This window comes from Gaetbulibacter sp. NE (genome assembly GCF_025548475.1).
Classification (GTDB): Bacteria; Bacteroidota; Bacteroidia; order Flavobacteriales; family Flavobacteriaceae; genus Gaetbulibacter_B; species Gaetbulibacter_B jejuensis.
On sequence record NZ_JAOQHY010000007.1, the window covers coordinates 57,672 to 115,342 of the forward strand.

The following is a 57,671-nucleotide window of genomic DNA, read 5'->3' on the forward strand; positions in this document are numbered from 1 at the left end:
GCTAGATATAGTAGCTAACAACAATTGGGAACGTCCAATTTATTTTACTGGAGGTGCATTTGGTGACGATGATTATATTTGGATGAAAGACTACCTGCAACTAGACGGTTTATGCTACAAACTTGTGCCAATAAAAACACCTGTCGACAGAGCAAATCCATTTGATATGGGACGTGTTGATAGCGAATTAATGTACGAAAAAGTTATGGCTTGGGATTGGGGAAATAGTGGTAACGAAAACGTATACCATGATACCGAATCTAGAAAGAATGGGATAACTTACAGAGGCAATCTTGCGCGTTTGGTTGAACAACTAATTAATGAAGAGGAGTACGATAAAGCTGAAAAAGTAGCTGATTTAGCTATGGAAAAAATGCCTGTTGATATTTTTGGGTATTACACACTTTTAGAACCGTACATTAGCGCTTACTACGAAGTAGACAAGGTTGAAAAAGGTAGAGACCTATTTAAAAAGGTAAGTAAAAAATACCAAGAAAGTCTAACCTATTACAGTGGATTATCTATAGAAAATCAAACACGTTATCTTGACGAAATTGTTACTGATATTGAACGCTACCGTGCTTTAGTAGATATATTAGTGATTTATAAAGATGGTGATTTTGCTTTAGAAGAAACTGAAAGGTTTAACAATTATCTTAAGCTTTTCAATCACTTTGCTGGAGACGAACCAGAAGATGATGAGCAGCCTTTAATGGATGACTTAGATATTATATCAAACGACTCGGTTGATAGTCTTTTTAATATGGAATAAATTGTTAGGGTTTTCGTATGAAAATAACTCCTACTAAAACACCTTTGGTGGTAAAGAAGATGTTTCCAAATTATATTTGGGACATTCCCACTGAACAAAAAACAATTTATCTCACTTTTGATGATGGTCCAACACCTGAAATAACACACTGGACTCTAAACACATTAAAACAATACAATGCAAAAGCAACATTCTTTTGTATTGGTCGTAATATTGAAAAGCATCCAGATATTTTTCAGGATATAATCAATGAAAGTCATAGCATTGGTAACCATACCTACAACCATTTAAAAGGCTGGAAAACCCAAAAAAAAGAATATATAGACGATGTTTTAAAAACCCAATCTTTAATAGAACAACAACAAACATCTAAGTTGTTTCGTCCTCCTTACGGAAAAATAAAACCCAAGCAAGCTAACGAGTTAATTCAAATGGGTTATAAAATTATAATGTGGGATGTATTGTCTTTTGATTGGGATGCTACAATATCTAATGAAACTTGTTTAGAAAATGTAATCTCCAAAACAAAAAAAGGGAGCGTTATTGTTTTTCATGATAGCCTCAAAGCTGCTTCAAATCTGCAATATGCTTTACCTAAAGTTTTAGAACACTATAGCAATCTTGGATTTTCTTTTAAGAATATAGTTATACCTGATTAGATATACTCTTGAATAATACCTATTAAAGTATTAGCGTCTTGCTCACCACTGTGACGCCATTTCATTTCACCACCTTTGTAGATAATTAGTGTTGGTAAACCTTTAACCCTTAAAGCTTCAGCAAGCTCTTTATTTTTATCAACGTCAATTTTAATGACCTTTGCCTTATCACCAAGAGCAGCTGCAACGTCTCTTAATACAGCATGCATTGCCTTGGATTGCTCATTCCATTCTGTAAAAAAGTCTAACAGAACAGGAATGTTAACATCTATTAATTCCCCAAATTTTGACATACTTTAAAGTTTTTAGTCAAATGTTGTTATTAAACCTAGATGATTTTAGGTATGATTTAACTAATATCATCTAGTAGATTCACTCTTACTTATTTATAAAAATAAGCAATTTTAAGAGTAAATATAACATTTCCTTGCAATTAAGCGTTTTTTGTTCCTTTTTTGAGCTCTATAACGGTTACTTCTGGCCATATACCAACTCGTCCTGGAAACGCATGATAACCAAAACCTCTATTAACATTTATATATCTTCCAAACTCTTCATATAAACCTGCCCATTGTTTATAAACATACTGAGAAGGACTCCATTTGAAAATCCCTGGAATTTCAATTCCCATCTGCAATCCATGAGTGTGACCACTAAGCGTAAGTTGATAATTAAAATCGTCTTTCTTTACCATGTACTCCCAATGAGATGGATCGTGAGATAGCAATATCTTAAAATCGTCTTTATTTATTCCTTCGGAAGCTTTAACCAAATCACCTGATTGATTAAACCCTTTTCCCCAGTTTTCAACACCTACAATAGCAATTTTCTGACCGTCTTTTTCTATGTAACGGTTCTCATTCAGTAATAAATCAAATCCTATTTTTGGATGAATGTCTTTTACCGCTTTAAAATTGTTAACCTTATCTTCTTTTGTTAACCAATCAACATAGTCACCATAATCATGATTTCCTAATACTGAAAACTTACCCATTGGTGCATCAAGCTGTTTAAAAACATCAACCCAAGTATCCATTTCATCAGCCTTATTGTTTACAATATCACCAGTAAAAAGAATGATGTCTGATTTTTGTTCGTTAATTAAATCAACACCATACTGTATTTTGTTCTTATTGGTAAAACTCCCTGAATGTATATCGGAAATTTGTGTAATGGTTAAACCATCAAAAGCCTCAGGTAAATCTTCAAAAGACAATTGATATTTTAAAACCTTGTAATTATACCTTCCTTGGATAATTCCGTATAAAAATGAAGCAAATGGAATAGCTGCCAACCCTAAAGCCAGCTTAGAAACAAAAACACGCCTACCAACAAAAGATTGAGTTTCTCCACTTGAAAATACTGAAACAAGTTTTAGAATAACTCGCACAATATCTTCGCCAAACATCATTATAATTAATATTGCTTTTGGGATAAGAATTGTAAGCATAAAGCCAACTGCATATTGAAACTGCACGGTTTGACCTAAACTTCTTGGAGTAGTAAATATTACATATATTAAGTTGGCATAAACTAATGCAGAAACACCTAGCCAACTCCATTTAACAACACGACTTTTAGTAACCGTTTTTAAAGCTTGAAAAGCATAAATTTCTGCTACCAAAATAATAGCTGAAAGTATCACAAGCCTAATAATCCATCTCGACATAAACTAAATTTAACCAAAGATAACCGAATTTAAAATCTTTTATCTTCAATCATTTTATATTTAACTATATGTTAAGATTTAGTATCTTTTGCCTCCAATTTAATACCTCAGCATGAAACGTTGCTTTTTTATTGTTTTATTGACGTCCATTTTTTTTGGATGCACTGAGAACAAACCATTTGAACCTGCTCAAAAAGACAAATCTTTAATTTCTTATGTTAATCCGTTTATTGGCACTGGTGGTCATGGTCATACCTATCCTGGAGCAACTATGCCTTTTGGTATGATGCAACTGTCTCCAGATACGCGACTTGATGGTTGGGATGGTTGCTCTGGTTATCATTATTCAGATGAATATATCTATGGCTTTTCGCATACACATTTAAGCGGAACAGGAGTTTCTGACTATGGTGATATTTTATTAATGCCAACAAATAAGGTTGCTTTTAACAATGGAGCTGATGGAGAAACTGGTTACAGAGCACATTTTTCTCATGACAACGAAATTGCTAAACCAGGTTATTACAAAGTACATTTAGATTCTACAGAAATTGATGTAGAACTCACTGTTTCCAAACGAAGTGGTATACATAAATACCAATTTCCTTCTTCTGAAAATCAATACGTGATTTTAGATTTAGACCATCGCGACCAACTTTTGGACCATAAAATTCAGATGGTAGATAGTCAATCGATTAAAGGTTACAGACATTCCAAAGCTTGGGCAACAGACCAACGTTTGTTTTTTGACATGTATTTTTCAAAACCTATTGAAAGCATTTCTTATGTTGAAAATGATACCGAAGTTTCTAAAAACTACAAATACCAAAGCAAAAAGGCAGCAATAAAATTCAAAAACCCGAACAATGACCCTATTTATATTAAAATAGGTATTAGTGCAGTTGATGAAGCTGGCGCAAAACGTAATTGGGAAACTGAAATAGAAGACAAAACCTTTGACGATGTTAAAACCGAAGTTCAAAACACTTGGGAGCAGCAACTAGAAAAAATTGTGGTTGAAAGCACAAATGATGACTACAAAACCAACTTTTACACGGCATTATACCACACCATGATTGCACCAAACTTATATCAAGATGTTGATGGAAGATATCGTGGTATGGATTTGGAAATTCATGAAACTAAAGATTTTGAGTATTACACAGTGTTCTCACTTTGGGATACCTATCGTGCAGCGCATCCGCTTTACACCATTATTGAAGAAGACCGAACGAACGATTTCATCAATACATTTTTAGCAAAATATGATGAAGGCGGCATTATGCCAATTTGGGATTTAAGCGCTAATTACACGGGTTGCATGATTGGGTATCACGCAGTTCCTGTAATTGCTGACGCTTACTTAAAAGGGATTCGTGAGTACAACACCGAAAAAGCTTTTGAAGCCATGAAGCACAGTGCGACAAGAGATAAGTTAGGATTGAAAAGCTATAAAGAATTTGGATTTATTCCTGTAGAAGAAGAAAGCGAATCGGTTTCAAAAACTTTGGAATATGCCTATGACGACTGGACCATTGCTCAAATGGCAAAAGCCATGAACAAAACCGAAGACTACAAAACTTATACGGAACGTGCGCAATATTACAAAAACAGTTACGACCCAGAAACCAAATTTATGCGTGGTCGTTTTAGAAATACATGGTTTGCACCTTTTGATCCTTATGAAGTAAACTTCAATTATACTGAAGCTAACTCTTGGCAATACAGTTTTTATGTGCCTCAAGACATTTCTGGGTTTATGAACTTATTAGGAGGAAAGGATAAACTCGAAACCCAATTAGACACATTATTTACTGCCAATGACAAAACTTCTGGACGTCATCAAGTAGATATCACAGGTCTCATTGGTCAATATGCACACGGTAATGAACCAAGTCATCACATGGCTTACCTTTATAATTTTGTAAATAAGCCGCATAAAACTCAAGAACGCATTTACCAAATTTTAACCGAATTGTACACCAACACACCTGATGGTATTTCCGGTAATGAAGATTGTGGACAAATGAGCGCATGGTATGTGTTTTCATCAATGGGATTCTATCCTGTGACTCCAGCAAGTAATCAATACATTATTGGCACACCTTTATTTGACAAAGCCACAATCAATATGGAAAACGGCAAGCAATTTAATGTTATTGCTACCAATTTAAGTGACAAAAACATTTACATTGAGCATGTTTACCTCAACGGAAAATCGCTTGACAGAACATTTATTTATCACAACGAAATTGCAGAAGGTGGCACATTGGAATTTAAAATGACCGACAATCCAGCTGTTTGGGGAAGTCGAGAAGGTCAAGAGCCTAAAACAAGCATTGACGAACATCTCGTTGTTCCTGTACCTTTTATTGCAGAAGGCGATGTCGCTTTTAAAGGTGAAACCGAAGTTGTTCTAGAAAATGTAGATGATGAAGCTTCTATATTTTATAGTTTGAATGATGAAGATTTCAAATTATACGATGCGCCTTTTACAATTTCAGAAGCTACAAACTTGAAAGTGTATTCAGAAAAAAATAAAACCAAAAGCGCAACGGTTGAAACCAAGTTTTATAAAATAGACCCTAACCTTTCTATTACACTTGAAACCGAATACGCCAACCAATACAATGGTGGTGGCAACGATGCCTTAATTGATGGTATTCTTGGAACCCAAGATTTCAGAACTGGTACTTGGCAAGGGTATCATAACACTGATTTGATAGCAACTATAGATTTGGGAAAAGAAAACCATGTTAATCTGGTTACCATAAACTTCTTGGAAGACCAACGCTCTTGGATATTTTATCCTACTGAAGTTACTTGTTTTGGCTCCAATGATGGTAAAACATTTACACCTATTGATTCACCTCGCGTATCAGAAAACATTTCTCCAAATGAAAACGTTGAAGTCAAACAATTTCACTTTAAACAAGTGCCAAAAAAATACCGTTACATAAAAATAAAAGCCAAAACACTAGGCGAACTCCCAGAATGGCATTTAGGTCACGAACACGACGGAAGAAGCTGGCTATTTGCTGATGAAATTACTATTAAATAAAACTAACTAACATTTAATCATGACCCAACAAAAATCCTATCGCTCATCATTTATTCTACTTACTGTATTATTTTTCCTTTGGGGATTTATAACAGTTTTAGTCGATTCACTTATACCTCGATTAAGAGAGCTTTTCACACTCACCTACTTCCAAGCAGGTATGGTTCAATTTGCATTTTTTGGGGCCTTTTTCTTACTGTCAATTCCTGCGAGTTATATTCTCTCAAAAATTGGTTATAAAAAAGGAATTATTCTAGGCTTGGTTACTATGGCATTAGGTTGCTTGTTGTTTTATCCTGCAGCATCCTATCGTGTATTCGGAATATTTATGTTTGCTTATTTTATTTTAGCTGGAGGCATTACCATTTTACAGGTAGCGGCTAATCCGTATGTTGCAGTTTTAGGTTCAGAAGATGGTGCATCTAGTCGATTAAATTTATCGCAAGCCTTCAATTCATTAGGAACTGCAATTGCTCCTGCCATTGGTGCATTGTTCATTTTAAGTGATAAAATTAAAACTAAAGACGAAATAGATGCTTTGGTTGGCACTGCTAAAGAACAATATTTAATTGCTGAAGCTTCAGCTGTTCAAACACCTTTTATTGGTTTGGCATTGTTTATCGTGCTTATTGCTGTCTATTTCTTTTTTGCTAAACTCCCAAAACTTATTAGCGAAACCGAAACAGGGACTTATAAAAATGCCTTAAAACAGAAAAACCTTATGCTTGGTGTATTTGGTATTTTCTGTTATGTAGGAGCCGAAGTTGCTATAGGTAGCTACTTGGTAAATTATTTTATGGATATGAATTTAGTATCACTCATCAAAGAAGAAGGGTTTATGAAATCAATCGCTGAATCACTATTAAATTCTGGTTTAGCTGAAAAAGATGACAAGGCAGTTGTTGGTGTATTTGTTACCTTTTATTGGTCAGGTGCTATGATTGGTCGTTTTATAGGTTCCTACTTAACCAAAATCATTAACCCTGGAAAAGTACTTGGTATATTTGCTACTTGTGCTGTTGCTTTAATCTTGATATCTATTAGTACAACAGGATTGGTTTCAATGTGGAGTATTTTAGCGGTAGGATTATTCAATTCTATTATGTTCCCTACCATTTTCACATTGGCTATTGATGGTATTGGGTCGTTAAAACCAAAAGGTTCAGGTCTTTTATGTACTGCTATTGTTGGTGGAGCTATTATTCCGCCTGCATACGGATTTCTAACAGATAACATCGGATTTAAACCTGCTTTGTTTTTGGTGATTTGTGCTTATGCTTACATCTTGTATTATGGTTACCGAAACTCTAAAAAAACTTTTAATCTATGAAACGCAGACACTTTATAAAAAACGCTTCACTTACAGGAGTTGGATTAACCGTTGGTTCATCATTAATTGCATGTGCTCAAGAGAATTCAAAAACCGAAAAAACTTCAGTTGTTGCAAACCCGAAAGCATCACTTCCATTGGTTATTGCTACTTGGAATGTACCTAATGCTACTTCAAAAGCTTGGGAAACTCTAAAAAATGGAGGTTCTGCATTAGATGCCGTTGAAAAAGGCTGCATGGTTGAAGAAGCTGATGTCAATAATACTTCCGTAGGAAAAGGTGGTTTACCAGATCGTGATGGTCACGTAACGTTAGATGCTTGCATTATGGACAAGCATGGTAATTGTGGATCAGTAGTATATCTTGAAAATATTGTACATGCTGTTTCAGTAGCTCGTAAAGTTATGGAAGACACACCACATGTTATGCTTGCCGGAAAAGGTGCTGAACAATATGCCTATGAATTAGGAATGCCAAAGGACAACTTACTAACGGAATCATCAAAAAAAGCTTGGGAGGAATGGAAAGTAAAAAGCGAGTACAAACCTATTATTAACATTGAAAATCACGATACTATTGGCATGCTTGCTATTGATGAAAATGGCGATATTTCTGGTGCCTGTACAACAAGCGGTCTTGCTTATAAAATGGCTGGTCGTGTTGGTGATAGCCCAATAATTGGTTCTGGTTTATTTGTAGACAACGAAATTGGTGCTTGTGTGGCTACTGGATTGGGTGAAGAAGTTGTAAAAACAGTTGGTAGCTTTTTGGTGGTTGAATTGATGCGCCAAGGCAAATCGCCGCAAGAAGCTTGTGAAGAAGCTATAAATCGTATTGTTAGTAAACCGAATAGTAATTACAAGGATTTTCAGGTTGGGTACATTGCTGTAAACAAACAAGGAGAAACAGGAAGTTATTCTATTCATAACGGTTTTAGTATGACGAAATTTCAAAATGGAGAGAATACCAATCAAACGTCTAATCATTTTATTAAAACAGAATAAGCACTTTTTAAAACCATTTAATAGTCAAGTCTACTAATTTCTGCTTAAAGTTATTGTAAGGAGGCATTAGTAAATCTACAGCTCCAATAGTATGTTGTTTTAATACAGATCGTTGATTGGTAAATTCCAAAAAGCCAAAATACCCATGCGATTTCCCAATGCCACTATTATTTGAGCCTCCAAAAGGTATGTTATGATTCAAAAACTGTAACAAATTGTGGTTAACACAAGTACTTCCTGCTCTTGTGTTGTCAATAATGTGTTTTATAGTCTTCTTATTTTTACTAAAAATATATAAGGCAAGCGGCTTTTCTTTTGAATTAATATAGTCGATAACCTCATCAATATTACCGTAAGTTTTTACAGGAAGAATTGGCCCAAAAATTTCGTTTTTCATCAGTGCACTATCTTCAGAAGCATCAAAAACTAAAGTAGGCTCTATATAATTATCTTCTTTTTTATAGCTTCCTCCTATTTCTATAGTTGCATTTTTTGATGATGCATCTTCTAAATAAGACTTTAATCGTTCAAAATGTTTTCTGTTTACTATCCTTGCCAAAGAGTTGGACTCATAGGCTTTTTCTGAATAGAATTCATCTAAATGCTTTTTAAAACTTGCTATAAATGCTGTTTTAATAGTTTCGTTTATGAATACATAATCTGGAGCAATACAAGTTTGACCAACATTCATAAATTTTCCAAAAATTATTTTCTTCACCACTTTATCCAAATTGGTGGTATCATCAATTATGGTTGGCGATTTCCCTCCAAGTTCTAAAGTTACTGATGTTAAATGCTCCGAAGCTGCTTTCATTACTATTTTACCAACTTGTGGAGAACCTGTAAAAAAGATATGATTAAAAGGTAGCTTTAAAAGTTCCTGAGAAACTTCTACCTCTCCTTCAACTAGCGCAATTTCATTATCGTCAAACAGCTCCTCAATTATATCTCTCATCACTTTAGAGGTATGAGGTGTCATTTCGCTAGGTTTTAAAATCACAGTATTGCCTGCTGCTATTGCAGAGACTAACGGTCCAAAAGTAAGATTGACAGGAAAATTCCATGGTGAAATAATTAAACAAACACCTTTTGCCTCGTTTTTAATGTATGATGAGCTTCCTAAAAGAGAAATGGGTGTTTCCACTTTTTGAGGCTTTAACCAAGATTTCAGATTTCGTTTTACAAAATTAATTTCATCGATAACAGGATATATCTCAGTTAAGTCAGTTTCTAACTGTGGTTTCTTGAAGTCACTATACAATGCATCTCTAAGCCTTTGTTTATAGGTAAACTCTAATGCGTTCTTTAAACGGTTAAGTTTCTTAATACGTGCTTTGTATGTTGTATTCCCAACAGAAAACTGATTGATTTTCTGACTGTTAAACAGATTTAAATAGGTGTTTTCACTCTTATTTACCATTTCTAAACAACGTTTTTATTGGGCTCAAAGCTCATTCTGTGCATTTCACCGATGTTTTTTACCATGCTTTTCATCTTATCTAGTAATCGACTGTTTTCATCTAAAATATTTAAACTAGCCTTAAATGTTACGTTTCTTTGACAAGAATTTTAAAATAAACCCTTTATAACAAGGTCATGAAAAAAGTTTTAATATTTTTAGTTTTTTTAAGTTTACCTCTACTTTCTGTAGGACAAAATGATATCGCTACTAACAAAAATAGTGATACTATTGAAACTACAACTAAGAAAGAAGATACTCAGTCTAAAAAAGAGACTACAGATAGTTCTAAATTCAAATCAGAATTAATGAACTTAAACCACAAAAAAAGTAATGATATTATTAGTATTAAAGCTTACAGAAAAAGTTTACAAATAAAAGTAAAGACCATAAAGCTTTGCTAGAATAAATAAAGATTATAAAAAAAGCCGAAACAATTGTTTCGGCTTTTTTTATTAGTATTCTTAAGTTTTGTAGTTTTATAGACTACAAAATTTCAAAAAATGTCAGACCAAAAACGTCTTTTCCTAGTCGATGCTTACGCCTTAATTTTTCGTGGGTATTACGCCTTTATTAAAAATCCAAGAATCAACTCAAAAGGCATCGATACGTCTGCCATTATGGGTTTTATGAACTCACTTTTAGATGTTATAAAACGTGAGCGTCCAGACCATTTAGCCGTATGTTTCGATAAAGGCGGAAGTACAGATAGAGTAGAAATGTTTGAGGCTTACAAAGCCAATCGTGATGAAACGCCAGAAGCCATAAAAGTTGCCATACCTTACATTCAAGAGATTTTAAAAGCAATGCATATTCCTATTATGGTGAAGGAAGGTTATGAAGCCGACGACGTTATAGGAACCCTATCAAAACAAGCCGAAAAACAAGGTTATCAAACCTTTATGGTTACACCTGATAAGGATTTTGCGCAGTTAGTGTCTGAAAATATTTTTATGTACCGTCCAAAATCGTTTGGTGGTGGTTACGAAACTTGGGGCATTCCTGAAGTACAGAAAAAATTTGAAGTTGAAGATCCGTTACAGGTAATTGATTTCTTAGGAATGATGGGAGATTCCAGCGACAACATCCCAGGTTTACCTGGTGTTGGTGAGAAAACTGCGAAAAAATTCTTGAAAGCCTACGGAAGTATGGAAGGTTTATTTGAAAATATCCACGAACTGAAAGGTAAAATGAAAGAGAAGGTAGAAGCTAACCAAGAATTAGGCTTACTATCGAAAAAACTGGCTACCATAATGCTTGATGTTCCTGTGGAATTTGATGAAAAAGATTTTGAAATGTGCGATCCGGACATTGAAGCGGTTAAAACCATTTTTCAAGATTTAGAGTTTAGAAGACTCACTGAAAACTTCTTAAAAACTTTTGCTGCGGAAGATACTCAAGCAACTGCTGAAACAACATCGAAAACGGAGGAAAAAGTAAAACCAAAAACAACCTCAACCGCTGGCGCAGGACAATTTTCTCTATTTGGTGGTGATGTTAATGATACAGATACCGAAACAAACTCAGCATCACACATCCGAAAAACCGCAGAAAACACAAGCCATTTTTACCAAAGCGTCGCTTCTGGTATGGCAACAAAGCTTTTCATTAAAAATTTAATGAATCAAACTTCAGTGTGTTTTGATACCGAAACCACAGGTTTAAATCCGTTAACTGCCGAATTAGTTGGTATTGCATTTTCATGGGAAGTTGGCAAAGGCTTTTACTTGCCATTTCCTGAAGACAAAACCGAAGCACAAGATTTAATCGAGGAATTACGTCCGTTTTTTGAAAGTGAAACCATTGAAAAAATTGGTCAGAATTTAAAATATGATATAAAGGTTTTAGCCAAATACAATATCGAGGTAAAAGGTAAATTGTTCGACACCATGTTAGCGCATTACCTAATCAATCCAGATATGCGCCACAATATGGATGTGTTGGCAGAAACCTATTTGAATTATACACCAATTTCTATTGAAACCTTAATTGGCAAGAAAGGAAAAAATCAGCTTTCAATGCGCGATGTTCCTCTGGAAAAACAAACGGAATACGCGGTTGAAGATGCCGACATCACTCTACAATTAAAAGAACATTTTCAAAACGAATTAGGCGAAGCCAATACTCAAACCTTGTTTGATGATATTGAAATTCCATTACTGCGCGTTTTAGCGGCTATGGAATTGGAAGGCATAAACCTTGACAAAGACTTTTTAGCATCACTAGCAGAGCAACTAAACAATGATATTGCTACACTTGAAAAGAGCATTTACGAAGCTGCTGGTGAAGAATTCAACATTGCATCACCAAAGCAATTAGGTGTTATTTTATTTGAAAAAATGAAATTGGTAGACAAGCCAAAAAAGACCAAAACTGGTCAATATTCTACCGCAGAAGACGTGTTGAGTTACTTGGCAAAAGACCATGAAATCATCCAAAATATTCTAGAATTTAGAGGTTTATCTAAACTAAAAAGCACCTACGTAGATGCCTTACCGCTTCAAGTTGAAGAAGCTACAGGTCGCGTACATACCGATTATATGCAAACCGTTGCTGCAACAGGTCGTTTAAGTAGTAATAATCCTAATTTACAAAACATTCCTATTCGTACCGAGCGTGGTCGTCAAGTGCGAAAGGCGTTTATTCCGCGAAGCGAAGATTACACCCTTTTAGCTGCCGATTATTCTCAAATTGAATTACGCATTATCGCAGCCTTAAGCGAAGAAGAAACCATGATTGAGGCCTTTAACAACGGTGAAGATATTCATGCTTCAACTGCTGCAAAAGTGTTTAATGTGGCTATTGAAGACGTCACGCGCGAACAACGTAGCAACGCCAAAACTGTAAACTTCGGTATCATTTATGGCGTTTCTGCTTTCGGATTAAGCAATCAAACTAACTTATCTCGCAGTGAAGCGAAGGAATTAATTGACACGTATTACGAAACCTATCCGAAGCTAAAAAACTACATCAGTAAGCAAGTCGATTTTGCACGCGACCATGGTTATGTACAAACGGTTTTAGGTAGACGCAGATATTTAAAAGATATCAATTCTAGAAATGCGGTTGTTCGTGGTGCAGCAGAACGAAATGCGGTAAATGCACCAATTCAAGGTAGTGCTGCAGACATCATCAAACTAGCAATGATTAACATTTTTGAGAAATTAGAAGCTGGTGATTACAAAACCAAAATGCTATTGCAAGTTCATGATGAATTGGTGTTTGATGTCTATAAACCAGAACTTGATGAAATTTCAAAACTCATAAAAACCGAAATGGAAAATGCATTTAAGCTTTCTGTTCCTTTAGATGTTGAAATTGGTCTTGGCGATAACTGGTTAGAAGCGCATTAATTTAAAATCTCTATCGAATTTTGAAAATAGACAAATTCGTCATTGCTATTATAATTACCGTGATAGCGGCATACATTTATCCTGATTTGGGTAAAGGTGAAAGTGCACAGGTTTTAAACACTTTGAGTAGTATTGGTATATCTCTTATTTTCTTTTTCTACGGATTAAAATTGAGTCCAGAACAGATAAAATTAGGGTTAAAAAACTGGAAATTACATGTGCTTATTCAAAGTATAACGTTTGTAGTTTTCCCTTTAATTGTGTTGGCAGTGCAACCCTTTATTTCTTCCGATAATAAATCGTTGTGGTTAGCTTTTATGTTTTTGGCAGCTTTACCTTCAACCGTTTCGTCCTCAGTGGTTATGGTATCTATTGCAAAGGGTAACATTCCTGCTGCTATTTTTAATGCGAGTATTTCGGGACTAATTGGAGTTGTGCTCACACCGCTTTGGATTGGTTTTTTTATGACTTCTACCAATACCGATTATAGTTTAATCGATGTTTATCAAAAATTGCTGTTAGAAATTTTAGCGCCTGTTATTCTTGGTTTATTGTTACGACGTTTTTTAGGTGCTTTCGCATTAAAACACAGTAAAAAAATAACACTGTTTGATAAAAGCGTGATTTTATTAATTATCTATAAAAGTTTTTCAAAATCCTTTTTAGACCGCATTTTCGACAACTTAAGTATTATCAACTTAATTGGAGTTTTTCTTCTGGCTGTTGTATTGTTTTGGCTCGTATATTTTTTAATAGGCTTTATAAGTAAAAAACTGAATTTTACTATTGAAGATCGCATTACAGCTCAATTTTGTGGCACCAAAAAATCGTTAGTTCATGGTACGGTATTTTCAAAAATACTATTTCAAAACGCTTCTTTTTTAGGAGTTATTTTACTACCAATTATGATGTTTCACGCATTTCAAATTTTAGCTATAAGCGTGATTGCTTCAAAACATTCTAAACGGAATTAAGTGTTGTTTGAATTAAAGTTTAGAAATAGCCTTTTCTAGAATACTTTTTATCTGATGCTTTAAACTTTTAGGTTCTATGATTTTTGCATAATCTGAAAACACTATATACCATCTTGAAAAACCATGTTCTACATAAGGTGTTAAGAACGTCATTTCAACATAATTGCCTTTTACTTTTTCTGATACAAATCCGTGTTGCCATTTGCTATTGTTTATAAATCGAACGACAGATTTATCCACTTGTATAACTACTTTTGTTTTTTCTACGTCATTCAATTTATTACGGTAATCATCTAAGGTAATGTGCTCTCTTGTAAAACTATGTTGGGTGGGTTTTATGGCTTGCATTCTATCGGTTCTAAATTGTCTGTAATCCTTACGAAGATGGCAAAAGCCCAACACATACCAAAATCCTGTTTCATGATAGATGCCAACAGGCTCAACAAAGCGTTCGGTAGGTATTTCATTGTTAAGCGCCTGATATTTTAGATGTACTTGACGCTTTTCAGCAATACTTTCAAAAAGTACTTCTAGCGCATTAGGTAAATCATCATTAAATAGTTTATGTGAGGGATCGACTAATATTTGAGATTCTAAAGCAGAAATCCAGTCTTTTTCGCGTCCACGTAATACGGATTTCAACTTCAGCATTGCAGATTCGTAGTAATTTCCTAACGATTTATCTACAAATTTCTGCATGAGTTTTTCGGCAGCAACAAAACTACCTGCTTCTTCGCGTGTAAACATTACAGGTGGCAAACGATACCCTTCCATTATAGAATAACCAACACCTGCTTCACTAATAATAGGCACACCAGAAGCCTCTAGCGTACGAATATCTCGATAAATGGTTCGTAAACTTACCTGAAATCTATCGGCTAATTCTTGTGCTTTTACAATGCGTTTGGATTGTAATTGAATAAGTATGGCTACAATTCTATCAAAACGTTTTACAGTGTCTAAACTCATAATGCTGTAACATATATCCCAAAGATAGGTTTTCAGGTTGAAGTTTGTATTTAATTTACCCTTCAACATAATTATTAATCATTAATAAGACACAAAAATAGATGTGGTGTATGACAAGGGTTTGTCAGTTGAAATTTTTTAAAACTTTATTTTTTACTACTGACACAAAGCTGTCACTATGCACTTGTAATTTTGATTTCAAATAACAAGAACATCAAAAAACATGGAAACAAACACCAACACTACATTACAAACAGTAATTACACCTGAAGAATTATTAGCGCAATGGCAAGGACATCGTAACTTAACTCGACGTGTTATTGAAGCTTTTACAGAAAAAGACTTATTCAATTTTTCAATAGGTGGCATGCGTCCTTTCTCTGAAATGGTTGTTGAACTATTAGCTATTGCAGCACCTGGTATCAAAGAAATTGTTACTGGTAAAACTGCAGCGTTTAATGAAGACATTAACCATGAAAATAAGAAGGCAAAACTGCTTGAGCTTTGGGATAAAACAACCGAAGATATCAATACATATTGGGCGCAAATAAAGCCAGAACAATTTCATGACACTATTAAAAGTTTTGGGGAATATGAAGGTACTGTTTGGTCTTCTATTTTTTATTTCATAGATAATGAAATTCATCATCGCGGACAAGCCTATGTGTATTTACGTGCTTTAAATATTGAACCACCTTTCTTTTACGAACGCTAAAATTTACAGCATGAATTCTGTTTTGGTCTTTAAAACATCTATCACTTCAAATCGTGAAATTAAACAGTTAAAGCCTGTTTTAAATAGCTTAATTGCCAAAAATGGATATTGGAATTTTGACTTGGAAGATTGTGACAATATCTTCCGAGTTGAAACCAAAACCATTACACCTTATGCTATTTCACAGGCCTTTAAAAGTCTTGGCTTTTATTGCGAAGAATTGGATTAGAAAACCTATTTACGTTTTCTCTTCTTATACTTGACCTTATTTTTTCTTTGATTAAAAGGCACAGCATCATTAAAGGTATGCTTAGTTTTTCCTGGTTTATTCTTGCGCCATTTCTCTTCTTTCTTAGGCAATAGCACTTTCAATAAATCTTGACGACCTAATTTATTGAGGGTGTTTTTAATCCAAGCTTTGTTTTCATCCTTATACCAAAAGAAAAAACGATGTTGCTCGTCTTTTTCCTTTTTTGTTTTTGGTGTATTAACCTCTTTGAGTGTATAGGGATGATAACCACTATAATAAATTACCGTTGCAACCGTCATTGGTGTTGGCGTAAAGCCTTGAACTTGCTCTAGCTGAAAGCCCATATCTTTAGTTTCGGCAGCAAGATTTGCCATATCTTCTACTTCGCAAGCAGGATGATTTGAGATGAAATACGGAATTAACTGTAAGTTCAGTTTATTCTTAATATTGATTTTATCGAAGCGTTCTTTAAACTTATGGAAGTAACTAAAGGACGGTTTTCGCATTAATTTCAGTACTGGGTCACTAGTATGTTCTGGTGCAACTTTTAGTCGACCAGAAACGTGCTTTGTCATTACTTCTTCGGTATAATCATCTAACTCTTTTGGGTCAGCATTTTTATTGAATTCTGGCACCAACATATCGTGACGAATACCAGAACCGATAAACGATTTTTTTACCTTCGGATGACTATCAACCGCTTGATATAATTCGGTTAACGGTTTATGCGACGTATCTAAATTGCTACAAATTACTGGTGAAATACAACTTGGCGCGACACATTTATCACAAATGGCTTGCACTTTACCTTTCATTTGGTACATATTGGCACTTGGTCCGCCAATATCAGATAAATAGCCTTTAAAATCTGGCATATTCGCCACTTTATCAACTTCTCTTAATATAGATTCTTTACTACGACTCGCTATAAATTTTCCTTGATGTGCCGAAATGGTACAAAAACTGCATCCACCAAAACATCCACGATGAATATTTATAGAGGTCTTTATCATCTCGTAAGCAGGAATTGGTCCGCGCTTATTGTATTTTGGATGCGGTAAACGCGTGTAAGGTAAATCGAAAGACGCATCAATTTCGGCTTCCGTCATTGTGGGATACGGCGGATTTATCATCAGCATCTTATTACCTACTTTTTGAAAAATTCGTCTTGCAGCCAATTTATTAGACTCTTGCTCTATCACTTTAAAGTTAGAAGCATAAGCTTTTTTGTCTTTTAAACAGGTTTCGTGTGAGGCGATTTCAACATCTTCCCAATTTTTATTTTTTGGGATATCGTTTTCATCATTAATAAGAATTGCCGTTTGGTTTACCGTATTAATACTATTAAAAGGTACACCACGTTCTAGTAAACGGACAATTTCACGAAGTGGTTGTTCGCCCATTCCGTACACCAACATATCGGCTTTAGAGGTTTCTAAAATGGTTGGCATTAATTGGTCGCTCCAATAATCGTAATGTGTTACACGACGTAAAGAGCCTTCAATACCTCCAATTAAAACTGGTGTATCTGGCCATTTATCTTTTAAAATTTTACTGTAAACGGTTGATGCGTAATCTGGTCTAAAACCTATTTCGCCATTTGGTGTGTAGGCATCTTTATCGCGACGCTTTTTATTGGCGTTGTAGTTGCTAATCATAGGATCCATACAACCACCAGTAACACCGAAGAACAAACGCGGTTTACCTAACTTAACAAAATCCTGAAGATTATCGTTAACGTTAGGTTGTGGCACGATAGCGACTTTTAGTCCGAAACTTTCTAACAAACGTCCAATTACTGCTGGACCAAAGGTTGGATGATCTACATAGGCATCACCGCTAAATAGGATAACGTCAAGTTCTTCCCATCCGCGAATTTTCACCTCTTTGTTTGTGGTAGGCAACCAACTAGAAAGTCTTAATTCTTCTTGCATAACTGCACAAAGGTAAATAGAAATTACTACTTAATTGCAAACACACCTGTTAAACCACACAAATGCAACACAATAGCAGTATATTTTAGTAAAAAATTATAAATCGAGGGCTTTAATATTTTCTATACGATTACGTTCTAGGAAATCATCAATAGTTTCAAAATGTTCAATAACACGTTGATTTTTAAATTCGAAAACTTTTTTTGATAAACCTTGAAGAAAATCACGGTCGTGAGATACTAAAATTAAGGTACCATCAAATTCTTTTAAAGCCTCTTTTAAAACATCTTTCGATTTTAAATCGAGATGATTGGTTGGCTCATCCAGAATCAACAAGTTTACAGGTTCTAGTAGTAACTTCACCATGGCTAACCTCGTTTTTTCACCACCAGAAAGCACAGCAACTTTTTTATCGATATCGTCGCCTTTGAACATAAAACGACCTAAAATATTTTTTATTTGCGTACGAATATCACCTTTAGCGACTTCATCAACCGTTTGAAAAATAGTTAAGTTTTCATCTAAAAGTGCTGCTTGGTTTTGAGCAAAATAACCCACTTGAACATTGTGTCCTAATGAGCAAGTACCTTCTACATCAATTTGCCCCATAATGGCTTTTATCATCGTTGATTTTCCTTCACCATTTCTACCAACAAAACACACTTTTTCGCCACGCGCAATCGACATATTTGCATTTTTAAACACCACATGCTCATCATACGATTTAGACACATCCTTTACCGTTACAGGATAATCTCCCGAACGCTGTGTTTTTGGAAAACGCAGTTTTAAAGCTGAAGTATCAACATCGTCAACCTCAATAATTTCTAACTTTTCAAGCATTCGCTCTCTCGATGCCACCTGATTGGTTTTAGAGTAGGTACCTTTAAAACGCTCAATAAACGCTTGGTTGTCCGCTATAAATTTTTGTTGTTCTTGATAAGCTTTAATTTGATGCGCTCTTCTATCTTCACGCAACTGTAAATAATGCGAATAGTTGGCTTTGTAATCGTAAATACGACCCATGGTTACTTCAATAGTTCGGTTTGTAATATTATCTACAAACGCTCTATCGTGCGAAATCACGACCACTGCTTTTGCCTTATTCACTAAAAAATCTTCTAGCCAAATTACCGACTCAATATCAATATGGTTAGTTGGCTCATCAAGTAGAATTAAATCGGGTTTTTGAAGTAAAATTTTCGCCAATTCAATTCGCATACGCCATCCACCTGAAAACTCGCTTGTTGGTTTATTAAAATCTTCAGGTTTAAAGCCTAAACCTTTCAAAGCTTTTTCAACTTCCGCAGTGTAATTTACTTCTTCTAAAGTATAATATTTTTCACCCAAATCTGATACGCGCTCAATGATTTTCATATACTCATCAGATTCATAATCGGTTCGTGTTTCAAGCTGCTTGTTTAGAGCTTCCATTTCATCACGCATTTCAAAAATGTGACTAAATGCTTTAGATGTTTCTTCTAAAACAGACGTGTCATCTTCAGTTAGTAAATGCTGAGGCAAGTAAGCAATTACAGCATCTTTTGGCGCTCGCACATGTCCTTTAGTAGGGTTTTGTACACCTGCAATAATTTTCATCATTGTAGATTTTCCGGCACCATTTTTACCCATAAGGGCAATTTTATCATTCTCATTTATAGTAAATGACACATCACTAAATAAGGTGTGACCACTAAATTCTACAACTAAATTATCTACAGAAATCATAGCTTTAATTTTAAAGGCGCAAAACTACTAAAAGCCGAAAGATAAATCTTTGATTTTTTTGAAGTAATGTTAGTTTTTACGGTATTACATATATAACATTAATAAAAACACTCAAAACCTCTAAGAAAATTGACATTATAATGTTTGGTATACTTTAAATAATCAATCTAAAATCATCTCTTATTTTACACAATTGTATATCAAAACTATTACATAATTATATGAATAGAAAAACCTATAAATGACAAATTGCGACCTAGTATAAAACAAACCTTAATTCAACCTTTTTAAACAGCCTGATTTTCAACGAAAAAAAACATCTAATCAGAATTTGGTAATCAAATATATAATCGTAAATTTGCAAACTCTTTTTGAGAGAAGAATGTTTAATTATTAAATTAGAAAGTGTGGACACATTAAGCTACAAAACAGTTTCAGCAAATAAAGCCACTGTAAATAAGGAGTGGGTTTTAGTTGATGCTGAAGGACAGACTTTAGGTCGCTTAGCTTCTAAAGTTGCAAAACTTTTAAGAGGTAAGCATAAACCTAACTTTACACCACACGTTGATTGCGGAGACAATGTAATTGTTGTTAACTCTGAAAAAATCAACTTAACAGGAAACAAGTGGAACGACAAAACGTACATTCGTCACACAGGTTATCCAGGTGGTCAAAGAAGTTTATCTGCTACAGAAATGTTTGGAAAAGATCCAGCAAGATTAGTAGAAAAATCAGTAAAAGGAATGTTGCCTAAAAACAAATTAGGCGCAGATTTATTCCGTAACCTAACAGTTGTTGTTGGTACTGAGCATGCTCATGAAGCTCAAAAACCAAAAGCAATTAACTTAAACGAATTCAATTAATGGAAGTAATTCACAAAATCGGCCGTAGAAAGACGGCTGTTGCTCGTGTGTATGTTGCCCAAGGAAAAGGAAACATCACGATTAACAAAAAAGACATGGCGGTTTATTTTCCTACTGCAACTTTACAGTACAAAGTAAACCAACCTTTAGCTATGACTAACAATGATGGCAACTTTGATATTACAGTAAATGTATATGGAGGTGGCATAACAGGTCAAGCTGAGGCAATCCGTTTAGCATTATCTCGTGCTATGTGCGAAGTAGATGCTGACAACAGAGGTATTTTAAAACCTGAAGGTTTATTAACTAGAGACCCAAGAATGGTAGAGCGTAAGAAATTCGGACAGAAGAAAGCTCGTAAGAAATTCCAGTTCTCTAAACGTTAAAATCCCCAACTTGATTTCGGGATCTGTATTTACAGTTTTACAATCAAGTTATTTAAAACATTTAAACCAGTTATTGTTGCCCATGGCCTTTGTGTCAGGGTTTAGTTTAGCATCTAAATGATTAAGGCGAGCGAAAGCAACCACTCAATCATTGCTAATTCAACAGAACGTAAACTATTACAAAATGGAAAAAGTAGAAGTAAAAGAATTACTTGAAGCAGGTGTACATTTTGGACACTTGACTAGAAAATGGGATCCAAACATGGCTCCTTACATTTATATGGAGCGTAACGGTATCCATATTATCAATCTTTACAAAACTGCTGCCAAAATTGAAGAAACTTCTCAAGCTCTTCACAAAATTGCAGCTTCTGGAAAGAAAATCTTATTTGTTGCTACAAAAAAACAAGCTAAAGACATCGTTGCTGAAAAAGCAGGTGCAGTAAACATGCCTTACATTACTGAAAGATGGCCAGGTGGAATGTTAACTAACTTTGTAACTATTAGAAAAGCTGTTAAAAAAATGGCTTCTATTGATAGAATGAAAAAAGATGGTACATTCAACACACTTTCTAAAAAAGAGCGTTTACAGGTAGACCGTTTAAGAGCTAAATTAGAAAAGAACTTAGGTTCTATCTCTGATATGACTCGTTTACCAGGTGCTTTATTTGTTGTAGATATCAAGCGTGAACACATTGCAATTAAAGAAGCACAAAAATTAAACATTCCAATCTTTGCAATGGTTGACACTAACTCAGATCCAAGACAAGTTGATTACTTGATTCCATCTAACGATGATGCTTCAAAATCAATCAACAAAGTACTTTCTTTGGTAACATCTGCAATTGCAGACGGTTTATCAGAAAGAAAATCTGATAAAGCTGATAAATCAGAAAAAGCAGCTAAACCTGCTAAAACTGCAAAAAAGAAAGCAGTAGCTGAAGAAGAAGAATAAATAACAATTTCAAAACATAAATAAGTCGTTTAGTTCTTTTCTTTGTTGAAAATTAATTGGACGACTTTTTTAAATTTTAAACTCATGGAAAATACTGTAAAAATTACAGCCGCAGAAGTAAATAAACTAAGACAAGCAACAGGAGCAGGAATGATGGATTGCAAAAAAGCCCTAGTGGAAGCTGGTGGTGATTTTGACAAAGCTATTGAGGTTTTACGTAAAAAAGGACAAAAAGTTGCTGAAAAAAGAGCTGACCGTGACTCATCTGAAGGTGCAGCTATCGCAAAAATTAACGATGATAATACTGTAGGTGTTGCTATTGTATTAGGTTGCGAAACTGACTTTGTTGGTAAAAACGAAAACTTTGTGAAATTAGCTAACGATTTAGCTGATATCGCTATAAACTACAATACAAAAGAAGAGTTTTTAGCTGCTGATTTTGGTGGAATGACTGTTGCTGATAAACTAACTGAACAAACAGGTGTTATTGGTGAAAAGTTAGACATCACAGCTTTTGAAAAGTTAGAAGCTCCTTATGTTGGACAATACGTTCACATCAATAAAATCGCTGCTTTAGTAGGTTTATCTGCAAAAGTAGACAACGCTGATACTTTAGTAAAAGACGTTGCAATGCAAGTAGCTTCAATGGGAGCAACTACATTATCTTACAAAGATTTTGATCCTGCATTTATCGCTTCTGAAACTGAAGCTAGAATTGCTGTTATTGAAAAAGACAATATTGAATTAGGTCGTTTAGGTAAAACTTTAAAAAATGTACCTCAATACATTTCAATGGCACAATTAACTCCTGAAGTTTTAGCTAAAGCTGAAGAAGATGCAAAAGCTGAATTAAAAGCTGAAGGTAAGCCAGAGCAAATTTGGGATAGAATTTTACCAGGTAAAATGGAGCGTTTCATTTCTGATAACACAACTTTAGACCAAGAACAATGCTTATTGGATCAAAACTTCATTAAAGACGAAAAAATAAACGTAGCAAAATATGTTGCATCTTATGGAGATGTTGAAGTTACAAGCTTTAAACGTGTAACTGTTGGATAATTAAAATCCAATTTTCCAAAACATTAAAAAGCTTCTCATAACGAGAGGCTTTTTTTATAATTCAAAAACAAAAAAATTATGTAGTTTTGCTAAACTTTCAAAATCAAAATGAAATACAAAAGAATTCTCCTAAAATTATCTGGTGAAGCCCTAATGGGAACACGTCAATACGGTATTGATCCTGTACGTTTATCAGAATATGCAAACGACATTAAAGAAATCATTGAAAAAGGTGTTGAAGTAGCCATTGTTATTGGTGGTGGAAACATTTTTAGAGGTGTTGCTGGTGCAAGCAATGGAATGGACAGGGTTCAAGGTGATCACATGGGTATGTTAGCAACCGTTATTAATGGTTTAGCTTTACAAAGTGCCTTAGAAGATGCTGGTGTACCTACTCGTTTACAGTCGGCAATAAGCATTGATGAAGTTGCTGAACCTTTCATTAGAAGAAAAGCACTTCGCCACTTAGAAAAAGGACGTGTTGTAATTTTTGGTGGTGGAACAGGAAACCCATATTTTACAACAGATTCTGCTGCTGTATTAAGAGCTATTGAAATGGAAGCTGATGTTATTTTAAAAGGTACTCGTGTGGATGGAATTTACAATGCTGATCCTGAAAAAGATTCAAAAGCTGTAAAATTTGATTATATTTCTTTTGATGATGTATTGCGCCAAGGCCTTAAAGTAATGGACACTACAGCCTTTACATTGAGTCAGGAAAATGAACTTCCAATTATTGTTTTTGATATGAACAAAAAAGGAAACTTATTAAAAGTAGTTTCTGGAGAAAAGATTGGAACTAAAGTAAACTTATAATAATTTTAAAGGTTTGGCTCATTTTTTGAAATGGCTTTTTAAGAATTAAAATACTTTTAAAGATGAACGAAGACATACAATTTATACTAGACTCTGCTAAAGAATCAATGGATGCTGCAATAAAGCATTTAGAAAAACAATTAGTAAACATTAGAGCAGGAAAAGCTAGTCCTGCAATGTTGGGAGGTGTAATGGTTGACTATTATGGATCTCAAACACCATTAAATCAGGTTGCAAACGTTAACACTCCTGATGGTAGAACCATATCTGTTCAACCTTGGGAAAAAGGAATGCTACAAGAAATTGAGAGAGGAATAATGATTGCTAATCTTGGTTTTAACCCTATGAACAATGGTGAAATGATTATTATTAATGTACCACCATTGACTGAAGAGCGTCGTCGTGACCTTGCTAAACAAGCTAAAGCTGAAGCTGAAGATGCTAAGATTGGTGTTAGAAGTGCAAGAAAAGATGCTAACAACGAAATTAAAAAATTAGATGATGCATCGGAAGACCTTCAAAAAAATGCAGAGATTGACATACAACAAATGACCGATAAATACGTTAAAAAAATTGACGATATTTTAGAAGTCAAAGAAAAAGAGATAATGACAGTATAATTAAAAGCGACAATTATGTCGCTTTTTCTTATCCTTTTAAAACCCTTCCCTCTTACATGCATAAACACTGTGTTTTTATTTTTTTTATACTCTGTATTTATACTACACAGTCGCAAACAACTTTAAAAGATTCTACTAAAGTTAGTCAGGACTCTATTAAAAAAACCGAATTCCTTAAACAAATAGGCAATGGTTTTTTTCCAACCAATTACTTAAACATAGATTTACGATACCTTTTTAAATACAACCAATATGAAGGTGTAAGAACAGGTTTAGGTGGCATTACAAACAAACGTTTTTCAGAACATTATAGGCTTAATGGCTATCTTGTTTATGGGTTTTTAGACCATAATTTTAAATACAGTATTGGTGGTGGGTTTAGACTTGCGTCAAAATCTAACACTTGGCTAAACTTATCATATACTGATGATCTTCAGGAAACAGGAAGTTCTGCTTTTTTAACCGACAAACGTTTTTTTCAGTTCTTTGAACCTCGATTGCTTAATATTAATTTGTTTCATAAACACATTACTAAAGCTATAACTTTAGAGCATAAACTAAGTAAACATTTACTTACTGAAACGCAATTTGCCGTTAGCAACATCAATCCTACGTATAGCTATGAATATTTAAAAAATGACAAAATATTAAACGAATTTCACTTAAGTACAGCTAAAGTTGCATTCCAATGGAGTCCGTTTAGTAAGTTTGAAGTTTCAGAAGATGACTTAATAAAAGAAATTAAATCTGGCTATCCTAAATTCACACTACAATACACACATGCTTTTGAAGATGTTTTTAGAAGCAATATTAACTTTTCAAAGTTAGACTTTAGAACTGTTTATCAGTTAAATTATACTAAAGAGTCGTACACACAAGCAACAGTAGTTGCAGGAATGGTAAGTGGCGATACACCCTTAACGCATTTATATCATGCTTATCCAAACAATATCACCAAAGAGACCATATTACAACGATTTTCGGTTGCAGGTATAAATAGCTTTGAAACCATGTATTTTAATGAATTTTTCTCTGATAGGTTTTCAACCTTTCAACTGAAACATTATTTTCAACCTTTTAATATTTCTGAACGCTACAAACCACAATTGGTATTGATAACAAGGTATGCTATTGGAAACATGGGCAATATTGACAGACATCAAAATATAACATTCAACACCTTAGAAGATGGTTATTCTGAATCTGGTTTTGAAATCAATAAACTTCTCTTTGGTTTCGGACTTAGCTTTGCGTATCGTTATGGAGCTTACCACCTACCAAAAACCGAAGATAACGTAGCTTTTAAATTTACCTTTAACGTTTCGTTATAAACACAATAATAAACTTGTTTTTCTTAGCTAATCCTTAGCTTTTTTCTACCTTTGTCGCTGTTTTTGTAACACTATGTTTAAACTATTTACAACAGGATTCTGGGAAGTTGTTGCGCGAGTTATTTTGCGTAATAAAATAGCAATACTTATTGCCATAATTCTTGCTACAATTTTCTTTAGTTATCAGTGGAAATATATGCGCTTCACCTATACTGAAGCCAATTTATTACCTGATGATCATGAGGTAAATGTTACTTACAATGAGTTTTTAGATATTTTTGGTGAAGAAGGTAACCTCATTGTTTTGGGTGTTAAAGACTCAACACTTTTTTCGGTTGAAAAACTTAACGCTTGGAATCAACTTTCTGAAGATTTTAAAGCTTATGATGAAGTCGAAACCGTTGTGTCAATTAAAGACCTCCAAAAACTTGTAAAAAACAACGATGCTCAAAAATTTGAATTAGAACCTTTTATAAAAGATTCTATTCATTCTTTGGCGCAAATAGATACGCTTCAAAACGAACTGTTTAAACAGTATCCTTTTTATGATAATTTTCTGTTTAACAAGACCACAAAAACCATTCGAACAGCTATTTATCTTAAAAAAGATATAGTTAATACACCTGCAAGAAAAGATTTTATAATTGAAACGCTTCAAGATAAAATAAGCACGTTTGAAAGTGAAAATGACTTAGATGTTAGGGTTTCAGGTATGCCTTACATTCGTACCCTAAACTCACAAAACATTGTTGATGAAATAGGACTATTTATTGGAGCAGCTTTACTAGTAACTTCGTTAATTTTCTTTTTCTTTTTCAGGTCGTTTAGAGCCACATTTATCTCTCTTATTGTAGTGTGTATTGGTGTAATGTGGACTTTTGGTGTACTTGGGTTGTTAAAATATGAAATTACTGTTTTAACAGCTTTAATTCCGCCACTTATTATAGTTATTGGTATTCCTAACTGTATCTTTTTAATAAATAAATACCAACACGAGGTTAAAAAACATGGTAATAAAGTAAAGTCGCTACAGCGTGTCATTACAAAAATTGGTAACGCTACCTTAATGACAAATGTTACTACAGCTTCTGGTTTTGCTACTTTTATTCTTACTGAAAGTACATTGCTTAAAGAGTTTGGTATTGTGGCTTCACTTAGCATTTTAGCTATTTTTATATTATGCCTTTTGGTAATTCCTATTATTTACACTTTTTTACCTTACCCTAAAGAACGTCACTTAGAACATCTTAACAAACGTTGGATTGGAACTTTCGTGGATTGGATGGAACGCATGGTAAGAGAGCACAAAATTGCTATTTATGCAACTTCGGTTGTTTTACTTACTGCCAGTATTATTGGTATTTACCAAATAAAAATTTCGGGTAGTTTAATTGAAGACATGCCTAAAGAAAAAGAGTTTTTCCATGATATTCGCTTTTTTGAAAGTGAGTTTAATGGTATTATGCCTCTTGAAATTATGGTAGATACTCAACGTAAAAAAGGCGTTATGAAGTTAAGTACTTTAAAACGCATGAACGAGTTAGAGGAACTCATCATTGAAACGCCAGAACTGTCAAGACCAATATCAGTAGTTAGTTTGGTAAAATATTCTAAACAAGCCTACTATAATGGTAACCCAAAATATTACCAACTCCCAACCAGTCAGGAAAATAGCTTTATTTTATCATATGCAAAAAATTCATCTTCAAATGTAGATTTGCTGAATAACTTTGTAGATAGTACAGGTCAATATGCGCGTATTACAACCTTTATGAAAGATATTGGTACTGATAAAATGGAGCGTATTGAAGAAGACCTTCAAAACAAAATCAACAAAGTGTTTCCTGAAGAGCGTTATAAAGTTACTATGACAGGTAAAGCATTGGTATTTCAAAAAGGAACAAAGTATTTAGTAAAAAACCTCGCAATATCATTATCCTTAGCCATAATTTTAATCTCATTATTTATGGCTTATATGTTTAGATCTTTTAGGATGATTATTGTATCCTTAATTCCTAACATATTACCATTACTAGTAACCGCAGGTTTAATGGGTTATTTAGGAGTCCCTATAAAACCTTCAACAATTCTAGTATTTAGTATTGCTTTTGGTATTTCGGTAGATGACACCATTCACTTTTTAGCAAAATACCGTCAAGAGCTTCAAGCCAACCACTGGAAAATAAGAAAATCGGTTTACGCAGCATTGCGCGAAACAGGTGTAAGTATGTTTTATACTTCAATAGTATTATTCTTTGGCTTTTCGGTATTTACCATATCTAGTTTTGGAGGTACAGTTGCTTTAGGAGCTCTAGTTTCGGCCACATTACTGTTTGCAATGTTGTCTAACCTATTACTTTTACCATCGTTATTATTATCGTTAGAAAGAAGCATTGCCAATAAAGAAGTATTACGAAAACCAGCAATAAACATTATTCCTGAAGAAGATGATGAGATAGAAAATTCTTCAGAATAATCATAAAAAATTATCTTTGCATTTTAAATTTAATATCAAATGAAATTACACACTGTTGCAGAACTATTGTCAAGTGACATTACACTACAAGACATTGAAATTAAAGGATGGGTTAGAACGTTTAGAGCTAATCGTTTTATAGCTTTAAATGATGGTTCTACAATTAATAATATACAATGTGTAGTTGATTTTGAAAATACAGACGAAGTCACCTTAAAGCGCATAACTACTGGTGCTGCAATACATATAAAAGGTGAACTTGTAGAAAGCCAAGGAAAAGGACAAAGTGTAGAAATACAGGTTAAAACCATTGATATTCTTGGTGATTCACACCCAGACGAATATCCTATTCAACCTAAAAAACACTCGTTTGAGTTTTTACGTGAAAATGCACACTTGCGCACAAGAACAAGTACATTTAGCGCTGTAATGCGCTTGCGTTCTTCATTATCATTTGCTATTCACAAGTACTTTAATGAAAATGGTTTTTATTACATGCACACACCAATCATTACAGGTAGTGATGCCGAAGGTGCTGGTGAAATGTTTAGAGTAAGTGCTCTAGATGCTAAAAACCCTCCATTGACTGAAGATGGAAAAGTAAACTACAAAGAGGATTTCTTTGGAAAAGAAACCAACTTAACCGTTTCTGGTCAGTTAGAAGCCGAAACCTATGCAATGTCATTAGGTAAAGTGTACACATTTGGACCGACATTTAGAGCGGAAAACTCTAACACATCGCGTCACTTAGCTGAATTTTGGATGATAGAACCAGAAGTAGCTTTTATGGATTTAGCTGGTAACATGGATTTAGCCGAAGATTTTATGAAATCGGTGTTGAGCTATGTTCTAGAACACAACATGGACGACCTAAAATTTTTAGAAAACCGTTTACTTGACGAAGAAAAAACAAAACCTCAAGCTGAACGTAGCGAAATGAGCTTAATTGAAAAGTTGAAATTTGTTGTAGACAACAACTTTAAGCGTGTAAGTTACACTGAAGCCATAGATATTTTACGCAATAGTAAACCAAACAAGAAAAAGAAATTCAATTATATTATTGAAGAATGGGGAGCTGACTTGCAAAGCGAACATGAGCGTTATTTAGTTGAAAAGCACTTTAAATGCCCAGTAATCTTATTTGATTATCCTGCAAACATTAAAGCATTTTACATGCGTTTAAATGAAGACGGGAAAACCGTTAGAGCTATGGATATTTTGTTCCCAGGAATTGGAGAAATTGTAGGTGGTTCACAACGTGAAGAGCGTTTAGACGTTTTAAAAGAAAAAATGAAAGCGCTTGATATCGAAGAAGAAGAACTATGGTGGTATTTAGATTTACGTAAATACGGAACTGCTGTTCACTCTGGATTTGGGTTAGGTTTTGAGCGTTTAGTCATGTTTGCTACAGGAATGGGTAACATTAGAGATGTTATACCTTACCCAAGAACACCTCAAAATGCTGAATTCTAATTACAGAAGACATTGAGATTTTTAATTTATATCGCTAGATGTTTATTAAATGTATCACTTCAAAATAAATAATGAAATAAAACAATCTACGTTCTAACATAATGTAGATTGTTTTTTTTATTTTTACTCTAAACCCAAATAACACAATGCTTAAACAGTATTTACAGTTTAAATTATCACAAAAGTTGTCTCCGCAACAAATTCAATTAATGAAATTGATTCAGTTGCCTACACAAGCGTTTGAGCAAAGATTAAAGCAAGAATTAGAGGAAAACCCAGCTTTAGAAAGTGGTAAAGAATCATCAGATGAATTTGATGATAAATATGATGAATTTGACAACTCTGCTGACGACTATAATGACAACGAATCTATAAATGCCGAAGACATAAATGTAGATGAATATTTAAGTGATGATGATATTCCTGACTACAGGACCCAAGCCAATAATTACAGTGGCGACGATGAAGAAAAAAATGTGCCTTATGCTGCTGGAACCTCTTTTACTCAGCATTTAATCAATCAGTTAAACACATTCCGACTAGATGATAACGAATATGAAATCGCTGAATTTTTAGTTGGAAGCGTTGATGAGAGTGGTTATATACGTCGTTCTTTAAGTGATATTGTTGACGATTTAGCATTTACTCAAGGCGTGTATACTGATGAAGCATCGGTTGAAAAAGTACTACATAAAGTACATCAACTAGATCCTGCAGGTGTTGGCGCAAGAAACCTTCAAGAGTGTTTAAGCATTCAGCTTCATAGAAAAGAAAAAACACCTGATGTTGAACTTGCTATTGATATTATTGATAAAGCTTTTGAACAGTTTACCAAAAAGCATTACAAAAAGCTACTTCAAAAATTTGACATTACAGAAGCTCAACTTAAAGATGCCATAGATGAAATTGAGCATCTTAACCCAAAACCAGGTGGTTCTTATGCTGGTAATAATAGAATTGTTGAGCACATAGTACCTGATTTTGCTATTAAAATTGTAGATGGCGAACTTGAGCTTACCTTAAACGGAAGAAACGCTCCTGAACTTCATGTTTCAAGAGAATATAGCAACATGATGAAAGGCTATAAAGAATCTAAAGACAAGAGCAAATCACAAAAAGATGCTGTGCTTTTCATTAAGCAAAAACTAGATGCTGCAAAATGGTTTATTGAAGCTATAAAACAACGTCAACAGACCCTTTTTGTGACCATGAGTGCAATTATGCATTATCAAAAAGAGTATTTTTTAACAGGTGACGAACGTAAGTTAAGACCAATGATTTTAAAAGATATTGCTGATGAAATAGACATGGATGTATCAACAATATCAAGAGTTGCTAATAGTAAATATGTAGATACACCTTATGGTACTAAATTGATTAAGGAATTTTTCTCTGAGTCAATGACAAATGACCAAGGTGAAGAAGTTTCAACTAGAGAAATTAAAAAAATTCTAGAAACGGTTATTGAAGAAGAAAACAAAAGAAAACCACTAACCGATGAAAAATTAGCTTCAATTTTAAAAGAAAAAGGCTATCCAATTGCTAGACGTACTGTAGCAAAATACAGAGAGCAACTAGATATTCCTGTGGCAAGATTGAGAAAAAAGATATGATAAACCATATTCTTAGAGCCATATCATTTATTTTCCATCCTGTTTTAATGCCTTTATTAGGTGTAATCTTTTACTTTTCAAAAACGCCTAGGTTTATTCCTGTTCCTATAGTAAAAGCTAAACTATTTTCGGTTTCAATACTCACTATTGCACTTCCTATATTGCTATTTTATCTACTTAAAACCATTAAAAAAATAGACTCTTTTTACCTTGAAACAACTCAAGAACGCATTATCCCTTTAATTCTTAATAGTGCAATCATAATACTTGTTTTAAATAGGGTTTTAACCTATAATGAAATTCCTGAATTATACTACTTTTTTGTAGGTGTACTTTGCTCAACCATAACGTGTCTTATTTTGGCTTTTCTAAAATTTAAAGCAAGTATACATATGATAGCTGCAGCTGGTTTTTTCATGTTTGCAGTTGCAATAGGTATTCATTTTAAAATAAATATTAATGGTACTATTGCACTTATGTGTATCATTTTAGGCGCAATTGCAAGCTCTAGGCTGCATTTAAAAGCGCATAGTAGCATAGAACTAATTATAGGCTTTTTTATTGGATTAATTCCACAATTAATCTTGCTTAATTATTGGCTATAAAATGTAAAACATTATTCCAATTCTGGCAACTGACATGTCAATAGTGGCATCTTCAATTTTCGCACTACTTTCAAAGATTGGATTTAAAGCATAGTAAAAATGAATGTTCCAAGTATCATAACCAGCACTTAAAGTCAAGCCATATTGTATTGTATTGAAGTCAGAAACATTGGTAAGCTTAATGGTTTCTGAATTACCTTTAAACTTAGTAGAATTAGCAAAAACGTAACCAAATTTCAGTCCTGAATAAATCCTCCAAAACTTATATGTAGAGGCATCAGATGTCCTCCATCTAAATTCTAGTGGTACCTCAAGAACATAGGTAGTAAATTTATTCTTTGAAAAAGACGTTTCGTCTTCATCTAAAACAGTATATGTATATCCTCCAGAAACTTCATCGATTAATAGATTCTGATTATAAGAATTGGCTGATAAACCAATCCCTAAACCAACAGCTACATTTCTTTTTTTATTGATAGGCATATCCCTAATAAATCCCAAATGAAAACCACTAGAAAAACCTCTTTGAGAAACATCTTGGTGTTTATTTGCTAGTAAGTTATAAGTTGCCGAAACATAAAATTGGTCCTCTCTATAACGAGAATCAACTAGAGTAGAATCGTTAGTAGTTTGTCCCAATACAAATTGTGACAACAATAGAAATGCAAATAGGAGTTTGAGATTCATTTATACAAATATATGGTAATGATTAAAATATAATGTATAAAAAAACATCCTGATCAAAATAACCAGGATGTTTTAGAAATTTAACAAATAAAATTATTTTCTATTAGCAGAGATATCCCCTTGTTTAGTGGTGTAGTTAATTTTTAAAGCATTCTCTTCTCTAAGTTCCTGCTTAATATCTCCAATTAATCCCATATTTGCTTCTTTATCTACTTTTAAAGCAGTTGTAAGAAACGGGATTAGTTCTTCTCTTTTAGATGCTCGTTCTGCAGCTATAAAAGCTTTTATATCACTGACATCAGCAAATTTATCATTTAACTGTATACGTGATTCTTTACCAAATTGGCTTTGATATCTTTCAGTAGGTTGTCCTACGTATATATACATCACCAAATCTTTTTTATCTAGCTTTTCAACTTGGTCAGCACTTGGTAATTCGTTTTTAATTTTTAAGGTATTATCTCTCATTACGGTAGCAACCATAAAGAAGAATAATAACATAAATACAATATCAGGTAAAGACGCAGTTGAAATAGCTGGTAAATCGCCTGATTTTTTCTTATTAAATTTAGACATATCTTATGTTTTCTAAATTACTTTTGTTGAACTTCAGATAATTTTTGAGGGTACTCAAGTTTTATCTTTTCAATCTTTTCTTTAAGCTTGTCTTTACTTCCAACCCAGTTTACGTCGTCATAGTTAGCTTGCATTTGTAAAAATGAAATTCCGTAAAGCTCTTGCGCTCTACGATTTCTAAGTTCATTGTATGCTGCTACTAACTCATTTTGAACAGAAATATAAGTCTTATAAGTAGTTTCACGCTCGTTCTTTAAAGATATGATAGCTTTATCAGGATTGTCAGATGACTTAGGGTCTCTTTTCCCTTTACAATAGTCACATCCATCCTCTCCAGTTCCTCCTCCATTATCAAGGAATTCTACTGCAGCTTTACGCAAATCTTTAAGATCCATCAATTCGTCCTCAACAAGCAATTGGTCTTTACCATTAATAAGTACAGTAAAAATATTTTTTTGCTTGATGATTACATCTTCGTCACTTTCTTCAATTGGAGGCAACTTTCTATTTAAACCTGTATCAGTCTCAATAGTTGTTGTAACCAAAAAGAAAATAAGAAGTAAGAATGCAATATCAGCCATTGAGCCTGCATTAACTTCTGGTGCTGATCTTTTTGCCATAATTACTTAATCATTTTTTTTGCTCCAGCAAATAACATTGCCGCAGCTGCTCCAATTATTAATATGTAGAAAGCAATTAAACCTGCTCCTACCATGTGAGATTGTCCTTCAGTTGCTACTTTGTTATTGTACATATATGTATTAGTGTCTCCACCAGATACTGCGTATGCAATTATAAGTACAGCAGCAAAAAGGCCTACTCCTATTAACGTGTTTTTTAAGGATCCAGTATTTGTGAATAGATTTTTTAACACAAACACTACAACAAATAGTAATACGAGTCCAAGAACAATATAAGTAACTATTGCCATTGGGTCTACAATTGCTGTATCTCCTTCTAAGGCAGCTGCTTTAATAGCTTCGTCTCCTTTAGAAATAATTCTAATTAGGAAGACAATACCTAGTAAACTAAGTACAGCTGCTACTATTTTTAAAATCTTATGCATAATTTTTCTATAATTTATTGCTTATTATTTTTTGTGCTTTACTAACATGTCCATTAATGTAATAGACGCATCTTCCATATCGTTAACGATACTATCAATTTTTGCAATAATATAGTTGTAGAAAATTTGAAGTATAATTGCTACAATAAGACCGAATACAGTTGTTAATAAGGCAACTTTAATACCACCTGCTACTAAAGAAGGTTGCATGTCACCAGCTGCTTCAATTTTATCGAATGCTTGAATCATACCAATTACTGTACCCATGAACCCAAGCATTGGTGCCAATGCGATAAATAATGAAATCCATGATACGTTTTTCTCTAATTGTCCCATTTGTACTCCACCATAGGCAACAACAGCTTTTTCAGCAGCATCGATATCTTCGTCTGCTCTGTCTAATCCTTGATAAAAAATAGATGCAACAGGTCCTTTTGTGTTTCTGCAAACTTCTTTAGCTGCTTCGATACCACCTGATGCTAATGCATCTTCTACATTTTGAGTTAATTTCTTAGTATTTGTAGTAGATAAGTTTAAAAAGATAATTCTTTCAATTGCAATTGCTAAACCTAAAATTAAACATAGCAATACAATTCCCATAAACCCAGGTCCACCTTCAATAAAACGTTTCTTTAATTCTTGGTGAAATCCAAGGTCTTCTTCAGCAGGAGCTGCAGCCTCTTCTTCTTGTGTTACAGTTGCAACAGTTGTTGTTGCGGCAGTTGTAGTTGTAGTAAATGCGTTTGCATTAACAGTTCCGAAAGCCATGGTTCCTGCTATGGCTAGGATAGAAAATAGTCTTTTCATTGTTCTTATTCTTAATTTTATTAGTTAAAGTGTTAAAGATATAAAAAAATTACAATTAAAAATAAAATAACAGCAGAGAGGAAGGGATTCGAACCCTCGATACGCTTTTGACGTATACACACTTTCCAGGCGTGCGCCTTCGACCACTCGGCCACCTCTCTGTAACTTTATCTTTAATTACAGTGGGTCAAATAACAAAAAATTCTTTGAATGTTAAAATTTTGAAAGTTAATTTTAAGACATTTCTCCGCGTAAAGGCGTTTCAAATATGGTTTTGAACGTTTTAGCAGAAATGTTTTCTCCCAACATATACATTAATTTTGCTATTGCAGCTTCGGTTGTAATGTCTTTTCCTGAAATTACACCTGCTTTTTTAAGCTGCGAACTGGTTTCATACTGTCCCATATTGACACTTCCTCCTGAACATTGTGTTACATTTATAATTTGTACACCTTTTTTTATAGCAGATTCCATTAAGTCAATAAACCAATCTTCGGTTGTAGCATTACCTGCTCCATAGGTTTCTAAAACAATACCTTTTATTTTAGGATTATGTGTCATGCATTCCAAAACCGATTTCGAAATACCTGGAAACAGCTTTATTAAAGCAATACTGTTATCAAAAGATTTATGCACAACCAACTTTTTTCTAGCATTTGGTTTATACAAGTCTTCATGGTTTACCTTAATATGTACTCCAGATTCGGCTAAATGAGGATAATTTAAGGACTCAAATGCTTCAAAATGTTCTGCATTTATTTTAGTTGTACGATTTCCTCTATATAATTTGTATTCAAAATATAACCCTACCTCTCTTATTAATGGTCTGTTCCTAGTTTGCAACGATGCCATTTGAATTGTGGTTATCAAGTTTTCTTTGGCATCGGTACGCAAATCACCAATTGGTAATTGCGACCCTGTTAATATTACAGGTTTAGCTAAGTTTTCTAACATAAAACTTAATGCTGAAGCTGTATAGCTCATGGTATCACTGCCATGAAGTACTACAAACCCATCAAAGCTATCGTAATTGTCTTCTATAATTTCGGCTATTTGAACCCAATAGTCAGGATTCATGTTTGAAGAATCTATTGGATCTTTAAAGGATATTGTAGTTATATCACAGTCTAATAGTTTTAATTCAGGAATACGTTTTAACAGATTATTAAAGTCAAAGGACTTCAATGCTCCTGTATTTGGGTTTTTAATCATCCCAATAGTTCCACCAGTATATATTAAAAGTATTTTTGGGCTATTGCTTTCCATACCTATTATATATTAAATATGTCTTTTGAGTTTTGTGTTGTTATTTCTGCAATGGTTTCTTGAGGAAAATTATACAATTCTGATAGTTTTTCTAACACCTTTATTATATAACTACTTTCATTACGTTTCCCTCGATATGGTTTTGGTGCTAAATATGGCGAGTCGGTTTCCAAAACAATATGTTTTAAGTCTATTTGATTTAAAAACTGGTCTATTTTTCCATTTTTAAATGTTGCTACACCACCTATTCCTAATTTCATATTGTAAGAAATCGCTTTTTGTGCTTGCTCAAAAGTACCAGTAAAGCAATGAAAGATGCCAAAAAGCGCATCGCCTTTTTCGGTTTCAAGAACTTCAAATATTTCATCAAAAGCATCACGACAATGTATCACAATTGGCAACTTGTATTTTTTTGCTAACTGAATTTGATGCTTAAATGCTTTTTTTTGAATTTCTAAAGTAGAAGTATCCCAATATAAATCGATCCCTATTTCGCCAACAGCATAAAAGTGTCTTTTTGCCATTAACTCCTCAACATGTTGTAATTCTTCTTTATAGTTATCTTTTACAGAAGTAGGATGCAAACCCATCATTAAAAACACATGATTGGGAAATTCTTGTTCCAACTTTAACATAGATGTTGTGTAGCTAGAGTCTATTGCTGGAATAAAAAAACGAGAAACATTGGCATCTATAGCACGTTGTATCATTTCCTTTCTATCTTCATCAAAAGCCTCACTGTATAAATGAGTATGTGTATCGGTAATAATCATTTTGCTAAAATAATTCTTTTATACCACTATATTTGTAAAAAAAGTTATGGAAAACAGTCTTCAAGAGTTTCTGTTAGAAAAGGGGTTTACTAAAATAAAGCTGCACCTAACTAGAACCAATCATTTTGAAATTCGCGCTACAATAAATGGAGTAAAAGGTTTATTTATTTTAGATACTGGTGCTTCAAACTCTTGCGTAGGCTTTGATGCTGTTGAGAGGTTCAACTTAAAAGCAAAAGACTCTCCTATACGAGCTGCAGGAGCTGGCGCAACTGATATGGAAACCCAAATTTCCAAAAAGAATAAAGTAAAAATTGGTAAATGGAAAAAAGACAAAGTAGCTTTAATCTTATTTAACCTAACACATGTAAATACTGCACTAACAAGTCATAACTCAAAACCAGTTGATGGCATTATTGGTGCTGACATCTTAAAAAAGGGAAAAGCAGTGATTGATTATCAAAAAAAATATTTATACTTAAAATTGTAGTATAATTCTTTCTGAATATTTCAAAATTGTGCTTATATTTATAGTCAATCCCTCAATTAATTAATAGCACAAATGCATGCCTCTATAATAATAGCAGACGATCATCCATTGATCCTAAAAGGTCTGAATGATTTTTTAAAAGAAAAGGACTACAATATAATAGGTAGTGCCGAAAATGGCAGAGACGCCTACAACCTTATAGAAACTCACCAACCTGAAATTGCCATACTAGACATTAGGATGCCACATTTGACAGGTTTGGAAATCGCAAAAAAGTGTTTCGATAATAATTTACCAACAAAAATTGTCCTTATAACTTTTGAAAAGGACGAAGAAACCTATTACGAAGCCAAAGCACTAAATATCTTTGGTTATGTCCTTAAAGAATTTGCTTTAGTTGAAATTGAGCAATGTATTTCTTCGGTATTAAAAAACACACCGTATTTTAGTCCTGAACTTATTTCGCATTTAGAAATTAAAGAAGTCCCAAAAGAACTTGAAGAGTTGACTCCAACCGAAAAAGAAGTATTAAAACATATTGCGCAAAACAAAACTGCAAAAGAAATTGGAGAACTAATGTTTATCTCCAACAGAACTGTAGAAAAACACAAAAGCAACATCATTAAAAAGCTTGATATCACTCCGTTTCAAAACAGTTTATTGATTTGGGCAAAGGAAAATCAGGAATTTCTTACTTAAAAATACGTAATGTTACGTATTGTTTGGCATTGATATAATGCTCACCTTTACAGTGCTATTAATCAAACTACTTAGGGGATAAAAAGCTCTTGGTTATTAGCTTAACTAGGAGCTTTTTTGTTTTAACAACTATTCTCGAAGTTAAAAATTACAAAAAAATGAAACAGAAGTTGTCACTCTTTAATTCACCTTTGATTGTTACTCTAGTTTTAAGTGTCGTGTTAACAATAACATTAAATATTTTAGTCTGTTTTCAATGAACTTAACCATACTATGATGATTGAAAAAAGTGCAAACCCTCAAAATTTGCACTTTTTTTATTACAAAAAACCAAAATATACGTAACGTTACGTATTGTTTGGCTTTCAATTATTCTAGACCTTTACAGTGCTATTAATTTTTTATAAGGGAAACTTGAAAGCTCTGGGCTTAATTGCCCAGGGATTTTGAGTGAAAATATTGACTCGATTAAGATGAAACATAATTTAAAATCTTCTAATAAGCTTTTTATTATTGGTTTAGTAATTAGTGTCATTTTAATAATATCTATAAATATTCTTGTCAATTTTTTTTAGTTATTAGTTAGTTATTTTCAAGAAAAAAGCGCAATTTAAGGGGAATTGCGCTTTTTGTTTTATATGATATGTCTATTACTTTATAACTCTAAAGCCTTCTTAACATCATTATTCATTAATAACTCAACTGGGTTTTCAAGTGCTTCTTTAATTGCAACTAAAAATCCTACAGACTCTCTACCATCAATAATTCTGTGATCATATGATAATGCTAAATACATCATTGGGTGAATTTCAACTTTACCATCAACAGCAATTGGACGCTCAATAATATTGTGCATTCCTAAAATACCACTTTGTGGTGGGTTGATAATTGGTGTAGATAACATACTACCAAATACACCTCCATTTGAAATTGTAAATGTACCACCTGTCATTTCATCAACAGTAATTTGACCATCACGAGCTCTTAATGCTAAACGTTTTACTTCAGCTTCAACACCTCTAAAGGTTAAGTTTTCAGCATTTCGTATTACTGGAACCATAAGTCCTTTTGGCCCTGACACTGCTATACTAATATCACAGAAATCGTAAGAAATCATTTCTTTTCCATCTATCATAGAGTTAACAGCTGGATATTCTTTTAATGCTCTTACCACTGCTAATGTAAAGAAGCTCATAAACCCAAGACCTACACCATGCTTTGCTTTAAACTCTTCTTTGTATTGTTTACGCAATTCAAAAATAGGTGTCATGTTAGCCTCATTAAAAGTGGTTAACATTGCTGTTTCGTTTTTAGCAGACACTAAACGCTCTGCTACTTTACGACGTAACATTGATAGTTTAGAACGTGACTCTCCACGGCTTCCTCCTGTTGGAGTTCCCATAGATGGTTTTGCGTTTACAGCATCGTCTTTGGTTACTCTACCGTCTTTACCTGTGCCTTGTATTTGAGAAGCTTCCATTCCTTTTTCAGCTAAAATCTTTTTTGCTGCAGGACTTGCTGTTCCTGTTGCATACGTTTTGTTCTCTGCAACTGGTTCTGCTTTCTTTTCTTCAGCTTTAGGTGCTTCTTTTTTTTTCTCTTCTTTTGCAGGTGCATCAGATCTTTCTGGTTTTGCTGCACTTGTATCAATTAAACAAACCACTTCTCCTACTGCAACTGCATCACCTTCTTCTGCCTTTAAGGTAATCGTTCCGCTAGCTTCAGCTGGAAGCTCAAGAGTTGCCTTATCACTATCTACTTCAGCAATGGCCTGATCTTTTTCTACATAATCACCATCTTGCACTAACCATTCTGCAATTTCTACTTCAGTAATAGACTCTCCTGGTGAAGGTACTTTCATTTCTAAAATCATTGTTCTATAATTTTATGTTTTTGGATTTGTTTTTATTTTATCGTTGGTTGTTTTTTGTTTTATCGAAAACGAAATCAATAACTTCTTGATGACGTTTTTTAGAACGTACTGAGCTTCCTGCTGCAGGTGCTCCATAAGCTCTTCTCGATGCTACTCTAAAGTTTTTAGCTTCATCTAAATGCATTAACATAAAGCTGTAAGCTCCCATATTTCTTGGTTCTTCTTGAGCCCAAACCATATCTTCAACATGACTGTATTTTTCCAAAACAGCTTTAATTTCTTTTTCTGGTAATGGGAATAATTGCTCTATTCTTACTAAAGCAACATCGTTTCTTTCTAGTTTTTCGCGTTCTTCTAATAAGTCATAATAAAACTTACCTGTTACAAACACTAGCGTTTTTACAGCATCAGTTTTTACAGACTCATCGTCGATTAGCATTTGGAAACTACCATTTGCAAACTCATCAACTGTTGACACACACAATGGATGACGCAATAAACTCTTAGGCGTAAACACGATTAAAGGCTTACGGAATTTTGCTTTTACTTGTCTACGTAATAAATGGAACATGTTAGCTGGTGTTGTACAATCGGCTACATACATATTATCTTTTGCACATAGTTGTAAGTAACGTTCCATACGTGCTGATGAATGCTCTGCACCTTGACCTTCATAACCATGAGGTAATAACATTACCAAACCATTTTGAAGTTTCCATTTATCTTCAGCTGCAGAAATATATTGGTCTAGCATAATTTGAGCTCCATTACTGAAATCTCCAAATTGCGCTTCCCAAATGGTTAAGGTTTTAGGGCTTGCCATAGCATAACCATAATCAAAACCTACCACACCATATTCTGATAATAGTGAGTTGTAGATAAAGAATTTTCCTTGCTTATCACTCAACTTATTAAGTAATACAATTTCTTCTTCGCTATCTTCTACTTTTACAACGGCATGTCTGTGAGAGAATGTACCACGTTCTACATCTTGACCAGATATACGAACATCGTGACCTTCTTCTAGTAAACTACCATAGGCTAAGTGTTCAGCCATAGCCCAGTCTAACTTGTTTTCATCAAACATAGTTTGTCTGGATTGTACTAAACGCTCTATTTTACGTATGAATTTTTTGTCCTTTGGCAACGAAGAAATTACTTCTGTGATACGCTTTAATCCTTCAGCAGAATAAGCAGTATCTACAGGTTTCATCATTTTATTTTCATCAACAGTAATATATTCAGTCCATTCATTTTGCATAAATGGAGTAATTACTGTTTTATCCTCTTTACGAGAGTCTTCTAATTTTTCTTCTAAAGATGCTTTGTAATCTTCTTCTAATTGTGACACATGGTCTTTAGTGATAATACCTTGGTCAATTAGTTTTTGAGCATAAATGTCTCTTGGGTTTTGATGCTTTGCAATAGCTTTATAAAGTAATGGCTGTGTAAACTTAGGTTCATCACCTTCGTTATGACCATACTTTCTGTAACCCAATAAATCTATAAATACATCGCGTTTAAACTGCATTCTAAAGTCTAAAGCAAACAACATGGCATGCACTACAGCTTCGGCATCATCAGCGTTTACGTGTAATACAGGTGACAATGTTACCTTACCAACATCAGTACAATAGGTGCTTGATCTTGCATCTAAATAGTTAGTAGTAAAACCTATTTGGTTATTTACTACAATATGAATGGTTCCATTAGTTTTATAACCATCTAATTGTGCCATTTGCACAACTTCGTACACTAATCCTTGACCAGCAATAGCTGCATCACCATGCACAACTATTGGTAGTACTTGAGATGGGTTTTCAGGATATTTATCGTCTTGTTTTGCTCTAGTAATTCCTTCAACAACTGCTCCAACAGTTTCTAAGTGTGAAGGGTTTGGTGCTATGTTAAGGTTTATTTTTTTGCCAGAGTCGGTAACTCTATCGCTTGTCCAACCTAAATGGTACTTAACATCTCCATCAAAAACTTCTTCTTCATAATCCTTACCATCAAACTCACTAAAGATGTCTTTTGCAGATTTTCCAAAGATATTTGTAAGCGTACTTAAACGACCTCTATGTGCCATACCCATTACAAACTCCTTAACACCATAGTCAGCTGCTTTTTCAATTACAGCATCTAATGCAGGAATTAAAGACTCTCCTCCTTCTAGAGAGAAACGCTTTTGACCTACATACTTTGTATGTAAGAAACTTTCAAAAGAGACAGCCTCATTAAGTTTTTTAAGGATATGCTTTTTTTGTTCTGCTGAAAAATTTGGTTGGTTATCGTTGATATTTAATTTTTCCTGAATCCAATTGATTTCCTCAGGTTTTCTAATATACATGTATTCAACACCAATAGAATCGCAATAAATACTATCTAGGTGTTTGATGATTTCTCTTAAAGTTTGTGCTCCAATCCCTAATACTTCACCTGCATTGAAAACAGTATCTAAATCACTATTAGACAATCCAAAATGCTCAATATCTAGCGTTGGAACATATTTACGTCTTGCTCTTACTGGGTTAGTTTTTGTAAACAAGTGACCTCTGCTACGGTAACCATCAATAAGTTTTATAACCTGAAACTCTTTTTGTACATGCTCAGGAATTTGGGTAGAAACGCCTTCAACAATTTCACCTTCCATTCCGTAACTCTCACTACCAAAATCGTAACCTTGAAAAAATGCTCTCCAACTTGGTTCAACTGAGTCTGGGTTTTGTAAATATTGTTCGTATAAATCAGCAAAATATGCTGTATGTGCTGCGTTTAAAAAGGAATATTTATCCATAAGTAGTTAAAAACTGTATCGTTCCGACAAAATTTATACAAAAGTACAACTTTTACTATAATACACTTATGTTTTATTATATTTATAACATCTCTTTTTCAACTATTTATACTATGAAGACCTTTTCTACAAAATTTAACCTCAAAAAAATCATCTTATTAATACTTATTTCGGTTTGTTTTAACACAGTAAATGCCCAAGAAAACACTAGCGATTTTTGGAATCATGTGCGATTTGGAGGAGGAGTAGGACTAAGCTTTGGTGATGGCTTTTTTAGTGGCACTTTAGCACCAAGTGCTATTTATGAATTCAATAATCAATTTGCGTTAGGGCTTGGACTTAATGGAACTTACAACTCCAGGAAAAACTTTTATAAATCCACCATTTTTGGTGGTAGTTTAATTGGTCTTTTTCAACCTATAAATGAAATTCAGCTTTCTGCAGAATTTGAAGAACTCAACGTGAGCAGAAAATGGGAAGATAATTTAGGTATTGAAGACCAAAACTATTGGTATCCTGCTTTATTTATTGGTGCTGGTTACAGAACTCAAAATGTAACCTTTGGTATTCGATATGACGTTTTATACGATGAAGACAAAAGCATTTATGCTGACCCTTGGATGCCTTTTGTTAGGTTTTATTTTTAAGAGTATTTATGCTTAAACCATACTTTTTGCCATTCGCGAAGCAAAATTAAAAAGGTAACCTCTTCTGAAAGTTTTAAAGTATCATCACCATTTAGCTGCTTTATTTTATGTTCAGGCACATCAATGATGTAAAGTAAGTTAAGGTACTCTGCAAATTTTTCTTGGATGAGTTTGTAAACGGTTTCATGAAGCAGTAGCTTTAAACTTGTTGGTAAAATAGCTTCATCAAAATCTAAATCAATGTTAGCAAACAAGAAATCTTTATTTAGTTGCTTTACTAATTTAGAATACAACTCAAGCTTATTTGCCTCATCAATTAATTCTTCAAAAGTTGCTGGTAGCTGCATTATACATTTCTGTTCATTAATTGTTCCCCAAATACTTTAAGGATAGCTTTATTTTCATTTGAAATATTTAGATGTTCTAAAACTGAAAACGCCTTTTCGGTATATTTTTTTATTTCTTGTTTTGTAGCTTCAGAAGCACCACTCGACTCAAACAACTGCTTTACGGTTTCTATTTTATCCTTAGCGTCTGTTGGATTAATACTAAAAAGATGCTGCAACTGTAACTTATCATTAGCATTTGAAAACTCTAGGGTTTTTAAATATAAAAAGGTCTTTTTATTTTCTATAATATCACCACCTACTTGCTTTCCAAACGTTTTTGGGTCTCCAAAAGCATCTAAATAATCATCTTGTAATTGAAAAGCTATACCTAAGTTTTTGCCAAAAGCATAAATACCTTCTTGGTCTTCTTTAGAAGATTGCGCTACAATTGCTCCCATTTGCATAGCAGCACCAACCAAAACAGCGGTTTTATACTCAATCATTTTTAAGTACTCAGGAATAGTAACATCATCTCGTGTTTCAAAATCAATGTCATACTGTTGTCCTTCGCAAACCTCTAAAGCTGTTTTGCTAAACAACTTTGCCAAAGCCTGAAAAGTAGTAGCCTCATAGTTTTCAAATAACTGATATGCTAAAATTAACATCGCATCACCAGACAAAATACCTGTGTTAATATCCCATTTTTCATGAACAGTTTCTTGACCTCTTCGCAAAGGTGCATCATCCATAATATCATCATGAACTAATGAAAAATTATGAAACACCTCAACACTCAAAGCAGCATCAAGCGCTTTTTGGTATTCACAATTAAAAACTTCGGCTGCCATTAAAGTTAAAACAGGTCGCAAGCGTTTTCCTCCTAACTTTAAAATATAATTAACTGGATTATAAAGGTTTTCTGGCTCACGTTGTTTTGTAAACTCTTCCAAATAAGCTATAAACTGCTCTTGATAATATTGTACTGTTTGCATGAAACAAAAATCGGTATTTGTCGTCAGTATAACAAGCACAATCTTCAATATTAAATAATTGTTAAAACTTTGGAAACTTTTTTTGTTTTTAAAGTTTCCTGTCGTAGTTTTGCCTCAGAATTATGAAGCAAGATATTTTAAAAACAGCAGTCGATTTGTTCTTAACCTATGGGTTTAAGAGTGTAACTATGGATGATATTGCCAATGCGCAAGGCATCTCTAAAAAAACGATATATCAGTATTTTGAAAACAAAACCGTATTGGTTGAAGAAGCAGTAATGCTTTTGTTTCAAATTATTTCTACTGGTATTGAAGAGATTAGAACCCAAGAAAAAAACCCTATTGAAGAGATTTATGAAATCAAACAGTTTTTGATGAAAAACTTAAAAGATGAAAAGTCTTCTCCTCAATATCAACTAGAAAAATACTACCCAAAAATTTTCCATAACATTAAAGAAAAGCAAATGTGTGTTATGGAAGATTGTGTTGGGTGCAACATAGAACGTGGTAAAAAAATGGGATTATTTAGAGAAGATTTGAATTCAGATTTCATATCAAAAATCTATTTTAATTGTATGATGGCTTTAAAAGACAAGTCATTATTTCCATTAGAACATTTTTCTATGAGAATGCTTATGAACAATTATCTAGAATACCATTTGCGAGGTATTTGCACAAGCAAAGGACTAGAACACTTAAACAACTATTTACAAATCAATCAAAACAATAATTAATGAAACACATCTCAATTATCCTTTTAGGGTTATTCTTGTCTTGGTCAGCTTTTGCTCAAGAAGAGAATGTCTATAATTTTAGCCTACAGGAAGCTATAGATTATGCTCTAGAAAACAATCGATCGGCACAAAATGCTACTCGAGATATAGAAGCTGCAAAAAAGCAAAAATGGGAAACCACTGCTGCAGGATTACCACAAGTTAATGTTGGTGTAGATTATCAAAACTGGTTAAAACAACAAGTTCAGCTTTTACCTGCTGCTGCTTTTGACAATACTCAAAGCACTATTGATATAGTGAATGACTATTTTGATGTAACTCAAGACAACTTCAATGTTACCACTCCTCAAGGGTTTATTCCTTTACGTTTTGGAACAAAACAAAGCGTAACTGCAACAGCTACCTTATCTCAATTACTTTTTGATGGGTCATATCTTGTTGGCTTACAATCGGCAAAAGTGTATTTACAAATTTCTGAAAATGCCAAAGTTAAAACCGACTTAGAAGTAAGAAAAGCAGTAATTAACGCTTACGGAAATGTATTACTTGCTGAAGAAAGTATTTCTATTTTAAAAAGAAACTTAGAAGTACTAACTAAAAACCTTAACGAGACTACTAAGATTTATGAAAATGGTCTTGAAGAAGAAGAGAGCGTTGAACAATTAAAAATCACATTATCTAGTGTAGAAAGTAACTTAAGAAATACTGAGCGTTTAAAAAAATTAGCTTACCAAATGCTTAATATAACTCTTGGTATTGACTTAAACTCTCAAACAACACTTACTGATAATTTAGAAACCTTAACTGCACAAAATATAAGCTTAGAGTTATTAGAGGCTAATGAGTCTGTTGAAAATACTATTGATTTTCAAATTTCTGAAAACGATATGATTTCAAAAGAGCTTTTGGTTAAACTAGAAAAAAGCAAAGCATTACCAACACTAAACGCTTTTGTTAATGGTGGCTATTCTGCATTTAGCGATGATTTTTCCTTTTTAGAAAAGGATCAAGATTGGTTTGGTTCTTCATTATTTGGTGTAAGCTTAAACATTCCAATATTTAGTTCAGGTATGCGAAGTGCTTCAACACAACGTGCTCAAATAAATCTTGAAAAAGCAAAAGCTGATTTAACCGAAACCGAACAACAAATAAGGCTTAAAATAGCTAATGCTAAAAGCGAATACCAATTTGCTATTGAAGAATACGACAACAAAAAAGAAAATCTTAATCTAGCCGAACGTATCGAGCGTAAAAACCAAACCAAATTTTTTGAAGGTGTAGGTTCTAGCTTTGAGTTACGTCAAGCTCAAACTCAACTATATACTGCTCAACAAGAGTTTTTACAAGCAATGCTTAACGTAATTAACTCTAAAGCAGAATTAGAAACCACACTTAACACTATTCAATCAAACTAATCAATTACGTAATACCACATCATGAAAAAAATATATTTATTAGTAATTACAGCTTTAGTTTTAGTCTCATGTGGAGGCGAAAACAAAAAGAACTCTATGGAGAATGTTTTAAGCTCCAATAATCTAGAATTATTACGCCAAAAACGTGCTGAAGTTGTTGCAGAACAACACGAAGCAAATGAAAAGCTAAAACAACTAGATGCTGTTATTTCAAAACTAGATACTGTAAAAAAAGTACCACTTATTACTACAATTACAGCTAAACAAGAAGCGTTTAACCACTATTTTGAAGTTCAAGGTAATGTTACAACCAAAGACCTTTTAGTTATTACACCTGAGTATAATGGTATTCTTACCAATGTATATGTAAAAGAAGGACAAAAGGTAACTAAAGGACAAGTATTAGCTAAAATTGATGATGGTGGGTTAGGTCAACAATTGTCTCAGCTTCAAATTCAAGCAGATTTAGCTAAAACCACTTACGAACGTCAAAAACGTTTATGGGATCAAAACATAGGTAGTGAAATTCAGTTTTTACAAGCAAAATCTAATTACGAAGCGCAACAAAAAGCTGTTGACCAAATAAAACAGCAAGTAGCTAAAACTACTGTAAGAGCTCCATTTTCTGGAACTATTGACGATGTTATCACCGAACAAGGTAGTGTTGTAGCTGCTGGTCAATCGCCTTTAATGCGAATTGTAAACCTAAGTAATATGTATATAGAAACTGAGGTTCCTGAACGTTACATTAAAGACGTTACTGTAGGTAAACATGTAGATGTTGAGTTTCCTGTACTTGGTAAAACTGTTGAAAGTAATGTTCGTCAAGCAGGAGATTTTATCAATGCTGCTAACAGAACATTTAAAGTTGAAATTGGATTACCTAAAGGAGACAATACTATTAAACCAAACTTAACAGCGAAGTTAAAAATCAACGATTACACTAACGAGAATGCTATTTTAATTCCTCAAAGTGTTATTTCTGAAAATGCTGAAGGCGAGCAATACATATATGTTGTTGAAGATAAAAATGATAAAGAAGAAGGTGTTGCTAAAAAAGTAATTATCAAAACTGGTAAAACACAAGGCGATGTTATTGAAGTCCTTTCAGGAATTAAAAAAGGTGCTGAAATCATTAAAGAAGGTGCACGTAGTGTTAAAGACGAGCAAACAGTTAAGGTAATTAATATCAATAAAGACTCAATCAATTAACGATCAACCAAAGTTATGACTGACAAACAGAAAAAAGTCAATAAAGAATTTGGGTTGTCCTCATGGGCAATCAACAATAAAACGACAATGTATGTCCTTATATTGGTATTCTTTTATCTAGGTGTTTCGGCATTTTTTGATATGCCACGAGAAAACTTCCCAGAAGTAAACGAAACCAAAATATATGTAAGCACAGTTTTTCCAGGAAACACAGCTGAGGACATTGAAAAACTAGTAACAGACCCACTAGAAGACCAATTAAAAACCGTTAGTAATGTAGTAGAAATAACCTCTACCTCAGCCGAAGATTACTCTATGGTAATTGTTGAGTTTGACGAAAACTTAACCGTTGAACAAGCCAAACAGAAGGTAAAAGACGAAATAGAATCTGAAACTGCTGGCGAGGATTGGCCAACATTTAATGGTGCAAAAGTAGAACCTGATGTGTTTGAGCTAAGCCTTTCAGAAGAGATGCCAATTCTAAACATTAATATTTCTGGTGATTATCCTGTAGAAAAACTTAAAGAATATGGTGAATACCTTCAAGATGAAATTGAAGACTTACTAGAAATTAAAGAAGTTGCTATTCGTGGTGCTCAAGAAAAAGAAGTTGAAGTTGCAGTAGATATTTATAAAATGACCGCAGCTAAAGTAACTTTTAGCGATATCATTAATGCCATAAATGGTGGAAACGTAACTATGTCTGCTGGTAATATCAAAGCAAGTGGACAACGTCGTACCATTAGAGTTTTAGGTGAAATCGAAACACCTTCAGAATTGGAAAACTTTGTTGTAAAATCTGAAAACGATTATCCTATCTATTTAAAAGATGTTGCAACGGTTAGCTTTAAAGAAGAAGACAAAACCACTTATGCACGTGAGTATGGACATCCAGTAGTAATGCTCGATGTAAAAAAACGTGCTGGTAAAAATATGGTGGATGCTGCAGAGCAAATTCATACTATAGTTAAGGAATCTAAAGAAAATGTTTTCCCTCAAGATTTAGACATTACCATTACTAACGATCAATCTTCAGTTACTATTGGTCAAGTTGATGATTTAGTAAACAATATCATTTTTGGAGTTATTCTGGTAGTAACAGTTTTAATGTTCTTCTTAGGATTCAAAAACGCCATATTTGTTGGGTTTGCAATACCAATGTCTATGTTTATGTCGCTCATGATACTTAGTATGTTTGGTATTACCCTAAACACTATGGTATTGTTTGGGCTAATTATGGGACTTGGTATGTTGGTAGACAATGGTATTGTGGTTGTTGAAAACGTCTATCGTTTAATGGACGAAGAAGGCATGAGCCGAATTGAAGCTGCTAAAAAAGGTATTGGTGAAATTGCCTTCCCAATTATCATTTCTACAGCAACTACTGTAGCTGCCTTTATTCCATTAGGATTATGGCCTGGAATTATGGGTGAATTTATGATGATTTTACCTCAAACATTATCCATAGTATTAGGGTCTTCATTATTTGTTGCAATTTTCTTTAACTCAGTTTTGGTATCGCAGTTTATGAATACCGAAGACAAAGACATGCCACTTCACAAAATCATAAGAACAACAATTATAATGGCTGTTATTGGTATTATTATATTTATTGTTGGTGGAGAATACAGAGCTTTAGGAACCTTAATGGTATTTACAGCTGTTATGCTTTGGGTGTATCGATTGTTTTTACGTAAATGGGCAAATAATTTCCAAACCAAAACATTAGTAAAACTAGAAAACTGGTATGAAAGACAATTGCGTAAAGCCTTAAAAGGTTGGCGTCCTTACGGTTTAACTATCGGAACATTTTTACTACTTATTATTGCTTTTATAGCTTTTGGAGCTTCATTGGCTACACAACGTACTAAAGTAGAGTTTTTCCCAGATAACATCCCAAATCAAATTATTGTTTACATTGAATATCCTGAAGGTACAGCAATTGAAAAAACCAATGCTATAACTAAAGAAATTGAAAAGATTGTTTACGATGTTTTAGATGACGACCAATATAAAAATGGCGATTACAACTTTATGGTTGAAAGTGCTGTATCTCAAGTTGGTGAAGGTGCTGGAAACCCACAAACCGATGGTGGTTCAGCTGCCGAAATGCCTCACAAAGCAAAAATTACCGCATCAATGCGTGAGTTTAAATATCGTGAAGGTGAAGACAGTGAGTTACTGCGTCAAAAAGTTCAAAAAGCTTTAGTTGGCATATTCCCAGGTGTATTAATCTCTGTAGAAAAAAATGTTGATGGACCTCCTGCAGGAGCACCAATTAATATCGAATTAGAAGGTGAAGACTATAACGAACTTATCAATGCTGCTGAGCAAATGCGTGAGTTTATCAACAGTAAAAACGTAGCTGGTATTGATGAGCTTAAAATTGATGTTAACAAAGACAAACCTGTAATGCGTGTTATTGTTGACAGAGAAAAAGCAGGTGAATTAGGTGTAACTGCATCACAAGTTGGACAACAATTACGTAATTCAATTTTCGGGTCTAAAGCTGGCATTTACAAAGAAGGTGGTGACGATTATGATATTTATGTGAGATTTAATGAAGATAACCGCTACAATAAAAGTGCACTTTTCAATCAAAAAATCACATTTAGAGATATGGCAAGTGGACAGATTAGAGAGGTTCCTGTCTCTGCCATTGCCCATGCCGAAAACACTTCAGGATTTAGTGCCATTAAGCATAAAGACACTAAGCGTGTGGTAACTGTTTATTCAGCATTAGCACCAGGGTTTACTGATGCTGGAGCTGTGGTAACCCAAATTCAAAATGAAATGCAGGCTTACGAAGGTTTGCCTGATAATATTAAAGTAGATTATACTGGTCAAATTGAAGAGCAAAACAAACAAATGGCCTTTTTAATGGGTGCATTCTTTACAGGTTTAGGTTTAATTTTCTTCATTTTAATATTCCAATTTAACTCTATTTCAAAGCCAACAATTATCATGTTAGCGATCTTCTTAAGTTTAATAGGTGTATTTGGAGGAATTGTTATAACAGGAAGTGCCTTTGTAATTATGATGACTATGGTTGGTATTATATCACTAGCAGGAGTTGTGGTAAACAATGGTGTTGTACTCTTAGATTACGCACAACTGTTAATTGACCGAAAAAAGGTAAATCTTAATCTTGAAGATGACGATTACCTTGAAGAAGAAGATTTATACGAAAGTATTGTAAAAGCAGGTAAAGCACGTTTACGTCCAGTACTATTAACTGCAATCACAACTATATTTGGTTTAGTACCATTAGCCATTGGATTAAACATTAATTTCTTTACATTATTTAAAGAGTTTGATGCTAATGTATACATTGGTGGTGACAACGTTATTTTCTGGGGACCATTAGCTTGGACAGTAATTTACGGATTACTTATTGCAACGTTCCTTACCCTTATTATAGTTCCTGTTCTATTCTTCTTAGTCACTAAGTTTAAAATGTGGCTCCGAAAAAGATCATCTGGCAATGAAGAAGAGGAGCAAGTAGCGTTTTCTATGAATGAACGCATTGAAGAATAATGAAAGTACTATCTTAACCCTGTTTAAGTAGTTTGATTAATAGCAGAAAAGCCTCGACAAATGTTGAGGCTTTTTTTATTTGATAATCATTTAACTTCATTAAATTTGCACATCAAAATTTATAGTATGTATAGAAGTCATAACTGTGGTGAGTTAAGAGCATCACATATTAATACAGAAGTAACACTTTCTGGTTGGGTTCAAAAAGTTCGTGATAAAGGCTTTATGGTTTGGGTAGACTTACGCGACCGTTATGGTATTACACAACTTATTTTTGATGAAGAACGTACTTCTAAAACCATGATGGAACAAGCTCAAAAGCTAGGTCGTGAGTTTGTCATTCAAGTTACAGGAACTGTTATTGAACGCGCTTCTAAAAACCCTAACATACTTACAGGTGACGTTGAAATATTGGTAAGCAAATTAACCATTTTAAACTCTGCCAAATTACCGCCTTTTACTATTGAAGATGAAACTGATGGTGGTGAAGAATTACGTATGAAGTATCGTTACTTAGATATTCGTCGTAATCCAGTAAAAAACAGTTTAATATTTAGACATAAAGTTACTCAAGAAGTTCGCAACTATTTATCAAAAGAAGGTTTTATAGAAGTAGAAACTCCTTATTTAATTAAGTCTACTCCTGAAGGTGCTCGCGATTTTGTGGTACCTTCTCGTATGAACGAAGGTCAATTTTATGCGCTTCCGCAGTCACCTCAAACTTTTAAGCAATTGCTTATGGTTGGTGGAATGGATAAGTATTTTCAAATTGTAAAATGCTTTAGAGACGAAGATTTACGTGCCGACAGACAACCTGAGTTTACACAAATAGACTGCGAAATGGCGTTTGTAGAGCAAGAAGATATCTTAAACGCTTTTGAAGGTTTAACACGTCATTTACTTAAAGAAGTAAATGGAGTTGATATTCAAGAATTCCCAAGAATGCTTTATGACGATGCTATGCGTTTGTATGGAAACGACAAACCAGACATTCGTTTTGGAATGGAGTTTGGAGAACTTAACGAAGTAGCACAACATAAAGACTTTGGTGTTTTTAACAACGCTGAATTAGTAGTAGGAATCGCTGTTCCTGGAGGAAACAGTTACACAAGAAAAGAGATAGACAAACTTATTGACTGGGTAAAACGTCCGCAAGTTGGCGCTTTAGGTATGGTGTATTGTCGTTGTAATGATGATGGTACTTTCAAATCTTCAGTAGATAAGTTTTATGACCAAGACGATTTAGCTAAATGGGCTGAAGCAACTGGAGCTAAAGCAGGAGATTTAATTTGTGTACTATCAGGTGATACTCACAAAGTAAGAACACAGTTAAGTGCTTTACGTATGGAGCTTGCTGAACGTTTAGGATTAAGAAAACCTGATGAATTTGCGCCACTTTGGGTAATGGATTTTCCATTATTAGAATGGGATGAAGACACAGAGCGTTACCATGCCATGCACCATCCATTTACGTCTCCAAAACCAGGACAATTAGAACTTTTAGAAACCAATCCTGGAGCTGTTAAAGCAAACGCTTATGATTTAGTGTTAAACGGAAACGAAATTGGTGGTGGTTCTATTAGAATTCATGATAAAAAAACGCAAGCCTTAATGTTTGACTATTTAGGGTTTACCGAAGAAGAAGCAAAAGCACAGTTTGGTTTCCTTATGAATGCCTTTGAATATGGAGCTCCTCCTCATGGTGGATTAGCTTTTGGACTAGATAGATTAGTGGCTATTCTTGGAGGTCAAGAAACCATTAGAGATTTTATTGCATTCCCAAAAAACAATTCTGGTCGAGATGTTATGATAGATGCTCCTGCTCCTATTGATGAAGAGCAACTCACGGAACTCAATTTAAAACTCAATTTAAAATCATAAAAATAAAATCCTGCTAATTGCAGGATTTTTTAGTAGTTTTAATTTATGCCAGCAAAATCATTCTTAAAACGAATACATATTTGGAGATACAAGTATATTTCCCATAAAAACTTTGTATTCCTTTTAAGTATTTTAATTGGTTTACTAGCTGGAATTGTTTCAGTAATCATAAAAAACATTACCTATGGTATTGAGTGGTTTTTAGAAACCATTACCTTTTCTCAAAGTAGTTTTTACTTCATTTTTCCAATTATTGGGTTGTGGTTAGTGTATTTATTTGTTAAGCATATTTCAAAACAACCTATTGAACACGCTATCCCAACCATACTATTTTCACTTTCCAAAAAGAATGGTTTATTAAAGCGAAGTAAAATTTACTTACCGCTAATTACTGCTCCAATAACAGTAGGTTTTGGTGGTTCGGTAGGACTATTAGGTCCTGCAATAGCCTCTGCTTCTGCTATAAGCTCTAATATTGGTCAACTATTTCATATTGATAGGAAAACAAGAACTTTATTAATAGGCTGTGCATCTGCAGGTGCTATAGCTTCTATTTTTAAATCACCTATTGCAGCAATTATTTTTGCTATTGAAGTCTTTAGTTTAGACCTCACATTTGCTTCGTTGCTTCCGCTTTTAATTGCTTCGGTATCTTCGGTATTGACATCTTATTTCTTTTTAGGTGATGAAGTGCTGTTCAACTTTACCGTTGTTGATAAATTCACCATTAAAGACACGCTGTTTTACTTAGTACTTGGTATTGGAACAGGAATAGCTTCCATTTATTTTTCTAAAATATACTTTGGCGTTTATGCATTTTTTAATCGGTTTAAAACCAATGGTCAAAAACTCATTACAGGTGGTTTAGCAATAGGTACTATGCTTTATTTTATTCCGCCTTTATATGGTGAAGGTTTTGGTTTTATAAATGATTTATTACACGACAACCATCTAAAAGCATTAGGAAAAACTCCTTTTGACGCTTTTATTGATAACATTTGGGTTGTTATTGCTTTATTAATAGGAATTACAATTTTTAAAGCCATTGCCATGACCACAACTCTTGCAGCTGGTGGAGCTGGTGGTATTATTATCCCAACAATGGTTATGGGTAGTGCCTTAGGAAATGTTGTGGCAAAAATCATTAATAATCTTGGACTAAATTTTAATGTTTCTGAATCTAATTTCACTTTAATTGGAATGGCAGGATTAATTGCTGGTGTACTTCACGCGCCTTTAACTGCTATATTTTTAATTGCCGAAATTACTGGTGGCTACGAACTTTTTGTTCCGTTAATGATTACAGTTTCTATGTCATTCATTATTACCAAAAATGCTGTTGAGCACACTATTTATACTAAAGAATTGGCTGAAAAAGGCGCTTTGTTAACTCATAATAAAGACAAAAGTGTATTAACATTAATGACATTAGATAGCGTGATTGAAAATGATTTTACGCTTCTACATCCTGAGATGTCTTTAGGTAAAATGCTTCATAAAGGTGTTGCAAAATCAAGCAGGAATTTATTTCCTGTTGTAGATGAAGACAAACGATTGGTTGGTATTATTCTATTGGACGATATAAGAAATGTGATGTTTGACCAAAGTTTATATAACACTACTTCGGTTGAAACTTTTATGCATAATCCACCAGATTATATAAACTATAATGAAGATTCCATGCAAAAGGTAATGCAGCGCTTTCAAGATTCTGGAGCTTGGAATTTACCAGTGATAAAAGATGGGAAGTACTATGGGTTTGTGTCAAAATCTAAATTACTCACTGCCTATAGACGCGAATTGATTAATTTTACATCATGATTCGATTTATAAAAATTTTCACAGGCATTGCGTTTTTTGCTTCACTAGCATCTATTATTTGTGGTTTTGCTATTGATGCTGAATACTCTCAAAAACTTATTGGATTAGGTGTAGTTGGGTTGTTTTTTGTTGTGTTTCCGTTGTTTTCTTACTACAGATGGAAAGATAAAAATCTTAAAGACTATATGATTACCAATGAGAATTTAGAAAAAATGCGAAATCGTGAAAAAAAACGCTGATTATCAATTTTTTAATAAAAATACAATTTGTTAACATATTGCTTCATTTAATATTATACCTTTGTCCTTTAATTAATATTTTTTTACAATGACTGGAACAGTTAAATTTTTTAATGATTCAAAAGGATTTGGATTCATTACCAACGACGAAACAGGAAAAGACATTTTCGTACACGTTTCAAACCTAAATGGTGTTGAACTTCGTGAAGGCGATAATGTGGAGTACACAGAAGAAGAAGGAAGAAAAGGGATGGTTGCCGCTAACGTGCAAGTTCTCTAAGCGATATACTTTATTTATCACAGTTTCAACGCTCAACAGAAATGTTGGGCGTTTTTTTATGCCCTAATTTAAATTGCGTTTTTCAATAAAAAAACGCTTTAACAGCTGCGAAGCTTCGTCTTGCAGTACACCTCCTACCATTTTAGTTTTTGGATGCAGTTTTGTTTTTAGGTTTATACAACCACGTTCTTCATCACTAGCTCCATACACTATCTTAGATATTTGACTCCAATACAATGCGCCTGCACACATCTGGCAAGGTTCTAGAGTAACATATAATGTGCAATTGTGCAGATATTTTCCTCCTAAAAAATTTGCTGCAGCAGTAATGGCTTGCATTTCGGCATGAGCAGTAACATCATTAAGTAACTCAGTTAGGTTATGTGTTCTTGCAATAATTCTATCTTCAATTACTATAACAGCTCCAACAGGAATTTCGCCTTTTTCAAAAGCAATTTCAGCTTCCTGTAAAGCTTTTTTCATAAAATAGGTATCGTCAAAAGGGTTTTCCATAGTTGTAAAAATACAATTCTAATTGAATCAAAAACAAATCGGCAAGAAATTTGATATTCAAACTACAAAGCTATTAATTATGAAACCTCACTATTCAATTTCTATTCCCAAACCATGTCATGAGAACTGGTCCAAAATGACGCCTAATGAAAAAGGGCGTTTTTGTCAATCTTGCTCCAAAACCGTTGTCGACTTTACAACTATGACCACTGATGACATTCAAGACTTTATCCATAACAACAAGCACCAACGTATTTGTGGACACATTAAACAAAGTCAATTAGATACCATTAACCTAAAAGTGTCTCAAAGTGTTTTTGATCAAACACTAAGTTTTCATAAAATGTTCTTATTGGCATTATTATTAGCTATGGGAACCACTATTTTTAGTTGTGCTGATGAAAAAGGCAATACAAAGAAAATTGAAAGCATTGAGTTGATAGATACAAAAACAGACACTATTGAAAAAATGGGAGAAATTGACACAGATGTTGAACAAATACTTAATGAAACTCTAGAAAAGACATCAAAAAAAGATTCTACAGAAATTACTGCTCCTCCTTTTTGCCCTATTCCTAATGTAACTGGAGAAGTTATTGAAGTTGAAGAACAGATGGAAGATGAAGAGGATGTAACTGATATTGTTGTTGGAATGATTATTAATTCTCATCCAAAATTTCCAAACACTCCTGACAGTTTATCTATTCAAGGACAGAAAGAATATCTTAACAAACAACTAAGAGAGTTTATTGAAAAAAACTTTGATATAGAAAACGCAAAAAAAGCAGGCTTATCTGGCAAACAAAAAATGTATATCCAATTCACTATAGATGAGCAAGGAATTACAAAAGACATTATAGTAAGATCAAAGTCGCCTCATCCCTATTTTGATAAAGAAACCACTCGAGTTATGGAGCTACTTCCTCAATTTATTCCAGCAAAACAGCGTGATAAAAATGTTGCATC

Annotated in this window: 51 protein-coding genes and 1 tRNA gene (2 of these 52 cut by a window edge); 33 read left to right on the forward strand and 19 right to left on the reverse strand. The window is 33.7% G+C overall.

Annotated elements, in window-relative coordinates:
* A protein-coding gene (locus OD803_RS09635) for a glycosyltransferase family 117 protein (RefSeq protein ID WP_262733255.1) crosses the window boundary here: on the forward strand, positions 1-772 show its 3' end. The gene continues 2,591 nt to the left of window position 1, outside the view; the window shows 772 of its 3,363 coding nt (coding positions 2,592-3,363); its start codon lies beyond the left edge, outside the window; it ends in the stop codon at positions 770-772.
* Positions 773-789: 17 nt separating this feature from the next.
* The gene (locus OD803_RS09640) at positions 790-1,431 is read left to right on the forward strand and encodes a polysaccharide deacetylase family protein (RefSeq protein WP_262733256.1); all 642 of its coding nucleotides are present in this window, start codon (positions 790-792) and stop codon (positions 1,429-1,431) included.
* Here the strand turns inward: OD803_RS09640 and OD803_RS09645 are convergent.
* Complete coding sequence (locus tag OD803_RS09645; protein WP_129760948.1) at positions 1,428-1,724, reverse strand: thioredoxin family protein; 297 nt, start codon at positions 1,722-1,724, stop codon at positions 1,428-1,430. The two genes, OD803_RS09640 and OD803_RS09645, sit on opposite strands and share 4 nt — an antisense overlap.
* Positions 1,725-1,864: 140 nt before the next feature.
* Positions 1,865-3,100: a metallophosphoesterase gene (locus OD803_RS09650; RefSeq protein WP_262733257.1), complete on the reverse strand. Its 1,236-nt coding sequence runs from the start codon at positions 3,098-3,100 to the stop codon at positions 1,865-1,867.
* Between the two features lie 112 nt (positions 3,101-3,212).
* Between OD803_RS09650 and OD803_RS09655 the strand changes: the two genes are divergently transcribed.
* The 3 genes from OD803_RS09655 to OD803_RS09665 are packed head-to-tail and all read left to right on the forward strand — an operon-like array spanning position 3,213 to position 8,495.
* Positions 3,213-6,161 carry a GH92 family glycosyl hydrolase gene (locus OD803_RS09655; protein WP_262733258.1) on the forward strand — a complete coding sequence of 983 codons (2,949 nt, stop codon included), beginning with the start codon at positions 3,213-3,215 and terminating at the stop codon, positions 6,159-6,161.
* Positions 6,162-6,180: 19 nt separating this feature from the next.
* Positions 6,181-7,491, forward strand: a complete 1,311-nt coding sequence (locus tag OD803_RS09660) for a sugar MFS transporter (protein ID WP_262733259.1) — start codon at positions 6,181-6,183, stop codon at positions 7,489-7,491.
* Positions 7,488-8,495 (forward strand): isoaspartyl peptidase/L-asparaginase family protein, encoded by a 1,008-nt coding sequence (locus OD803_RS09665; protein WP_262733260.1) that lies wholly within the window; start codon positions 7,488-7,490, stop codon positions 8,493-8,495. The genes OD803_RS09660 and OD803_RS09665 overlap by 4 nt, the downstream gene beginning before the upstream one ends.
* A gap of 7 nt (positions 8,496-8,502) precedes the next feature.
* On the opposite strand, the gene OD803_RS09670 is transcribed toward OD803_RS09665, so the two are convergent.
* Positions 8,503-9,915: an aldehyde dehydrogenase family protein gene (locus tag OD803_RS09670; RefSeq protein ID WP_262733261.1), complete on the reverse strand. Its 1,413-nt coding sequence runs from the start codon at positions 9,913-9,915 to the stop codon at positions 8,503-8,505.
* Positions 9,916-10,091: 176 nt separating this feature from the next.
* On the opposite strand from OD803_RS09670, the gene OD803_RS09675 reads away from it, so the two are divergent.
* From OD803_RS09675 to OD803_RS09685, 3 genes are all read left to right on the forward strand, one after another.
* Positions 10,092-10,358: a hypothetical protein gene (locus tag OD803_RS09675; protein WP_129760939.1), complete on the forward strand. Its 267-nt coding sequence runs from the start codon at positions 10,092-10,094 to the stop codon at positions 10,356-10,358.
* Positions 10,359-10,457: 99 nt separating this feature from the next.
* Positions 10,458-13,307 (forward strand): DNA polymerase I, encoded by a 2,850-nt coding sequence (gene polA / locus OD803_RS09680; protein WP_262733262.1) that lies wholly within the window; start codon positions 10,458-10,460, stop codon positions 13,305-13,307.
* A 20-nt stretch (positions 13,308-13,327) separates the two neighbouring features.
* Positions 13,328-14,281, forward strand: a complete 954-nt coding sequence (locus OD803_RS09685; protein WP_262733263.1) for a bile acid:sodium symporter family protein — start codon at positions 13,328-13,330, stop codon at positions 14,279-14,281.
* A gap of 12 nt (positions 14,282-14,293) precedes the next feature.
* Here the strand turns inward: OD803_RS09685 and OD803_RS09690 are convergent, their stop codons facing one another.
* Positions 14,294-15,250 carry a helix-turn-helix transcriptional regulator gene (locus OD803_RS09690; RefSeq protein WP_262733264.1) on the reverse strand — a complete coding sequence of 319 codons (957 nt, stop codon included), beginning with the start codon at positions 15,248-15,250 and terminating at the stop codon, positions 14,294-14,296.
* 223 nt (positions 15,251-15,473) lie between these two features.
* Between OD803_RS09690 and OD803_RS09695 the strand changes: the two genes are divergently transcribed.
* Together OD803_RS09695 and OD803_RS09700 are read left to right on the forward strand one after the other, a co-directional pair.
* Positions 15,474-15,965: a DinB family protein gene (locus tag OD803_RS09695; RefSeq protein ID WP_131508792.1), complete on the forward strand. Its 492-nt coding sequence runs from the start codon at positions 15,474-15,476 to the stop codon at positions 15,963-15,965.
* 10 nt (positions 15,966-15,975) lie between these two features.
* Complete coding sequence (locus OD803_RS09700; RefSeq protein ID WP_131508791.1) at positions 15,976-16,194, forward strand: hypothetical protein; 219 nt, start codon at positions 15,976-15,978, stop codon at positions 16,192-16,194.
* A gap of 5 nt (positions 16,195-16,199) precedes the next feature.
* Here the strand turns inward: OD803_RS09700 and OD803_RS09705 are convergent, their stop codons facing one another.
* Both OD803_RS09705 and OD803_RS09710 read right to left on the reverse strand, forming a co-directional pair.
* A complete protein-coding gene (locus OD803_RS09705) occupies positions 16,200-18,149 on the reverse strand; it encodes a YgiQ family radical SAM protein (protein ID WP_262733265.1) in 1,950 nt (649 codons plus the stop codon).
* A 96-nt stretch (positions 18,150-18,245) separates the two neighbouring features.
* Positions 18,246-19,877 (reverse strand): ABC-F family ATP-binding cassette domain-containing protein, encoded by a 1,632-nt coding sequence (locus OD803_RS09710; protein ID WP_262733266.1) that lies wholly within the window; start codon positions 19,875-19,877, stop codon positions 18,246-18,248.
* A 407-nt stretch (positions 19,878-20,284) separates the two neighbouring features.
* Here OD803_RS09710 and rplM point away from each other — a divergent pair, with 407 nt between their 5' ends.
* The 11 genes from rplM to OD803_RS09765 all read left to right on the forward strand — a co-directional run bounded on the left by rplM (position 20,285) and on the right by OD803_RS09765 (position 32,074).
* Entirely contained in the window at positions 20,285-20,740 is a 456-nt protein-coding gene (rplM, locus tag OD803_RS09715; protein ID WP_129760934.1) for a 50S ribosomal protein L13, read from the forward strand.
* A complete protein-coding gene (rpsI, locus tag OD803_RS09720) occupies positions 20,740-21,126 on the forward strand; it encodes a 30S ribosomal protein S9 (protein ID WP_129760933.1) in 387 nt (128 codons plus the stop codon). The genes rplM and rpsI overlap by 1 nt, the downstream gene beginning before the upstream one ends.
* 184 nt (positions 21,127-21,310) lie before the next feature.
* Positions 21,311-22,081, forward strand: coding sequence for a 30S ribosomal protein S2 (rpsB, locus tag OD803_RS09725; RefSeq protein ID WP_129760932.1), 771 nt, complete (start codon positions 21,311-21,313; stop codon positions 22,079-22,081).
* An 84-nt stretch (positions 22,082-22,165) separates the two neighbouring features.
* The gene (tsf, locus tag OD803_RS09730; RefSeq protein ID WP_129760931.1) at positions 22,166-23,140 is read left to right on the forward strand and encodes a translation elongation factor Ts; all 975 of its coding nucleotides are present in this window, start codon (positions 22,166-22,168) and stop codon (positions 23,138-23,140) included.
* Between the two features lie 108 nt (positions 23,141-23,248).
* Entirely contained in the window at positions 23,249-23,956 is a 708-nt protein-coding gene (gene pyrH / locus OD803_RS09735) for a UMP kinase (protein ID WP_129760930.1), read from the forward strand.
* 62 nt (positions 23,957-24,018) lie between these two features.
* Complete coding sequence (gene frr / locus OD803_RS09740; RefSeq protein ID WP_129760929.1) at positions 24,019-24,576, forward strand: ribosome recycling factor; 558 nt, start codon at positions 24,019-24,021, stop codon at positions 24,574-24,576.
* A 56-nt stretch (positions 24,577-24,632) separates the two neighbouring features.
* Positions 24,633-25,907, forward strand: a complete 1,275-nt coding sequence (locus tag OD803_RS09745) for a DUF5686 family protein (RefSeq protein WP_262733267.1) — start codon at positions 24,633-24,635, stop codon at positions 25,905-25,907.
* A gap of 73 nt (positions 25,908-25,980) precedes the next feature.
* On the forward strand, positions 25,981-28,383 hold the full coding sequence (locus OD803_RS09750; protein WP_262733268.1) for an efflux RND transporter permease subunit: 2,403 nt from the start codon (positions 25,981-25,983) through the stop codon (positions 28,381-28,383).
* 39 nt (positions 28,384-28,422) lie between these two features.
* A complete protein-coding gene (gene asnS, locus OD803_RS09755) occupies positions 28,423-29,856 on the forward strand; it encodes an asparagine--tRNA ligase (protein ID WP_262733269.1) in 1,434 nt (477 codons plus the stop codon).
* A gap of 146 nt (positions 29,857-30,002) precedes the next feature.
* The gene (gene rpoN, locus OD803_RS09760; RefSeq protein WP_262733270.1) at positions 30,003-31,469 is read left to right on the forward strand and encodes an RNA polymerase factor sigma-54; all 1,467 of its coding nucleotides are present in this window, start codon (positions 30,003-30,005) and stop codon (positions 31,467-31,469) included.
* Positions 31,466-32,074 carry a hypothetical protein gene (locus tag OD803_RS09765; RefSeq protein WP_129760924.1) on the forward strand — a complete coding sequence of 203 codons (609 nt, stop codon included), beginning with the start codon at positions 31,466-31,468 and terminating at the stop codon, positions 32,072-32,074. Before rpoN ends, OD803_RS09765 begins: the two co-directional genes overlap by 4 nt.
* Here the strand turns inward: OD803_RS09765 and OD803_RS09770 are convergent.
* From OD803_RS09770 to OD803_RS09805, 8 genes are all read right to left on the reverse strand, one after another.
* Positions 32,069-32,761, reverse strand: coding sequence for a porin family protein (locus tag OD803_RS09770; protein ID WP_262733271.1), 693 nt, complete (start codon positions 32,759-32,761; stop codon positions 32,069-32,071). The two genes, OD803_RS09765 and OD803_RS09770, sit on opposite strands and share 6 nt — an antisense overlap.
* Positions 32,762-32,854: 93 nt before the next feature.
* Complete coding sequence (locus tag OD803_RS09775; RefSeq protein WP_129760922.1) at positions 32,855-33,337, reverse strand: ExbD/TolR family protein; 483 nt, start codon at positions 33,335-33,337, stop codon at positions 32,855-32,857.
* A 17-nt stretch (positions 33,338-33,354) separates the two neighbouring features.
* Positions 33,355-33,957, reverse strand: a complete 603-nt coding sequence (locus OD803_RS09780) for an ExbD/TolR family protein (RefSeq protein ID WP_262733272.1) — start codon at positions 33,955-33,957, stop codon at positions 33,355-33,357.
* 2 nt (positions 33,958-33,959) lie between these two features.
* Entirely contained in the window at positions 33,960-34,403 is a 444-nt protein-coding gene (locus tag OD803_RS09785; RefSeq protein WP_129760920.1) for a hypothetical protein, read from the reverse strand.
* A 24-nt stretch (positions 34,404-34,427) separates the two neighbouring features.
* Positions 34,428-35,210 (reverse strand): MotA/TolQ/ExbB proton channel family protein, encoded by a 783-nt coding sequence (locus tag OD803_RS09790; protein ID WP_129760919.1) that lies wholly within the window; start codon positions 35,208-35,210, stop codon positions 34,428-34,430.
* A 73-nt stretch (positions 35,211-35,283) separates the two neighbouring features.
* Positions 35,284-35,371: transfer RNA gene (locus OD803_RS09795), tRNA-Ser, on the reverse strand.
* Positions 35,372-35,444: 73 nt separating this feature from the next.
* Positions 35,445-36,476, reverse strand: coding sequence for an asparaginase (locus tag OD803_RS09800; protein ID WP_262733273.1), 1,032 nt, complete (start codon positions 36,474-36,476; stop codon positions 35,445-35,447).
* Positions 36,477-36,481: 5 nt separating this feature from the next.
* Positions 36,482-37,249 carry a TatD family hydrolase gene (locus tag OD803_RS09805; protein ID WP_262733274.1) on the reverse strand — a complete coding sequence of 256 codons (768 nt, stop codon included), beginning with the start codon at positions 37,247-37,249 and terminating at the stop codon, positions 36,482-36,484.
* A 46-nt stretch (positions 37,250-37,295) separates the two neighbouring features.
* On the opposite strand from OD803_RS09805, the gene OD803_RS09810 reads away from it, so the two are divergent.
* Both OD803_RS09810 and OD803_RS09815 read left to right on the forward strand, forming a co-directional pair.
* The gene (locus OD803_RS09810) at positions 37,296-37,739 is read left to right on the forward strand and encodes a retropepsin-like aspartic protease (RefSeq protein ID WP_129760916.1); all 444 of its coding nucleotides are present in this window, start codon (positions 37,296-37,298) and stop codon (positions 37,737-37,739) included.
* A 72-nt stretch (positions 37,740-37,811) separates the two neighbouring features.
* Complete coding sequence (locus OD803_RS09815) at positions 37,812-38,438, forward strand: response regulator transcription factor (protein WP_134200647.1); 627 nt, start codon at positions 37,812-37,814, stop codon at positions 38,436-38,438.
* Positions 38,439-39,093: 655 nt separating this feature from the next.
* Here the strand turns inward: OD803_RS09815 and odhB are convergent.
* Complete coding sequence (odhB, locus tag OD803_RS09820; RefSeq protein WP_262733275.1) at positions 39,094-40,311, reverse strand: 2-oxoglutarate dehydrogenase complex dihydrolipoyllysine-residue succinyltransferase; 1,218 nt, start codon at positions 40,309-40,311, stop codon at positions 39,094-39,096.
* Between the two features lie 37 nt (positions 40,312-40,348).
* Positions 40,349-43,105 carry a 2-oxoglutarate dehydrogenase E1 component gene (locus OD803_RS09825; protein ID WP_262733276.1) on the reverse strand — a complete coding sequence of 919 codons (2,757 nt, stop codon included), beginning with the start codon at positions 43,103-43,105 and terminating at the stop codon, positions 40,349-40,351.
* 113 nt (positions 43,106-43,218) lie between these two features.
* On the opposite strand from OD803_RS09825, the gene OD803_RS09830 reads away from it, so the two are divergent.
* Positions 43,219-43,752 carry an alpha-ketoglutarate decarboxylase gene (locus OD803_RS09830; protein WP_134200640.1) on the forward strand — a complete coding sequence of 178 codons (534 nt, stop codon included), beginning with the start codon at positions 43,219-43,221 and terminating at the stop codon, positions 43,750-43,752.
* Here OD803_RS09830 and OD803_RS09835 read toward each other — a convergent pair.
* Both OD803_RS09835 and OD803_RS09840 read right to left on the reverse strand, forming a co-directional pair.
* The gene (locus tag OD803_RS09835) at positions 43,749-44,099 is read right to left on the reverse strand and encodes a hypothetical protein (protein ID WP_131508779.1); all 351 of its coding nucleotides are present in this window, start codon (positions 44,097-44,099) and stop codon (positions 43,749-43,751) included. The two genes, OD803_RS09830 and OD803_RS09835, sit on opposite strands and share 4 nt — an antisense overlap.
* A complete protein-coding gene (locus OD803_RS09840; protein ID WP_262733277.1) occupies positions 44,099-45,073 on the reverse strand; it encodes a polyprenyl synthetase family protein in 975 nt (324 codons plus the stop codon). The genes OD803_RS09835 and OD803_RS09840 overlap by 1 nt, the downstream gene beginning before the upstream one ends.
* A gap of 122 nt (positions 45,074-45,195) precedes the next feature.
* On the opposite strand from OD803_RS09840, the gene OD803_RS09845 reads away from it, so the two are divergent.
* The 8 genes from OD803_RS09845 to OD803_RS09880 all read left to right on the forward strand — a co-directional run bounded on the left by OD803_RS09845 (position 45,196) and on the right by OD803_RS09880 (position 56,192).
* Positions 45,196-45,807, forward strand: a complete 612-nt coding sequence (locus OD803_RS09845; RefSeq protein ID WP_262733278.1) for a TetR/AcrR family transcriptional regulator — start codon at positions 45,196-45,198, stop codon at positions 45,805-45,807.
* Positions 45,807-47,222, forward strand: a complete 1,416-nt coding sequence (locus tag OD803_RS09850) for a TolC family protein (RefSeq protein ID WP_262733279.1) — start codon at positions 45,807-45,809, stop codon at positions 47,220-47,222. Before OD803_RS09845 ends, OD803_RS09850 begins: the two co-directional genes overlap by 1 nt.
* A gap of 21 nt (positions 47,223-47,243) precedes the next feature.
* Positions 47,244-48,434, forward strand: a complete 1,191-nt coding sequence (locus OD803_RS09855) for an efflux RND transporter periplasmic adaptor subunit (RefSeq protein WP_262733280.1) — start codon at positions 47,244-47,246, stop codon at positions 48,432-48,434.
* 15 nt (positions 48,435-48,449) lie between these two features.
* Positions 48,450-51,971 carry an efflux RND transporter permease subunit gene (locus OD803_RS09860; RefSeq protein WP_262733281.1) on the forward strand — a complete coding sequence of 1,174 codons (3,522 nt, stop codon included), beginning with the start codon at positions 48,450-48,452 and terminating at the stop codon, positions 51,969-51,971.
* A gap of 126 nt (positions 51,972-52,097) precedes the next feature.
* Positions 52,098-53,852, forward strand: a complete 1,755-nt coding sequence (aspS, locus tag OD803_RS09865) for an aspartate--tRNA ligase (protein ID WP_262733282.1) — start codon at positions 52,098-52,100, stop codon at positions 53,850-53,852.
* Between the two features lie 45 nt (positions 53,853-53,897).
* Positions 53,898-55,673 carry a chloride channel protein gene (locus OD803_RS09870; protein ID WP_262733283.1) on the forward strand — a complete coding sequence of 592 codons (1,776 nt, stop codon included), beginning with the start codon at positions 53,898-53,900 and terminating at the stop codon, positions 55,671-55,673.
* Positions 55,670-55,912 (forward strand): hypothetical protein, encoded by a 243-nt coding sequence (locus tag OD803_RS09875; RefSeq protein ID WP_262733284.1) that lies wholly within the window; start codon positions 55,670-55,672, stop codon positions 55,910-55,912. The genes OD803_RS09870 and OD803_RS09875 overlap by 4 nt, the downstream gene beginning before the upstream one ends.
* Before the next feature lie 88 nt (positions 55,913-56,000).
* Positions 56,001-56,192: a cold-shock protein gene (locus OD803_RS09880; protein ID WP_262733285.1), complete on the forward strand. Its 192-nt coding sequence runs from the start codon at positions 56,001-56,003 to the stop codon at positions 56,190-56,192.
* A 63-nt stretch (positions 56,193-56,255) separates the two neighbouring features.
* Here the strand turns inward: OD803_RS09880 and OD803_RS09885 are convergent, their stop codons facing one another.
* Entirely contained in the window at positions 56,256-56,705 is a 450-nt protein-coding gene (locus OD803_RS09885) for a nucleoside deaminase (protein WP_262733286.1), read from the reverse strand.
* Positions 56,706-56,784: 79 nt separating this feature from the next.
* On the opposite strand from OD803_RS09885, the gene OD803_RS09890 reads away from it, so the two are divergent.
* Positions 56,785-57,671 carry the 5' portion of an energy transducer TonB gene (locus OD803_RS09890; RefSeq protein ID WP_262733287.1) on the forward strand. The gene runs 40 nt beyond the window's last position, so the window shows 887 of its 927 coding nt (coding positions 1-887); the start codon lies at positions 56,785-56,787; its stop codon lies beyond the right edge, outside the window.

What these genes read in the sequence shown, in the direction of transcription:
- OD803_RS09870 (WP_262733283.1), top strand. Translation starts at nt 53,898, where the DNA reads ATGCCAGCAAAATCATTCTTAAAACGAATACATATTTGGAGATACAAG.
- OD803_RS09675 (WP_129760939.1), top strand. Translation starts at nt 10,092, where the DNA reads ATGAAAAAAGTTTTAATATTTTTAGTTTTTTTAAGTTTACCTCTACTT.
- OD803_RS09645 (WP_129760948.1), bottom strand. Translation starts at nt 1,724, where the DNA reads ATGTCAAAATTTGGGGAATTAATAGATGTTAACATTCCTGTTCTGTTA.
- OD803_RS09650 (WP_262733257.1), bottom strand. Translation starts at nt 3,100, where the DNA reads ATGTCGAGATGGATTATTAGGCTTGTGATACTTTCAGCTATTATTTTG.
- OD803_RS09765 (WP_129760924.1), top strand. Translation starts at nt 31,466, where the DNA reads ATGATAAACCATATTCTTAGAGCCATATCATTTATTTTCCATCCTGTT.
- OD803_RS09810 (WP_129760916.1), top strand. Translation starts at nt 37,296, where the DNA reads ATGGAAAACAGTCTTCAAGAGTTTCTGTTAGAAAAGGGGTTTACTAAA.
- OD803_RS09700 (WP_131508791.1), top strand. Translation starts at nt 15,976, where the DNA reads ATGAATTCTGTTTTGGTCTTTAAAACATCTATCACTTCAAATCGTGAA.
- OD803_RS09840 (WP_262733277.1), bottom strand. Translation starts at nt 45,073, where the DNA reads ATGCAAACAGTACAATATTATCAAGAGCAGTTTATAGCTTATTTGGAA.
- asnS (WP_262733269.1), top strand. Translation starts at nt 28,423, where the DNA reads ATGAAATTACACACTGTTGCAGAACTATTGTCAAGTGACATTACACTA.
- OD803_RS09745 (WP_262733267.1), top strand. Translation starts at nt 24,633, where the DNA reads ATGCATAAACACTGTGTTTTTATTTTTTTTATACTCTGTATTTATACT.
- OD803_RS09830 (WP_134200640.1), top strand. Translation starts at nt 43,219, where the DNA reads ATGAAGACCTTTTCTACAAAATTTAACCTCAAAAAAATCATCTTATTA.
- polA (WP_262733262.1), top strand. Translation starts at nt 10,458, where the DNA reads ATGTCAGACCAAAAACGTCTTTTCCTAGTCGATGCTTACGCCTTAATT.
- OD803_RS09835 (WP_131508779.1), bottom strand. Translation starts at nt 44,099, where the DNA reads ATGCAGCTACCAGCAACTTTTGAAGAATTAATTGATGAGGCAAATAAG.
- OD803_RS09660 (WP_262733259.1), top strand. Translation starts at nt 6,181, where the DNA reads ATGACCCAACAAAAATCCTATCGCTCATCATTTATTCTACTTACTGTA.
- OD803_RS09640 (WP_262733256.1), top strand. Translation starts at nt 790, where the DNA reads ATGAAAATAACTCCTACTAAAACACCTTTGGTGGTAAAGAAGATGTTT.
- OD803_RS09855 (WP_262733280.1), top strand. Translation starts at nt 47,244, where the DNA reads ATGAAAAAAATATATTTATTAGTAATTACAGCTTTAGTTTTAGTCTCA.
- OD803_RS09705 (WP_262733265.1), bottom strand. Translation starts at nt 18,149, where the DNA reads ATGCAAGAAGAATTAAGACTTTCTAGTTGGTTGCCTACCACAAACAAA.
- OD803_RS09785 (WP_129760920.1), bottom strand. Translation starts at nt 34,403, where the DNA reads ATGCATAAGATTTTAAAAATAGTAGCAGCTGTACTTAGTTTACTAGGT.
- OD803_RS09880 (WP_262733285.1), top strand. Translation starts at nt 56,001, where the DNA reads ATGACTGGAACAGTTAAATTTTTTAATGATTCAAAAGGATTTGGATTC.
- aspS (WP_262733282.1), top strand. Translation starts at nt 52,098, where the DNA reads ATGTATAGAAGTCATAACTGTGGTGAGTTAAGAGCATCACATATTAAT.
- OD803_RS09670 (WP_262733261.1), bottom strand. Translation starts at nt 9,915, where the DNA reads ATGGTAAATAAGAGTGAAAACACCTATTTAAATCTGTTTAACAGTCAG.
- frr (WP_129760929.1), top strand. Translation starts at nt 24,019, where the DNA reads ATGAACGAAGACATACAATTTATACTAGACTCTGCTAAAGAATCAATG.
- OD803_RS09815 (WP_134200647.1), top strand. Translation starts at nt 37,812, where the DNA reads ATGCATGCCTCTATAATAATAGCAGACGATCATCCATTGATCCTAAAA.
- OD803_RS09885 (WP_262733286.1), bottom strand. Translation starts at nt 56,705, where the DNA reads ATGGAAAACCCTTTTGACGATACCTATTTTATGAAAAAAGCTTTACAG.
- pyrH (WP_129760930.1), top strand. Translation starts at nt 23,249, where the DNA reads ATGAAATACAAAAGAATTCTCCTAAAATTATCTGGTGAAGCCCTAATG.
- OD803_RS09845 (WP_262733278.1), top strand. Translation starts at nt 45,196, where the DNA reads ATGAAGCAAGATATTTTAAAAACAGCAGTCGATTTGTTCTTAACCTAT.
- OD803_RS09790 (WP_129760919.1), bottom strand. Translation starts at nt 35,210, where the DNA reads ATGAAAAGACTATTTTCTATCCTAGCCATAGCAGGAACCATGGCTTTC.
- OD803_RS09690 (WP_262733264.1), bottom strand. Translation starts at nt 15,250, where the DNA reads ATGAGTTTAGACACTGTAAAACGTTTTGATAGAATTGTAGCCATACTT.
- OD803_RS09655 (WP_262733258.1), top strand. Translation starts at nt 3,213, where the DNA reads ATGAAACGTTGCTTTTTTATTGTTTTATTGACGTCCATTTTTTTTGGA.
- OD803_RS09775 (WP_129760922.1), bottom strand. Translation starts at nt 33,337, where the DNA reads ATGTCTAAATTTAATAAGAAAAAATCAGGCGATTTACCAGCTATTTCA.
- OD803_RS09750 (WP_262733268.1), top strand. Translation starts at nt 25,981, where the DNA reads ATGTTTAAACTATTTACAACAGGATTCTGGGAAGTTGTTGCGCGAGTT.
- OD803_RS09665 (WP_262733260.1), top strand. Translation starts at nt 7,488, where the DNA reads ATGAAACGCAGACACTTTATAAAAAACGCTTCACTTACAGGAGTTGGA.
- OD803_RS09850 (WP_262733279.1), top strand. Translation starts at nt 45,807, where the DNA reads ATGAAACACATCTCAATTATCCTTTTAGGGTTATTCTTGTCTTGGTCA.
- tsf (WP_129760931.1), top strand. Translation starts at nt 22,166, where the DNA reads ATGGAAAATACTGTAAAAATTACAGCCGCAGAAGTAAATAAACTAAGA.
- rpsI (WP_129760933.1), top strand. Translation starts at nt 20,740, where the DNA reads ATGGAAGTAATTCACAAAATCGGCCGTAGAAAGACGGCTGTTGCTCGT.
- rpoN (WP_262733270.1), top strand. Translation starts at nt 30,003, where the DNA reads ATGCTTAAACAGTATTTACAGTTTAAATTATCACAAAAGTTGTCTCCG.
- OD803_RS09710 (WP_262733266.1), bottom strand. Translation starts at nt 19,877, where the DNA reads ATGATTTCTGTAGATAATTTAGTTGTAGAATTTAGTGGTCACACCTTA.
- rpsB (WP_129760932.1), top strand. Translation starts at nt 21,311, where the DNA reads ATGGAAAAAGTAGAAGTAAAAGAATTACTTGAAGCAGGTGTACATTTT.
- OD803_RS09825 (WP_262733276.1), bottom strand. Translation starts at nt 43,105, where the DNA reads ATGGATAAATATTCCTTTTTAAACGCAGCACATACAGCATATTTTGCT.
- OD803_RS09695 (WP_131508792.1), top strand. Translation starts at nt 15,474, where the DNA reads ATGGAAACAAACACCAACACTACATTACAAACAGTAATTACACCTGAA.
- odhB (WP_262733275.1), bottom strand. Translation starts at nt 40,311, where the DNA reads ATGATTTTAGAAATGAAAGTACCTTCACCAGGAGAGTCTATTACTGAA.
- OD803_RS09875 (WP_262733284.1), top strand. Translation starts at nt 55,670, where the DNA reads ATGATTCGATTTATAAAAATTTTCACAGGCATTGCGTTTTTTGCTTCA.
- OD803_RS09860 (WP_262733281.1), top strand. Translation starts at nt 48,450, where the DNA reads ATGACTGACAAACAGAAAAAAGTCAATAAAGAATTTGGGTTGTCCTCA.
- OD803_RS09780 (WP_262733272.1), bottom strand. Translation starts at nt 33,957, where the DNA reads ATGGCAAAAAGATCAGCACCAGAAGTTAATGCAGGCTCAATGGCTGAT.
- OD803_RS09805 (WP_262733274.1), bottom strand. Translation starts at nt 37,249, where the DNA reads ATGATTATTACCGATACACATACTCATTTATACAGTGAGGCTTTTGAT.
- OD803_RS09800 (WP_262733273.1), bottom strand. Translation starts at nt 36,476, where the DNA reads ATGGAAAGCAATAGCCCAAAAATACTTTTAATATATACTGGTGGAACT.
- OD803_RS09770 (WP_262733271.1), bottom strand. Translation starts at nt 32,761, where the DNA reads ATGAATCTCAAACTCCTATTTGCATTTCTATTGTTGTCACAATTTGTA.